The 57,092-nt window shown below is 39.4% G+C and carries 30 protein-coding genes, 1 tRNA gene and 1 pseudogene; 19 read left to right on the top strand and 13 right to left on the bottom strand.

Annotated features, from left to right (window positions below; genetic code table 11):
- The first annotated feature begins 65 nt into the window (after nt 1-65).
- From AC0UMU_RS07415 to AC0UMU_RS07400, 4 genes and pseudogenes are all read left to right on the top strand, one after another.
- The gene (locus tag AC0UMU_RS07415) at nt 66-554 is read left to right on the top strand and encodes a hypothetical protein (protein ID WP_022389642.1); all 489 of its coding nucleotides are present in this window, start codon (nt 66-68) and stop codon (nt 552-554) included.
- A gap of 22 nt (nt 555-576) precedes the next feature.
- Nucleotides 577-627: pseudogene (locus tag AC0UMU_RS07410) on the top strand (toxin C-terminal domain-containing protein); the annotation flags it as partial.
- A gap of 4 nt (nt 628-631) precedes the next feature.
- Entirely contained in the window at nt 632-1,201 is a 570-nt protein-coding gene (locus AC0UMU_RS07405) for a hypothetical protein (RefSeq protein ID WP_288641221.1), read from the top strand.
- A 161-nt stretch (nt 1,202-1,362) separates the two neighbouring features.
- Nucleotides 1,363-2,403 carry a hypothetical protein gene (locus AC0UMU_RS07400; protein WP_122337494.1) on the top strand — a complete coding sequence of 347 codons (1,041 nt, stop codon included), beginning with the start codon at nt 1,363-1,365 and terminating at the stop codon, nt 2,401-2,403.
- Nucleotides 2,404-2,441: 38 nt separating this feature from the next.
- On the opposite strand, the gene AC0UMU_RS07395 is transcribed toward AC0UMU_RS07400, so the two are convergent.
- From AC0UMU_RS07395 to AC0UMU_RS07380, 4 genes are all read right to left on the bottom strand, one after another.
- Nucleotides 2,442-2,529 (bottom strand) — tRNA-Ser (locus AC0UMU_RS07395).
- Between the two features lie 122 nt (nt 2,530-2,651).
- Nucleotides 2,652-3,416 carry a TatD family hydrolase gene (locus AC0UMU_RS07390; protein WP_278714514.1) on the bottom strand — a complete coding sequence of 255 codons (765 nt, stop codon included), beginning with the start codon at nt 3,414-3,416 and terminating at the stop codon, nt 2,652-2,654.
- 4 nt (nt 3,417-3,420) lie between these two features.
- Complete coding sequence (locus AC0UMU_RS07385; protein ID WP_022600410.1) at nt 3,421-4,395, bottom strand: polyprenyl synthetase family protein; 975 nt, start codon at nt 4,393-4,395, stop codon at nt 3,421-3,423.
- A 192-nt stretch (nt 4,396-4,587) separates the two neighbouring features.
- Entirely contained in the window at nt 4,588-5,547 is a 960-nt protein-coding gene (locus AC0UMU_RS07380; protein WP_022600408.1) for an alpha/beta hydrolase, read from the bottom strand.
- 240 nt (nt 5,548-5,787) lie between these two features.
- Here AC0UMU_RS07380 and porQ point away from each other — a divergent pair, with 240 nt between their 5' ends.
- From porQ to AC0UMU_RS07320, 12 genes are all read left to right on the top strand, one after another.
- A complete protein-coding gene (gene porQ, locus AC0UMU_RS07375) occupies nt 5,788-6,816 on the top strand; it encodes a type IX secretion system protein PorQ (RefSeq protein ID WP_229088679.1) in 1,029 nt (342 codons plus the stop codon).
- Between the two features lie 7 nt (nt 6,817-6,823).
- On the top strand, nt 6,824-7,519 hold the full coding sequence (gene cmk / locus AC0UMU_RS07370; RefSeq protein ID WP_022389573.1) for a (d)CMP kinase: 696 nt from the start codon (nt 6,824-6,826) through the stop codon (nt 7,517-7,519).
- Between the two features lie 8 nt (nt 7,520-7,527).
- Nucleotides 7,528-8,391, top strand: coding sequence for a 4-hydroxy-3-methylbut-2-enyl diphosphate reductase (locus AC0UMU_RS07365; RefSeq protein WP_278714515.1), 864 nt, complete (start codon nt 7,528-7,530; stop codon nt 8,389-8,391).
- 247 nt (nt 8,392-8,638) lie between these two features.
- Nucleotides 8,639-9,619 carry a 6-phosphofructokinase gene (gene pfkA / locus AC0UMU_RS07360; RefSeq protein WP_009318644.1) on the top strand — a complete coding sequence of 327 codons (981 nt, stop codon included), beginning with the start codon at nt 8,639-8,641 and terminating at the stop codon, nt 9,617-9,619.
- A 208-nt stretch (nt 9,620-9,827) separates the two neighbouring features.
- A complete protein-coding gene (locus AC0UMU_RS07355; protein ID WP_278714516.1) occupies nt 9,828-12,707 on the top strand; it encodes an endonuclease in 2,880 nt (959 codons plus the stop codon).
- Nucleotides 12,708-12,823: 116 nt separating this feature from the next.
- Entirely contained in the window at nt 12,824-15,085 is a 2,262-nt protein-coding gene (locus AC0UMU_RS07350; RefSeq protein ID WP_022600399.1) for a RelA/SpoT family protein, read from the top strand.
- Between the two features lie 12 nt (nt 15,086-15,097).
- Nucleotides 15,098-17,185 (top strand): HD family phosphohydrolase, encoded by a 2,088-nt coding sequence (locus AC0UMU_RS07345; protein WP_009318641.1) that lies wholly within the window; start codon nt 15,098-15,100, stop codon nt 17,183-17,185.
- A gap of 402 nt (nt 17,186-17,587) precedes the next feature.
- Nucleotides 17,588-20,023: a bifunctional aspartate kinase/homoserine dehydrogenase I gene (thrA, locus tag AC0UMU_RS07340; RefSeq protein ID WP_278714517.1), complete on the top strand. Its 2,436-nt coding sequence runs from the start codon at nt 17,588-17,590 to the stop codon at nt 20,021-20,023.
- 14 nt (nt 20,024-20,037) lie between these two features.
- Nucleotides 20,038-21,249: a cofactor-independent phosphoglycerate mutase gene (locus AC0UMU_RS07335; RefSeq protein WP_278714518.1), complete on the top strand. Its 1,212-nt coding sequence runs from the start codon at nt 20,038-20,040 to the stop codon at nt 21,247-21,249.
- Nucleotides 21,250-21,253: 4 nt separating this feature from the next.
- On the top strand, nt 21,254-22,558 hold the full coding sequence (gene thrC / locus AC0UMU_RS07330; RefSeq protein WP_022389567.1) for a threonine synthase: 1,305 nt from the start codon (nt 21,254-21,256) through the stop codon (nt 22,556-22,558).
- A 183-nt stretch (nt 22,559-22,741) separates the two neighbouring features.
- Nucleotides 22,742-23,302 (top strand): DUF4251 domain-containing protein, encoded by a 561-nt coding sequence (locus tag AC0UMU_RS07325; protein WP_009318636.1) that lies wholly within the window; start codon nt 22,742-22,744, stop codon nt 23,300-23,302.
- Between the two features lie 149 nt (nt 23,303-23,451).
- Nucleotides 23,452-25,611, top strand: a complete 2,160-nt coding sequence (locus AC0UMU_RS07320; RefSeq protein WP_009318635.1) for an alpha-galactosidase — start codon at nt 23,452-23,454, stop codon at nt 25,609-25,611.
- Between the two features lie 563 nt (nt 25,612-26,174).
- On the opposite strand, the gene AC0UMU_RS07315 is transcribed toward AC0UMU_RS07320, so the two are convergent.
- From AC0UMU_RS07315 to AC0UMU_RS07275, 9 genes are all read right to left on the bottom strand, one after another.
- Complete coding sequence (locus AC0UMU_RS07315; RefSeq protein WP_278714520.1) at nt 26,175-30,530, bottom strand: FG-GAP-like repeat-containing protein; 4,356 nt, start codon at nt 30,528-30,530, stop codon at nt 26,175-26,177.
- Between the two features lie 149 nt (nt 30,531-30,679).
- On the bottom strand, nt 30,680-33,901 hold the full coding sequence (locus tag AC0UMU_RS07310; protein WP_473979905.1) for a glycoside hydrolase family 3 C-terminal domain-containing protein: 3,222 nt from the start codon (nt 33,899-33,901) through the stop codon (nt 30,680-30,682).
- Between the two features lie 176 nt (nt 33,902-34,077).
- Nucleotides 34,078-35,910, bottom strand: a complete 1,833-nt coding sequence (locus AC0UMU_RS07305; RefSeq protein ID WP_288641208.1) for a T9SS type A sorting domain-containing protein — start codon at nt 35,908-35,910, stop codon at nt 34,078-34,080.
- A 142-nt stretch (nt 35,911-36,052) separates the two neighbouring features.
- Complete coding sequence (locus AC0UMU_RS07300) at nt 36,053-37,885, bottom strand: T9SS type A sorting domain-containing protein (RefSeq protein ID WP_288641207.1); 1,833 nt, start codon at nt 37,883-37,885, stop codon at nt 36,053-36,055.
- 485 nt (nt 37,886-38,370) lie between these two features.
- The gene (locus tag AC0UMU_RS07295) at nt 38,371-40,311 is read right to left on the bottom strand and encodes a sialate O-acetylesterase (RefSeq protein ID WP_473979904.1); all 1,941 of its coding nucleotides are present in this window, start codon (nt 40,309-40,311) and stop codon (nt 38,371-38,373) included.
- A gap of 106 nt (nt 40,312-40,417) precedes the next feature.
- Nucleotides 40,418-43,345, bottom strand: coding sequence for a DUF4982 domain-containing protein (locus AC0UMU_RS07290; RefSeq protein WP_288641204.1), 2,928 nt, complete (start codon nt 43,343-43,345; stop codon nt 40,418-40,420).
- 123 nt (nt 43,346-43,468) lie between these two features.
- A complete protein-coding gene (locus tag AC0UMU_RS07285) occupies nt 43,469-45,493 on the bottom strand; it encodes an FG-GAP repeat domain-containing protein (protein WP_288641202.1) in 2,025 nt (674 codons plus the stop codon).
- Nucleotides 45,494-45,710: 217 nt separating this feature from the next.
- Nucleotides 45,711-46,748 carry a glycoside hydrolase family 43 protein gene (locus AC0UMU_RS07280; protein ID WP_022390976.1) on the bottom strand — a complete coding sequence of 346 codons (1,038 nt, stop codon included), beginning with the start codon at nt 46,746-46,748 and terminating at the stop codon, nt 45,711-45,713.
- A 38-nt stretch (nt 46,749-46,786) separates the two neighbouring features.
- A complete protein-coding gene (locus AC0UMU_RS07275) occupies nt 46,787-50,782 on the bottom strand; it encodes a hybrid sensor histidine kinase/response regulator transcription factor (RefSeq protein WP_288641200.1) in 3,996 nt (1,331 codons plus the stop codon).
- A 197-nt stretch (nt 50,783-50,979) separates the two neighbouring features.
- On the opposite strand from AC0UMU_RS07275, the gene AC0UMU_RS07270 reads away from it, so the two are divergent.
- From AC0UMU_RS07270 to AC0UMU_RS07260, 3 genes are read left to right on the top strand one after another with little or no spacing between them, the layout of a single operon-like run.
- Nucleotides 50,980-52,980: a glycoside hydrolase family 2 protein gene (locus tag AC0UMU_RS07270; RefSeq protein ID WP_009318624.1), complete on the top strand. Its 2,001-nt coding sequence runs from the start codon at nt 50,980-50,982 to the stop codon at nt 52,978-52,980.
- Nucleotides 52,981-53,012: 32 nt separating this feature from the next.
- A complete protein-coding gene (locus tag AC0UMU_RS07265) occupies nt 53,013-55,262 on the top strand; it encodes a GH92 family glycosyl hydrolase (protein WP_278584919.1) in 2,250 nt (749 codons plus the stop codon).
- 19 nt (nt 55,263-55,281) lie between these two features.
- Nucleotides 55,282-56,733 carry a glycoside hydrolase family 125 protein gene (locus tag AC0UMU_RS07260; protein WP_022600365.1) on the top strand — a complete coding sequence of 484 codons (1,452 nt, stop codon included), beginning with the start codon at nt 55,282-55,284 and terminating at the stop codon, nt 56,731-56,733.
- The last annotated feature ends 359 nt before the right edge of the window (nt 56,734-57,092 follow it).

Raw genomic sequence — 57,092 nt, 5'->3', positions numbered from 1 at the left:
ATCCGAGATGACAAGAGCTCGGCTAAGAGATTCTCTAAGGCTTGCAATAAAATATACAGAAAATAATGGATGGAAAATACCTCAATAAACAAGATGTCTATATAGAATTTCTAAATAAATGGATAGAAAACCTTAAATTACGATTAAATTCAAAAAGTAAAAATGTTTTTGATGATGTTCACATTAACGACATAGACCCAATATTTGAAGATAAATCTAATTGGTTGACAGGGTCTCTTGAAATATTGAAATTATTCAAGAAACATTTAGCAAATACAGATTTCGATATAATACTATGTATCTTTTTAAATAGAACAAAGCTAAAAAATAATATACCAAAATCTATTACCCAAAAAGAGATTAATAGAATCACGACTCCCCCATCTTTATATTTATTCAGAAAAGGGAATAAAACAATGATAAAACCGACAAAGCATATAGTTGACAATTTAAGTACAAAATATAAGTGTAATGTATATTTCGGTGAGAATCAAGAATTACCTCCTGAACAACGTTTTTTATACAGATTCTTATATTTTGTAATAGATAATTAATTTGTAACAAGGTCTTGACCATTATACACGAATGGGAACATTCGATAAAAATCTAAATAGAATAGGAGATTAATGTTATGAAACTGGAAAAAGAGTATGATGATTCATGGAGATGGACTGCGGATTTGATCGTCAAGTATGCACCGGAAAATTATGACGAACGAGGCATTTATAGAAAAGACGAATGGGTAGCATTATCTGATATAGGCAATGTATATGACGGAAAGCGGTTTACCCGGGAAGAGTATTTGGAGACGGAAGATAAATACGTACAGGCTGTAATCAAAGGAATGGAATTGGCCGGTTGTTCTTTCCTGACGGTAGAGTATTTGTCTATTCATAGAAATAAAAGAAATATGAAGCGCTTTACACCCAAAGATCCCAAAGATCCTTTACATGAACAAAATAAAGCCTTATATGATATGTTCCTGAGCATAAAGGAAGGTATGCGCATACATATCTCCCAAATAGAGAAAGCCGTACGTTTAAATTTAAGGGAGTTTATGAACTGTGATCTGACCAACAAGAAAAAAGATTTCTATGTCCGATTCGGGTTTGATTACTATATGTATTTCAACAGTAATATAGATAAATGCATTCTTAAAGAAGAGATCGAGAAAATCGGTCTGTATTTCAATCCGAGATGACAAGAGCTCGGCTAAGAGATTCTCTAAGGCTTGCAATAAAATATACAGAAAATAATGGATGGAAAATACTGTGCCAACGAACAGCGCCTTACTATTTAATAGTCTATTTCAATTTAAATCCACATGGATAAACGATAAAAAAATAAATAAGCGAAATCAAAATGCAAAAACTTTATTTTCTTAAATATTCCCTAATATCGATCCTACTTTCTGTAATGTTCAGAGCAGAAGCTCAGTCGAACGATTTATACTATCGATCGGCTCAAAACAGATTGACAAATATGCTTTCAGGAAAAGAATCACTAAATCTTAGAGAAGCAATCTATTGTGTAGAAAACGCATGGTTTAACGACAAACTGAATAAAAAATTGTTTTACAAACAAATCGAACGATATGCGGATTTTTGTCGAGCTGTCAGCAATTCCGGACGGATAATCTATTCCGGAAACGATGTATCTTCAGTAAACGCCCAAGCTGCCGTATTCGCCTTTATGACCGATACCATACCCATACAAATGGGAGACTCTGTTTACTATCATCTCCCTTTCGGATATAATGCCGATGACTTTGCCGGAGAAAAAAACTGGAGCAACATGTTTGTCTCCACACTTATGGCAACCGGTAAAGGTAACTGTCATTCGATGCCTCTACTTTATAAACTTATTATGGACGAACTGGGAGAAAAATGCTGGTTAGCATTAGCCCCCAATCACATGTATATAAAAGCAAAAACGCAACACATCGGTTGGTACAATATTGAATTGACAACCGGGGATTTTCCTACCGATGCTTGGTTGATGGCGTCGGGGTATATTCATCTCGATGCAGTACGTAACGGGATTTACACCGATACGCTATCTTTAAAACAGTCCGTGGCACTGTGTTTGACCGACTTGGCTCAAGGGTATATGCGCAAATATGGAATCGGAAACAGAAAATTCATCGAAGATTGCTGCAATACGACTCTCAAACATTATCCTAACTATATAAATGCACTATTGATAAAAGCGGAATTATTGACAAAGCAATACCGACATCTGGACAATAAAGAGTGTGAAGAGGCTAAAAAGCTAAAAGAAAAAATGGACGATGCTTATGCACATATCCACCGCTTAGGTTATAGGAAAATGCCCGAAGAGATGTATCGCAAATGGTTAAAATCAATAAAAACAAATATCAAAACCCCTTTTGAAAACTTTTAAAGAAATTATCTGAACCTATCAGGCATACATTTACTTTGCGGAGGGAGGGGGATTCGAACCCCCGATACGCTTTTGGCGTATACACGCTTTCCAGGCGTGCCTCTTCAACCACTCGAGCATCACTCCAAGATTCTGCGAATCTTCATTTGCGGTGCAAAGATACTCTTTTTTCTGATTTTACAGACGATTTGTCACAAAGATTCAAACCGCATTTTATCGATTTATGTTTTTTAACGATTGATTCACCACTACAATTTAAACAGAATTTCAGCATTCCGGGAAGTCCGCTCCTCAACTTCTTGATTAGAAAGACCCAATATTTCCGCAATCTTCTCTGCGGTTTTTACGATATAAGAAGGTTCGTTACGTTTCCCGCGAAACGGTACAGGAGCTAAATAAGGTGCATCCGTCTCCAGTAAAACCCGATCGACTCCTATCTCCCTTATCGTTTCATCAAGACGGGCATTTTTAAAAGTCACCACACCATTGATACCGAAATAAAAATCTCCCAATTCCCGAATTATCTTTACTTGATCGGGAGTCCCGCCAAAACTGTGAAAAACACCGGTCAACGATAACGACGAAAGAGATTTTAATGCCGCAACAGTTTCGTCAAAAGCATCCCGACAATGGATTATCACAGGTATTTTCTTATTGCAAGACCAACGTACTTGTGAAGTAAAGGCATCGATCTGTTCCCTTAAAAATGTCTTGTCCCAATACAAGTCCATACCGATTTCACCCACAGCGCAATATTCTCCCCGGTCCAACTCAGCTTCAATACACGACAAATCCCGTTTATAATCTTGATTTATCGAAGTCGGGTGTAATCCCATGGTTCCTTTACATAATGAAGAATAATCGTTCAATGTTTGTCGCAATGCACCGACAGTTTCCACATCAACATTCGGTAAAATCATACGAGTAATTCCCGACTTCTCCGCTCTATCGATTACAGCCCTCCGGTCCTCATCAAATTCCTGAAGATATATATGAGTATGCGTATCTATCATAATCCTAATTTTCTCTCTCCATAAGTACCGCAGAAAGTTCCAACAATGGCTCTATGTATTCAGGTTCTACATTTATTTCTTTCAATAGGTCCGTACCTTTTTTATAATACTCCCACATCTTGTTTTCACACAGTTCTTTTATTCCTACACGGGTATAAATGTCCGTTACACAACGAATTTTCTCATCTGCGTCATACTCTTTTGCACCCATCCATGACAGAAGGTCCTCTTTGTCTTTACCTTCAGCCAATCTCAATGCATTAATCAACATATATGTTTTTTTATTATTGAGAATATCGCCACCTATTTTCTTCCCGAACACAGCAGGATCTCCGTACACATCCAAATAATCGTCTTTCAACTGAAATGCCAATCCGATATTCTCACCGAACCGATACAAACGGTCGGCATCAGAGGGATGAGCTTCGGCTATTACTGCGCCTATTTTAAGCGCTCCGCCTAACAAAACGGCAGTTTTAAGCCGTATCATCTCTAAATACTCTTCTTCCGAAACGTCATCCCGACTTTCAAACTCCATATCATATTGTTGCCCCTCACAAATTTCCAAAGCTGTTTTTGAAAAAATATCGAGGACTTCTTTTCTACAAAAATCAGGAGCTTCGGACATTTGCATATAAGCCAATATTTGCATGGCATCTCCCGATAATACGGCCGTATTTTCATTCCAAACTTTGTGCACCGCAGGTTTACCCCTCCTCACATCGGCATTATCCATTACATCGTCATGCAACAACGTGAAATTATGAAACATCTCCAACCCTATAGCCGGAGAGATGGCACGGTGATAATCAGTTCCGAACAGTTCACAAGCCATCAACATCAATACCGGACGAATACGCTTTCCCCCCAAAGAAAGTTCATAACGTATCGGTGCATACAGATTATCGGGTTCGGAAGGATACGGAATAGCCGCCAAACCATTATTTACAGCCTTTATATACTTATCAAGGATTTCCATATAGATTTTTTAATTATAAATCACAAAGTTATCAATAAAAATGAAACGCCGAAAATGTAATAAAGGATTACATCACGACAAAAAACAAAGAACGCTTTCTTCGAACAATTCCCCCCGTTGCCACCATAAGACGAAAAACAACATTCTGCCGATACAACAGGAGCAGAAAAGAATAGATATAAATCGAGTATGTTATGACAATTTACGAATAAAGCGGCTCAAAGCATCGACCAATCCTTCCGCCAACGGCAACGAAGGATCTGCATACACTTTCATTTGTTCTTGCGGATTCATGCTGTTACAGACCTTCAGCACATGGTTCATACCATCTATTAACAAGAGCTCGGCACGAGAATCAGCATGCTTTAGCCGTTGAGCATCCTGTACAGATACCTGGATGTCTGTTTGTCCCTGTACAATGAGTTTTGGAATTTCCAACGAAGCTATCAGCTTTTGCGGATCATAGCGATACCAAGAAATCAGGTAAGGCTGAACAGAAGGTCGAAACAAGGTCTGTAAATAAATAGGCACATCGGTCACTTCACGTCCCTCTTTCAATGAGGCATTAATGTCGGCCACCTGCTTTTGTACGGCCTCAGGAGTCATCTGTGCCGCTACTTGCGCCTCTATGATTTCATCGGCCGGACGCCCAGCTCCTGCTAATGAAACATAACCTTTTACTTTAGGATTATTCCGGCAGGCCATCAAACCGATGAGCGCACCTTCACTGTGTCCTATAACAACAACTCCCGTAAAACGTTTGTCAGCAGAAAGGAAATCTATCCACCCCTTCGCATCGGCAATATAATGTTCGAAACGAAGTTCTGATTCCTGTAAACCTGCCGCAGCACTGGATGCTACACCTCGCTTGTCGAAACGCAAAGAAGGAATACCGTTCTCAGCCAAGCCTTCGGCCAGGTATTTCAAAGAATTGTTCTTTATATTTCCCATGGTAGTATTACCGTCCATATCCGTAGGTCCCGACCCCGCTATGAGTAATGCTACAACAGAAAAAGAGGCCTTATCATCAGGCAAAATCAGTCTCCCATATATAGTCCCCGTAGGAGTGTTCAAACTCACAGCCTCTTCCTGCAAAGCAGCATGTAAAGATAAAGCAAACAAAGAAAAGAAGAGAAAAAATATCCGTTTCATAATAATCAGAAATTGATGTTTCCTAAGTAAGTCTCAAAAATACATTTTTTTCATTAGAAAAGATATATCTCGATAAGAGAAAAAAGAACTGTAATACATTTTCTACCATTAAAATCAAATAGATATATACTTCTATCAAAAATTTTCCGTTATTAATATCGAAGAGTATCGAAGCTTTTCAAAAAGAGATTTTCCGAATCCTAAAAAAAACGTATCTTTGAGCCTCGTAACACCATGCAAATGATGAATCGACATATATTCGTTTTGTTTTTGTCTATCTTTTACCTTACGGCTAAAGCGCAAGAAGGGAAGTCGGCCTTCGACTTTCTTAATCTCCCTATATCTTCGCATATCAACGCTTTAGGAGGAAACAATATTTCGATCATCGAAGAAGATGTTTCGGTCATCCAGCACAATCCGGCACTTTTAGGCCCTGAAATGAATCTCCAGCTTAATCTGAATTATATGCGATATGTTGCCGGAATCAATCTGGCAGGAGCGACATTCGCCAAAGCCGCAGGAGAACGGGGAGCATGGGCTGCGGCCATCCAATACGCAGGATACGGATCGATGAAACAAGTCGAAGCAAACGGGGTGATCACCGGGACATTCAGTCCCAAAGACATGTCGATCAGCGGATTTTATGCACACGATATTACCGATCGCTTGAGGGGAGGTATACAAGCAAAATTTCTTTATTCTTCTTATGAACAATATACTTCTCTTGCATTAGCTATCGATTTGGGTATCAATTACTATAACCCGGATAACCAGCTTTCTCTCTCCATAGCTTTTAAAAATCTGGGCGGACAATTAAAGAAATACAATGAAAACCGGGATAAAATGCCTTGGGATATCCAACTCGGACTCTCAAAAACTTTGGACCACGCTCCTTTTAGATTTTCAATCACAGCCCAACATTTAAGCCGTTGGAAATTACCTTATACAGCTCCGACAACAGGAGAATATAACAGCAGCGAAGATGAAATAAAGGAAAAAGGCAATTTTGCTACCGATTTGTTCAGGCATCTTGTTTTCGGAATAGATTATATTCCTTCTCGTAATTTATACATTGCATTAGGTTACAATTATAAATATCGGAGCGATATGCAGACTTATGGCCGAAATTTTCTGTCCGGCTTTACCGTAGGGGCAGGGATCAAGGTAAAGATGTTCGGCATAGGAGCTTCATTAGCTCAACAACATGTCGGAGGAACGACTTTCATGTTTAACCTCACAACCAATATATCGCAATTTATACAACATTAAATTAGAAATGCAAACGACAAAAATAGTTATCGCAATAGATGGTTTTTCCTCTTGTGGAAAAAGTACGATGGCCAAAGAACTGGCCCGCAAAATAGGATATGTTTATATCGATAGCGGAGCGATGTACAGGGCCGTAACGCTTTACTGCATAGACAACGACCTTTTCGAAAACGACACGGTAAACGAATCCGAACTACAAAAAGTTATAAACACTTTGCAGATTACATTCAAAATCAATCCGGAGAGCGGAAAACCCGAAACTTATTTAAACGGAGAGAATGTAGAAAATGAAATCCGTTCGATGCGAGTATCCGATAAAGTAAGTCAAGTAAGCGCCATTCCTTTTGTACGCGAAGCAATGGTAGCACAACAACAAGCACTGGGAAAACAAAAGGGAGTCGTAATGGACGGCCGGGATATAGGAACGACCGTTTTTCCTGATGCAGAACTAAAAATATTCGTAACGGCTTCACCCGAAACTCGCGCACAGCGCAGATTGGACGAACTGCAAAAAAAAGGATCGAATGTTTCTTTTGAGGAAGTTCTCGACAATGTAAAAAAAAGAGATTATATAGACCAAAACAGGGAGATCAGCCCGTTACGAAAAGCTGATGATGCCTTATTGCTCGACAATTCAAAAATGACTCTTGCCGAACAGGATGCATGGTTGATCGCTCAATATAATCGGGTGATCGAAAAATAGAACGACTTATGATAAAAATAGAGATCGATAACAAATCGGGATTTTGTTTTGGTGTGGTAAACGCCATACAAAAAGCAGAAGAAGAATTGGAAAAATCGGGAATACTCTATTGTCTCGGAGATATCGTACACAACAACAACGAAGTAGAACGTCTGAGATCTAAAGGTCTGATCACCATAAATCACGAAGACCTGAAGCGACTGAAAAACGTGAAAGTATTGTTGAGAGCTCATGGCGAACCCCCGGAAACTTACCGGATAGCCAAAGAAAATAATATAAAAATTATCGATGCTACCTGTCCGGTAGTTCTGCAGTTGCAACAGAAAATCAAACGTTCATACGAAGAAACCGATCCCGACACCGGTCAAATTGTCATTTATGGGAAAAGAGGTCATGCCGAAGTAAACGGGTTGGTAGGACAAACACACGGTGAGGCAGTTGTCATCGAAAGTTTAGACGATTTCAGTCGTATAGATTTTAACAAACAAATCAGCCTATATTCTCAAACAACCAAATCGGTAGACGGATTTAAGAAAATCGTAGAAGAAATCACTCTTAGGCAATCTTCAGGACAAAAACTTTTATACTACGATACAATATGCCGACAAGTAGCCAATCGCATTCCGAATATCAGGGAATTTGCCCGACAGCATGATCTTATTTTGTTCGTTTGCGGGAAAAAAAGTTCTAATGGTAAAGTGCTCTTCGAAGAATGTTGTAAAGTCAACCCCGAATCAAAATTAGTCTCGGACATATCGGAAATAAATACCGGTTGGTTCAAAGAGAAAAGCAGCATAGGGATATGCGGTGCGACATCGACACCCAAATGGCTTATGGAAGAAGTTCAGGACTTTATACAAAAAAATATTTAGGGATTGTCTAAGTTTTCCAATAAAGAAACATTATCTGGACATCTTTGCGTTTTCTTTAGGTCACTATATTTAGTTATCAGATAAACAAATATTTATATATTACAGAATTTGCAAATATCAAAAAAATGTTTCTTCGTACTAAAGAATTTCTTATTTCCCGATATTAATAAAAAAGAAATACAGATTAAAGATTATTTTTCATACATTTGCGGCTATAAAAAACAGGTATTTCTTTAAAAAATAAGTTATGACAAAGAAAAAATGTATTGGAATACTGACTTCCGGAGGTGATGCTCCGGGAATGAATGCTGCAATTCGTGCAGTAACCCGTTCCGCCATATATAACGGATTCGATGTTAAAGCCATATACCGGGGATATAAAGGTCTGCTCACAGGAGAAATCGTCCCTTTTAAAACTCAAAACGTAAGTAATATCATACAACAAGGAGGTACGATATTAAAGACTGCGAGATGTAAAGAGTTCGAAACACCGGAAGGTCGTCAGTTGGCTTTTGACAATATTCAGAAAGAAGGTATCGATGCTCTGGTAACAATCGGAGGTGACGGAACTTTAACAGGTGCACGTATTTTTGCTACCGAACATAATTTCCCGATAATCGGGCTTCCGGGAACAATCGATAATGATCTGTTCGGTACGGATACGACAATCGGGTATGACACGGCACTAAACACGATTATGGACGCCGTCGACAAGATAAGAGACACCGCAACCTCCCACGAACGGCTGTTCTTCATAGAGGTTATGGGCCGTGATGCAGGTTTCCTTGCTTTAAACGGAGCTATCGCATCCGGAGCAGAAGCCGCCATAATTCCTGAAATTGCCACAGAAGTAGATCAATTGGAAGCTCTGATCAAAAACGGATTCCGAAAATCAAAAAACAGTAGCATAGTTCTTGTCGCAGAAAGTCCGAGCACAGGAGGAGCTATGCATTTGGCAGAACGTGTAAAGAACGAATATCCTCAATATGACGTCCGCGTAACCATTTTAGGCCACTTGCAGCGAGGCGGATCTCCGACAGCCAATGACCGGATTCTTGCCAGCCGCATGGGAGCTGCCGCTATCGATGCTCTTCTGGACGATCAACGCAATGTAATGATCGGTATTCGAGATGATCAAATTGAATATGTCCCGTTCAATAAAGCCATAAAAAACGACAAGCCTATAAATCGGGAACTGCTGAATACGTTGCGCATATTATCAATTTAAAAATCGGTACGCGATAATCAGCAGAATAGCGATATTTTTTCTATAATTATTAAGAACCGTTTCAAAAAAATGATTATTTTTGAAACGGTTCTTATTTTAAACTATTGTTCGGAATAAACGCAGTACCTTGGCATAGCCAGTCGAGTAAACCCGTTGTTTTCTCTCTCGGTTTGCAGTTTATTTTACACAAACTTTATACTTGCCTTCTATGAAAAAGACTACCTGTTTACTACGCTACGGCATTCTCTTTCTTCTTTTAACAGTTTCATCGCTTATCTGTGCACAAATTCCGGCCGGATATTATTATCAAGCACACGGCAAAACCGGTGCAGAGTTGAAAACCGCCTTGCATAACATCATAAAAGAGGCTTCTATGCTCAAATATGGAAGCGGAGAGGGCGCAACTTGGGAAGGTTTTTTCTATACCGATCAAAATCCCGACGGATCGGTTTTTGACATGTACTCCAATGAGACACGATATTTCAACGGATTCAACGGTATCGACGGGATGCACATAGAACATTCTCTGCCGAATAGTTGGTGGGGAGGTATTAAGAATAACGCCTATAAAGATTTATATCATCTTTATCCGGCAGATGCAACAATGAATATGTCGAAAAGCAACAACCCTTTAGGTGAAGTCTCCGGAACTCCTATCAGAGACAACGGATTGAGCAAAATGGGGAAAAACGGTTTCGGGAACACATACACAGGCAACTGCTTCGAACCGGCAGATATTTATAAAGGGGATTTCGCCCGTTCTTATTTCTACATTGCTACGGCATACGAAGACTATGCTTCTCTCTGGAATAGCCCGATGATGCAAAATAATACATGGCCTGTATGGCAGTCTTGGGCACTGCAACTACTGATGGAATGGAATAAAAATGATCTCAAAAGCGCTCGGGAAGAAGAGAGAGCAGAAGCTGTTTACAAAATTCAGGGTAACCGTAATCCTTTTATAGATTATCCCGATTTAGTGGATTATATATGGGGAGACAAAACATCTACTCCCTACCCTTTTCCGGATGAAACAGAACCTTTTCTAATATCTCCGAGAAACAATAAAACATTAGATTTCGGCATTCTGCTACAAGGCGACAATAAAACTATCGATCTTGATATTCAAGGAAAGAATTTGACCGAGACCCTGAATCTTTATTGGAAAACCGGAGGAGAAAATTCCGGATTAAGCCTTTCTCAAGAATCGGTCACTGCAAATGAAGCTATAAATGGCAAAACGATTCATATCTGTTATATGCCTCAAACATCAGGAACGGGTATCGACACGTTAGTAATAAAAGGCGGCGGACTGACAGACTCGGTAATCGTAAAAGTATCACGAGGTGCAACAGAAGATTTTATGGCACTCCCGGCTACAGAAACGACTTCTACACAATCTACATTGCGATGGATTCGCCACCCGCAAGCAACAGGCTACCGGATCGATCTTTATTCAGGAGACCAACAGGCCGGAGATCTGATTATATCATCCTATATCGAAGGAAGTAAAGGATACGACAAAGCCATCGAAATTTATAACGGCACAGGAAAAGACATCGATCTCTCGAAATACAGTTTACGGAAACAGACAAACGGAAGCGGAAGTTTCGGAACGGAACTTTCTCTAAAAAATGATGAGCATCCCATACTTGCCGACGGTGAAAACTTTTTGATTGTATCAGGGGACTGTACGAACGAAGCTCTAATAAACAGGGCACAAATGATTGCTCCGGCAGAAAAAGAAAAATCTCTCATGTCTTTTAACGGAGATGATGCAATCGGATTGTATCATAACGGCATCCAAATAGACGTTATCGGAGATGTAGATACGGGAAAAGGCGCAACCTGGGGAGTAAATGTTACTTATATGCGAAAAACGGAAGTAACTCATCCTACCACCGTATGCGATTGGTCGGAATGGGTAAATTTAGGTCAAGATGTTATTGACCGAACCGGAACTTTCACCATGCAGTTCGCTCCCGAAAGTCAGTATGTTTTCGAAGATAAAGAAGTCGGAGAACAAACGGAATATCAGGTTTCCGGCCTAATGCCCAACCACCGTTACACTTATCGTGTCACCGCACTGTCCGCACAAGGAGAGATTGAGGCTGTTAACACGATGGGTATTAAAACTTCTCCATTAGAATCGCCAGAAGTATTGGATGCAACAGAAATAACAGAAAACTCTTTTGTCGCCAATTGGGACATAGTTTCCGGTGCTGAACATTACCTGATCGATCTGTACACCCTCATAGGAGATGAGGAAGTAGAAATATTTGAGACATTTACAAATGTAAAAGACGGAAAACCCCTGCCCGAAGGCTGGACAGGAAACGCATCGGGACATTACGAATCCAGTACAAATTCCAAAGAACCCAATTCATTAGCATTCAAACCGGAAAAAGGAGAAGAAGAATACATACAGACTTGTGACTATCCTGCACCTGTAACAGAACTCTCATTCTGGTACAAATTCGTTTCAGGAGGCATAGGTTCGACATTCAAAATAGAAAAGAAAAGCAATGGGATATGGAGTGAGATAGACATTATAGAATTTGTAAATAGCGCTCAAACAGCAAGCTACTCATTCACAAAAGATGAAAATATTACGGCATTCAGATTTACTTATCACAAAGAAAAAGGGAATTTTGCTCTTGATAATGTATCTGTAACATACGGAGGCACAAAGCCTGAATACATCGTACAAGATAAAATCGTAACAGGACTCAGTTGCAAATTCGAAAACCTGAAAAAAGATACAGAATACTATTATCAGGTTCGATCGGCAATCGGAGATATCCTTTCTGAACAATCGGAACGAGTAGCTGTAAAAACCTCCGGGAATACAGGTTCTATTGAGAAAAACGAACAGAACGGATTAATTTTTTGTTCAACAAATAGCGGCTTCAGAATTTTAGGGTTACAAGGAAACGAAACCGTTTCGGTATATACACCATCCGGAACGAGCATATTCGAAACCCGAACAAACTCTGCCGTCATTGAGATTCCTGCCTCCTCACGAGGAATATATATCATCGGAATAAAGTCCTCGTCAGGATATAAGACGATGAAAGTTATTCGGTAACATCTCTAAAAACTCTTATATATCCGAATGTGTGAGAGACATTTTGTGTCAAAGAAGAAATAATATGGATTATTTTTTTTAAGTTTGCCATTAATGATAAAAGAGCTTTAAAAAATATGGGGGAGTCCAGTAATAATATAGAAATACAGGAAGATAATCTAATAGAGCAGGAGTTTCAAGCATTATTGACAGACTATTTGCATTCGAACCACCGAAAAAAGGTGGATATTATCGAACGGGCATTCCGATTTGCCAAAGATGCTCATCAAGGAATTCGACGACGTTCAGGCGAACCGTATATACTGCATCCGATTGCCGTAGCGCGCATCGTGTGTCAAGAAATAGGATTAGGTTCTACATCTATTTGTTCGGCTCTTCTCCATGATGTCGTAGAAGACACGGAATATACGGTAGAAGATATAGAAAATCTGTTCGGGAAAAAGATTGCCATGATCGTAGCGGGACTGACGAAAATTTCCGGAGGGATTTTCGGTGACCAGGCTTCTGCTCAAGCAGAGAATTTCAGAAAACTGTTATTGACAATGTCCGAAGATATTCGGGTCATTTTGATAAAAATGGCAGACCGTTTGCACAATATGCGGACATTAGGATCTATGGCACCCAGTAAACAATATAAAATTGCCGGAGAAACACTCTATATTTATGCACCGCTTGCCCACCGGTTGGGGTTATTTGCAATCAAAACAGAACTGGAAGATCTCAGTTTTAAATACGAACATCCGGATGCGTATAAAGAGATCAGTCAGAAAATCGCGGACAGCGAAATAAAACGTCAAGCTGCTTACGAGGATTTTTCAGCTCCTATTACAGAAAAATTACACGAAATGGGTGTAAAATTTGAGATGAAAGCCCGTGTAAAATCAGTCTATTCGATCTGGAATAAAATGCAAACCAAGAATATCCCGTTCGAAGAGGTATATGATCTTTTTGCCGTACGTATTATTTTTGATCCGGAACGGGAAGAAGACGAAAAAAAAGAGTGTTGGAACATATATTCCATTATAACCGACATTTACAAAGTACATCCGGAACGCATCCGCGATTGGGTGAGTCGTCCCAAGGCAAATGGCTACCGGGCATTGCACGTCACAGTCATGGGTCCTGACGGTAACTGGACAGAAGTGCAGATACGAAGCCGGAAAATGGACGAAATAGCAGAAAGAGGATTCGCTGCACATTGGAAATATAAAGTAGGAAATACAGATGAAGAATCGGAACTGGACATTTGGCTAAAAACGATTAAGGAGATTCTCGAAAACCCAGAGCCGAATGCTCTCGATTTTTTGGACACGATAAAATTAAACCTGTTTGCATCGGAAATTTTTGTATTTACTCCCAAAGGGGAATTGAAAACACTTCCTAAAGATGCCACAGCTCTCGATTTTGCATTTACATTGCACTCTGATATGGGTTACCATTGTATTGCAGCAAAGGTAAATCACAAGTTGGTGCCTCTATCCCAAAAACTCCAGAGTGGAGATCAAGTGGAAATACTGACGTCCAAAACCCAAACTCCAAAAGAAGAGTGGATACATTTCATTACTACGGCAAAGGCAAAAACCCGATTACAAGCAGCTTTGCGAAAAGACAAAAAACAAATTGCAGCCAAAGGAGAAAATATTTTCAATAATTTCCTTGAAGAAAACGGATTAGCCAAAAACGACTTAAGTATAGTCGATAAAATATTGAACCACTTCGGTATAGACAAAAAAGAAGAACTGTTTTATCAACTCGGAAGCAACAATATCTCCTTAGACGAATCGGTTAAGAAACTCTTTAAAAATAAGAGTCAAAACGTATTTATGAAATACTTGAAGATGCCGTTCGGGGGGAATAACAAATCTGCACCCGTTCCCGTAAAACCAGAATCGGTTGCAGCTCCAGACCGGAAAATAGACCGGAAAGCAACTTATATTTTACGAGACGACGGAAAAGAAAAGAACTATACCATCGCTCCTTGTTGCTGTCCTATTCCCGGAGATGACGTATTAGGATATATCAATGAAGACGAAACGGTTGTCGTACACAAACGCTCATGCCCTATCGCCATGAAGCTAAAAAGCAGTTTTGGTCCGCGACTTGTTTCTACACAATGGGACGAACGTATCGACGAATCTTTCCCCGCAACAATCGAAATTAAAGGAATCGACGGGGTCGGGGTTCTTAATCACATTACTAAAGTCATTTCGGAAGATCTGGCAATCAACATCCGGAACTTGTCCATCGAAAGTAACGACGGACTATTTACAGGTAAATTAGGCATCATGGTACATGACGTGCAAGATATAGAGAAACTATGTAACAATATAAAAAAAGTCAAGGAAGTCAAGTCGGCTGTTCGAGTTAAAAACATATAATCATTGCAGAATATGAAACGGGAAACTGTAAAATCATTTTTTGGTAAAACGCTTATATTTCAAATCTTGTTTTTTGTTGCAGCGCTTTTTCTGACAATATATTTCTTTCCTCGCGAAGAGAAATTCCGTTATCATTTCCAAGAAGGAAAACCCTGGAAATACGGGTTATTAACAGCTTCTTTCGACTTTCCTATTTACAAAAGTCAAGAACAGATAAAAAAAGAACAAGACAGCATTCTACAACAATTTCAACCTTTCTATGTCGAAAACGCATCGATCGGGAAACAACAGATAGCAAAATTTCAACAAGCGTACAAAAACGACTTGAAAGACCGATTACCTCATCATCTTTATAACTATACGATAACCGCTTTAGACAATATATATAAACAAGGGATCATTTCATCCGGAGAATATGATAAGCTACAAAAAGAACATATCGAGAACATCCGCATACTCAATAACAATATTGCCCGTGAATATCAGGTCAGTCAGTTACGTTCACCTCGTACTGCTTACGAGCAGATTATAAATAGCCTTCCGGACGAGGCAAGCAAAGACCTTTTACGCACCTGCAATCTCAATACCTACTTAGTCGAGAACATGGTTTTCGATAGTACTACGACAAAAAAAATAAGATACGAGCTTTTACAACGGATATCGGCATCCTCCGGTATCGTACAAGCCGGTGAAAGAATTATTGACCGGGGCGAAATCGTCTCTCCTCATACCTATCAGATTTTAAAATCATTGGAAACGGTAACCCTCAAGAAAAAAATCAATATGGACAGGAGAGAGACGACTCTGATCGGACAAGCTATCGTTATTACCTGTCTGTTCACTTTCTTTTATCTATTTTTAGCTCTTTTCCGTTCCCGGATTTTCAAAGATATAAGAAGTTTGGGATTCCTGATGTTGATGATCGTATGTGTAACCTTGGCAGCATACATGATGACGCAAACCAGACTACAAGGCATATATCTCGTCCCGTTTGCCATGTTACCGCTCACAGTCGTTACATTCCTCGATTCGCGAACAGCATTATATGCGCATCTGGTCACTGTCCTATTATGCGCATTCGCAGCACCGTTCCCATTAGAATTCATATTCTTGCAAATCATAGTGGGTATGACAGCAATAGACAGTCTCAGCGAATTAGTAAAAAGATCTCAATTGGTGCGTTGTGCTATACTCGTATTCATAGCTTACTGTGTAAGTTATGTAGGTTATACATTACTTACCGAAGGGGATTGGAGTAAACTCAATCCGAACATGTTCCTTTATTTTGGTATAAACGGAGTATTACTGCTATTTGCATACCTTCTGATTTATTTGCTCGAAAAGACATTCGGTTTCATTTCTAACGTTACCTTAGTAGAATTGTCCGACATTAATTCTCCGGTACTCAGGCAACTCTCTGAAATCTGTCCCGGAACATTCCAACACTCCATGCAGATTTCAAATTTGGCGGCCGAAGCAGCGAACAAAATAGGGGCAAATGCTCAATTGGTAAGAACCGGCGCTTTATACCATGATATAGGAAAACTTGCAAATCCGGCATTCTTTACAGAAAATCAATCTGGAGTAAATCCTCATCATAATCTCTCATACGAACAAAGTGCCCAAATTATCATACAACATGTGAAAGACGGGATCAAAATGGCAGACAAACTGATGCTTCCTCAAGCCATCAAAGATTTTATCAGCACACATCACGGAAAAAGTAAAACCAAATATTTTTATAATTCATATAAAAACGAATTTCCGGATTTCAAAATCAACGAAGACTCGTTTACTTATCCTGGACCGAATCCTTTTACTAAAGAAACAGGCATATTGATGATGGCGGATGCTGTCGAAGCAGCTTCCCGCAGTTTGAAAGAATATACCGAAGAGTCGATTTCAAAATTGGTAAACAATATTATAGATAGTCAGATTGCAGATGGTCTTTTCAAGAATACACCTTTAAGCTTCAGAGATGTAGAAACTATAAAAAACGTATTTATCGAGAAATTGAAAACAATGTATCATACACGCATCAGCTACCCTGAATTAAAAGAAGATCCGCATCGGAAGCCGGATCAAACCAAACAACAATAAGAGAATTTACCCAAAGGATAAAGTAAAAATAATAACTTGTAATTTCAAAAACACATTCCATATCAAATTTCTATCTTGACAGAATAAAAATAAAAAATATGTAGGTAGATAAAGAAAATTTGCGTAATATTGCACTGTCAAAATAAATTGAAGCAGAGATAGAATGAAACAGTTCCTGCAATATTGTTTTATATATACTACTATTACAACAACCACCCCTTAGGGGGTTTAAGTTGTCATATCCATCCTTTTGGTTCATAAATACCGATTATATGAACCGATTCCATTGAAAATAAATTTATAAATTTGACCTTGTTCCGTTAATCAATACCGCTTTTCTGTATAAAAACAGAAAAGATACATTGTGCCGGACAAAAAATAAAAAAGATATATTTACAACTGATGAAAGTATTAAAATTCGGAGGAACATCCGTAGGTTCCGTAGAAAGCATCAAAAACGTAAAGAAAATAGTAGAAGCCTGTGATGAACCGGTAATAGTAGTAGTATCCGCTTTAGGTGGTATTACCGATAAACTGATAGAGACCGCTCGTTTAGCAGGAACTGGAGATAGTGAATATCTAACTCATTTTAAAGAAATTATCCACAGGCATCATAACGTTATCGACGGGATCGTTCCGGAAAAACGTAAACAAGAAGTGCTCCAAATCGTAAACGAATTATTAGACGAGCTCGGTAATATATTTCGGGGAGTATCGCTTATCAAAGACTTATCTGCCAAAACCCAAAATACCATAGTCAGTTACGGAGAACGGATATCATCTGTGATTGTCAGCCGAGTGATTAACGATGCCGTACATTATGATTCACGGGAATTTATTAAAACAGAAGTCCAGTTCAACAAAAATATAGTTGATTTTGATCTAACAAATGAACTGGTTAGGAAAACATTCAAAGAACTGCCGAAAGTCGCCTTAGTTCCGGGGTTTATCTCTTCCGATAAAAAAAATAACGATGTAACCAATCTCGGCAGAGGTGGTTCAGATTACACTGCAGCGATCCTCGCAGCGGCATTAGGAGCATCGCGTCTGGAAATATGGACGGATGTCGATGGGTTCATGACCGCCGATCCCCGAGTTATCAGCAACACTTATGTTATAGAACACCTGTCGTTTATCGAAGCGATGGAATTATGTAATTTCGGGGCAAAAGTTATTTATCCTCCGACCATTTATCCGGTCTACCATAAAAATATACCTATCGTTATTAAAAACACTTTCAACCCGGAAGCTCAGGGAACATTAATAACTCAAGATTCCGCATCAGGCGAAGGAAAGGCAATTAAAGGAATATCGTCGATCAACGATACCTGCTTAATTACCGTTACCGGACTTGGAATGGTAGGTGTTATTGGTATTAACTACCGTATATTCAAGGCCCTTGCCAAATCAGGAGTAAGCGTATTTCTCGTATCTCAGGCATCCTCTGAGAATAACACTTCTTTCGCTGTAAAAAATGCAGATGCAGATTTGGCGGTAAAAGTTCTCACCGAAGAGTTTGCTCAAGAAATTGAAATGGGTGAGATCAGCGAAATCAGTGCAGAGAAAGATCTCGCCACAGTAGCCATTGTAGGTGAAAATATGAAACACACTCCGGGTATTGCCGGGAAACTCTTCAACACTTTAGGACGTAACGGTATCAATGTCATCGCATGTGCGCAAGGAGCTTCGGAAACAAATATTTCTTTTGTAATAGAACTAAACAGTTTGAGAAAAGCTCTAAACGTAATTCATGACTCGTTTTTCTTGTCTAACGTACAAGTTCTCAATCTATTTATCACCGGTATAGGATTAGTAGGAAAAGACTTGTTAGAACAAATACGCAAGCAACAGCCCAACCTGCTCAAAGACAAATCGCTCCGACTGAATATTGTCGGATTGGCGAATTCAAAAAAATGCCTGTTCCGCCGGGAAGGCATTTCTCTCGACCATTATGAAGAAGAACTCAAGGCATCTCCGCTGTCGGCCAGTCCGGCAGCCATACGGGACGGTATCATTCAAATGAACATATTCAACTCGGTTTTTGTCGATTGTACTGCCAGCAATGAAATAGCAGGAATTTATAAAGATCTTCTTAATCATAATGTTTCTGTCGTTGCGGCTAATAAAATCGCCGCTTCATCGGCTTATGACAACTATGCGGAACTGAAAAGAATAGCACGCAAACGGGACGTCAAGTTTTTGTTCGAAACGAATGTCGGAGCAGGATTACCGATTATCAATACAATCAATAACCTGATCAATAGCGGGGATAAAATTCTGAAAATCGAAGCAGTAGTTTCCGGAACATTAAACTTTATCTTCAACGTTTTAAGTGAAGATATACCTTTAAGTAAAGCTATTCGGCTGGCTCAGGAATCAGGTTACAGCGAACCTGACCCCCGACTCGACTTAAACGGACAGGATGTGGTACGAAAGCTTGTCATTTTGGCAAGAGAAGCAGGATATCGGGTAGAACAAAGCGATGTTGTAAAAAAACTGTTCATCCCCGAAGAATATTTTCAGGGCTCTCTGGATGACTTCTGGAAACAAATTCCTAAACTCGACGAAGAATTTGAAGAACGACGTAAAAAGCTGGTTTCCGAAAATAAGAGATACCGTTTTGTCGCAACTTTAGATGGAGGAAAAGTCGAAGTCGGGTTACAGGAAGTCGACAGCAAACATCCTTTTTATCAATTAGAAGGAAGCAATAACGTAATATTAATCACAACCGATCGTTACAAAGAATATCCGATGGTTATCAAAGGATACGGTGCTGGGGCTATGGTAACGGCAGCCGGTGTATTTGCCGATATTATCAGCATTGCCAACATTCGTTAGTAAAAAATATTATTATGAAGTATATAATCGTATTAGGCGACGGAATGGCTGATGAGCCAATCGCCGAATTGGGAAATAAAACACCTCTCCAAGCTGCCGACACTCCAATTATGGACTGGCTCGCTTCACATGGAAGGTGCGGTCGCTTAAATACTGTCCCCGAAGGATTCGAACCGGGAAGTGAAATCGCAAACATGTCGGTTCTCGGATATGATCTATATAAAGTCTTCGAAGGAAGAGGTTCTTTAGAAGCTGCCAGTATGGGAGTAGACATTGAACCGGGAGAGATGGCTATGCGCTGTAATCTGATCTGTATAGAAAACGGAATTATCAAGAATCACTCGGCCGGACACATTTCCAATGAAGAAGCATCTGAATTGATCGATTATCTACAAAAAGAGCTGGGAGGAAATGATGTGAATTTTTTCCCGGGAGTTTCATACCGACATCTCCTTAAATTAAAAGGCGGAGACAAACGATTAAAATGTACACCTCCGCATGACGTTCCCGGAACTCCGGCAAACGAAGTGATGATAAAAGCTCTTGTCCCGGAAGCTCAGAAAACGGCAGACCGGTTGAACGAGCTTATCGTCAAATCCCAAGAACTATTATGTAATCATCCGGTAAATCTGAAAAGAAAAGCCGAAGGTAAAGATATGGCTAACAGTATATGGCCGTGGTCACCGGGCTACAAACCGCAAATGAAACCTATAACACAGCAATACGGCTTGCGTAACGGAGTAGTTATTTCAGCAGTCGATCTGATCAAAGGCATAGGTATTTACGCCGGATTGAGATCTATTGATGTAGAAGGGGCTACCGGATTATATGATACAAACTACGAGGGAAAAACCGAAGCTGCCATAGAAGCTTTGAAAGACAATGATTTTGTATATCTGCATATCGAAGCCAGTGACGAAGCCGGACATGAGGGAAACGCCTTACTAAAGAAAAAGACTGTAGAGTTTTTAGATCATCGGGTTTTAAAGCGACTGGTAGAAGCTTCTCAAGAAATGGATGAACCCTTGACTATCGCTCTATTGCCAGATCATCCTACCCCATGTCGCATTCGCACCCACACCGCAGCCCCAGTTCCTTTTATAATTTACAAACCGGGAAAAGAACCCGACAATGTACAGACATACGATGAATTCAGTGTCGAGGAAGGATATTACGGGCTACTGAGTCAAGATGAATTTATTAAAGAATTATTCAAAAAAGATTGATCAAATGTATTATTACAGCACAAACAAACAGGCGGCTAAAGCAACTTTAGAGGAAGCGGTAATCAAAGGGTTAGCCTCCGACAAAGGTCTTTTTATGCCAGAAACTATAAAAAGGCTGCCCGATGCTTTTTATCACAATATCGGAGAAATGACTTTTCAAGAGATGTCATTTATCGTAGCAGAAGCTTTCTTCGGAGAAGATGTCGAAGCCGACATATTAAAGGAAATTGTTTATGATACACTGAATTTCGATACTCCTCTTGTTCACGTTCATGACAATATATACAGTTTAGAACTGTTTCACGGACCGACATTAGCATTTAAAGACGTCGGAGGACGTTTTATGGCACGCCTATTAGGGCATTTCATTCGCAAAAAAGGAGAAAAAGAGGTTAATGTTTTAGTCGCCACATCCGGAGATACGGGCAGTGCCGTAGCAAACGGATTCTTAGGAGTCCCCGGCATACGAGTATTTGTCTTGTATCCCAAAGGAAAAGTCAGTGAAATACAAGAAAAACAGTTTACGACACTCGGCCAGAACATCACGGCTTTAGAAGTCGATGGGACATTCGATGATTGTCAATCCCTTGTGAAAGAGGCATTTATGGATAAAGAATTGAATAAGGCCCTATTGCTGACATCAGCCAATTCTATTAACGTTGCCCGCTTTCTACCGCAATCTTTTTACTATTTCTATGCTTATGCACAATTAGCCCGCATAGAAAAAAACAAAGATGTTGTCTTCTGTGTTCCCAGCGGTAATTTCGGAAATATAACAGCCGGATTATTCGCTAAAAGAATGGGGCTTCCGGTTAAACGATTTATTGCAGCAAACAATCGGAACGACATATTCTTACAATATCTCATTACCGGTAAATATGAACCTCGTCCTTCTATACCGACGATAGCCAATGCCATGGATGTCGGTAATCCCAGCAATTTCGCCAGGATATTGGATCTATACGAAAATTCCCATGAAGCTATCTGTAAAGAAATAAGCGGAGTCAGTTATACAGATGATCAGATACGCGAAACTCTTAGTGAAGTATATAAAAAGTATAATTACCTACTCGATCCTCACGGAACTTGCGGCTATCGTGCTTTAACAGAAAAGTTAGAAAATGGAGAAACCGGTATTTTCCTGGAAACAGCACACCCTGCCAAATTCTTGGAAACAGTGGAAGGAGTTATCAACACCCCTGTTAATATTCCGGATACCCTTTTAAAATTCATGCATGGGAAGAAAAAAAGTATCGAAATACCCGCCTCATTCATACCATTTAAACGATTGTTGCTCAATACAAAATAATTTATATAAACAGGTTATCAACAATTTGAAAGCAGTATGTTGATAACCTGTTTATTCATCTTTTCCATCATATCATTAAACCTTTCTTCCTAATTATTATCTAAATAAAATAAACTTCATTGGATAGCAAACATTCATACATAAAAACCTGTTCTTCTAATAAAACCCGATAATTCTATCGATATGAAAAATATAATAACAATTATAGTTTGCTTTCTAATGGGAATCGGAATGGCATCCCAATTGCATTCGAGTGAAAAAATAACCCAAAAGAAAAATCGCAAATACAATACTCCCGATTCCACCGACATGAAATATCATGCTCAAGCTCTTGCGGCATTAAAAGACAGCACTTTTGTTTTCAACACGAACCAAATCATTTTTAATAACGGAATCAGTACATCTGTAAGTTCTGTAACCAATTTTATTTCCCTAAATAAAAATCGGGTAGTCATACAAATAGCATTTGATATTCCATATATAGGATATAACGGTTTAGGAGGCATTACGGTAGAAGGACATATCTCGACCGTTAAAATGAGAACGGACAAAAAGGGTTTCACCCGTTATGAATTTTATGCAAACGGAACAGGTATTTCTGCCAGAGTCGAATTGACTTTACACCCGACAAATAACTCTGCAACAGCAATTATTTCTCCGAATTTCAACAGCAAACAATTAAATTTGAACGGAAGCATATCTCCTATGAACAAAGCCTATATTTATAAAGGAACATCTCTATAACTGCAAAAATTTCGGAACAATTTCTTCCCAAAACAATTAAAATGAGAAATACGCTCCAAATTTCTTATTTTATGACACATTTACACCTTAGTGTACGCTATTCTTTGCGTATTTTTGTAATATAAACTTTAACCTCCTAACAAAATACGATGAAAGAGAAAATATTCTTTTTGATATGCTTTCTATGCATATCATGTATGACAAAAGCCGAAAGCAAACAAGTAATCAAAATCAGTACGGACGACATAGACTTAATTTATAAAGTCGGAGAGAACAATCGTCTCTACCAAAGTTATCTGGGAAAGAAGTTACTTCATACATCCGATATTGCCTATTTGCCACAAGGCACAGAAGCTTATCTTACACACGGCATGGAAGACTACTTCGAGCCGGCAATTCATGTAGTTCATAATGACGGAAATCCTTCTTTACTACTAAAATATATATCCCATACCGAAAAACAACTTTCACCGGGCGTAAATGAAACAATTATCACCTTGCAAGACGATAAATATCCCGTCACGGTAAAACTGCACTATATAACTTATCAAAAAGAGAACCTGATTAAAACATTTACAGAAATCAGTCATCAAGAAAAGAAACCGGTAAAGCTACACAAATATGCGTCTTCAATGCTGCACTTGAATCGAAATAGATATTTCCTGACTGAATTTTCAGGAGATTGGGCAAGTGAAGTACACATGAAAGAACAACCTCTGGAATTCGGTAAAAAAATACTCGATTCCAAATTAGGATCTCGCTCCAACATGTTTTGCTCTCCTTTCTTCCAGCTCTCTTTAGACGGGAAAGCAGAAGAAAACCAAGGAGAAATACTGGTCGGCACATTAGGATGGACCGGAAATTTCCGCTTTACATTCGAAATAGATAATAAAAATGAATTACGTGTCATATCGGGAATCAATCCGTACGCATCAGAATATAGCTTGAAACCGAACGAAATTTTCCGTACTCCGGATTTTTATTTCACCTATAGTTTTTCAGGTAAAGGTCAAGCCAGCCGAAATTTTCATGACTGGGCACGAAAATATCAGGTCAAAGACGGAGAAAAAAGCCGTATGACCTTATTGAACAACTGGGAAGCCACATACTTCGATTTCAATGAAGAAAAACTCGTAGAATTAATGGATGACGCTGTAGAATTGGGTGTAGATATGTTTTTGCTCGATGATGGTTGGTTTGCTAATAAATACCCGCGTAGCAGCGATCACCAAGGTTTGGGCGACTGGGAAGAAACGTCAGACAAGCTTCCCAACGGTATCGGATACTTGACAGAAACCGCAAAGAAAAAAGGAATTAAATTCGGTTTATGGATCGAGCCGGAAATGGTGAATCCCAAAAGCGAACTATATGAAAAACATAAAGACTGGGTTATCCATTTACCTAACCGTGATGAATATTATTTCCGTAATCAATTAGTATTGGATTTAAGTAATCCGAAAGTACAAGATCATGTTTTTAATGTAGTCGACAATTTAATGACCAAATACCCGGATATTGCTTTCTTCAAATGGGATTGTAACAGTCCGATTACCAACATTTATTCTGTTTATCTTAAGGACAAGCAATCTCATTTATATATTGATTATGTCCGAGGACTCTACAACGTACTGGATCGAATAAAAAACAAATATCCCGATCTGCCGATGATGCTTTGTTCCGGAGGAGGAGGACGATCGGATTATGAAGCTTTACAATATTTTACGGAATTCTGGGCAAGCGATAATACCGATCCGATAGAAAGACTATTCATTCAATGGGGATTCTCTCAAATTTTTCCGTCAAAAGTCATGTGTGCACATGTCACCACATGGAATAAAAATAGCAGCATAAAATTCCGGACAGATGTTGCCATGATGTGTAAACTCGGCTTCGACATAAAATTAACGGATATGAACGAAAATGAAAAATCCTATTGTCAATTGGCAGTAAAGAATTATAATCGATTAAAACCCATTATTTTAGATGGAGACATGTATCGTTTGGTATCTCCTTACGATGGGAATCATACCTCAACTATGTATGCAAGCAAAGATAACAATAAAGCCGTAATTTTTGCATTCGATATACACCCCCGCTATGCCGAAAAAACATTGCCTGTACGCCTGCAAGGATTAGATCCGAATAAAATGTACCGTGTAAAAGAAATCAATCTGATGCCGGGAATGAACTCTTCCTTACCGGATAACGGGAAACTTTTATCCGGAGATTTCTTAATGACTGTCGGATTAAATCTATTTACCGCACAGCAACTTAACAGTCGTGTAATCGAAGTTTCAGCGGATAACTAATTTAAAGAATATACTCAATCAAATAAAAAAACTTCCATAAAAAGAAAAAAGCTGCCTCATTTCCTATTTTGAGGCAGCTTTTTTGTATCCAATTGGAGTAACCGTTATAAAAAAATAGACAAAATACGAGTAACTAAAAAACTAATTGTTTGAGATATTAGTTTTTCTTTCTCAAATATGCAACACACATATCTCAAGTCCTTTATCTTTACAAAATATTTCATACATCTTATCTGTCTGAGTTTTCCGATAAAAAGATATTATCAGATCGTTTTTGCGATTTCTTCCTGTCTGGTTGTTTTCACGATAGCCCGCTATTTATCCCTGAAAAAACAATAAAGCATCCTCGAAAGAAACTTCTGACCCGAGCAAAATTCAGGTTCTAAAAGGAGAAAATCCCCCAATAAAGCATAATATTTTTCAATATGTTTGAGATACGTTCCGAAAAAAATATATCGAACAGACTATAATAAAAAAATAGAGGCTGCCAAATGACAGCCTCTACACACACTACAACCAATCCTAATTTTCACCTATTAGAAAACCTGAAAAACACATTTACATCACAAAATTATTTTAAACACCTTAATAGCTTTATCCGCTATTACAGAAATAAAATAAATTCCTTTGTTCAAATTCTCAAGAATACCTTTTCCACTTACCGAAACAACAGAAATAAGAGATGCCGTTGCATCGGTAACTTTCAGAATAACATTCTTTTCACCTACATTATAGCAGACTTTTCCGTCTGATGCATAGATGTTAACGTCTGAAACCTCTTTTTTTTTTAAACCGGTCGTTGTAGGATTAAAATCCGATTTAGCGAACTTTCCGCCTCTTTTTCCATTATCGATAGCCTGTACCCCCCACTCATAATCGACATTCTCATCAGGAACATACATAGAATAAGAGGTTGTCATTATCTGACCTGAAATTTCTGCCACCTTAATAAATCCGGTAGCTGGATCAGCCGGAACTGTCATAAAATATTCCGATGAACCGGCCTTTCTCAAATACAAATTATATTGTAATGCCGATGCCGGAGTCACGTCATCTGTGGCAGCATCCCATGTAAAGGTTACCATCCCTGTATTCTTATCATAAGAATATCTCAAATTCTTCGGAGCTGACGGAGCCGCATTAGAATCAATATCCTTACTGCCCGAATTATTTTTCCACAATTGTGTAGCACAAGCTTTTGAACATACAGAGGCTTGTGCCCATCCCATATTCCAAGCATCCAAATAACCGTCATTATCATAATCTACCAAATGATTATTTCCATGACTGATTCTGTCAAAAGATCCTAATTTGCCGAAAGGATCATCATAATAAGCCCCATAAGACTCAAAATAAAAATCGCCTTTATTCAAATATAACCAAGTCGTAATCTCATGTTCTGCCCCATGTCCTCCGACTAAAATATCCGGCAGTCCGTCATGATTGACATCACCTAGCGAAGGAGTTGCACCATCTACACCTTCAAAACCACAGAAAGCATCATTTAACATTTCAAAACTACGATTTCCGCAATTTTTATATACGAAGAACGATTTTGCACTTCCGCCTCCCTTATTTCGGGAATAACCTGTAACGACAATATCCATATATCCGTCTGCATTCAAATCGCCCAAAGCGCAAGAAGAATCATACGATCCGTAAAAATGTTGTCCGGTTTCACTGAAAGTGCCGTCGCCATTATTCCAATAAACATGCAAATTTCCTTCATTCGGACCGTATCCCGATGACACGATATCTAACCAACCGTCATTATCCATATCGGCAAAGTAAACAGACCCTCTCGCCAATCCTAAGAACGGATCAGTTCCGTTAAGCGGAGTTTCCTGCCGGATAAAACGTTTACCTTTATCATTTTTATACAAATATACGGCGCGGCGGTCGTGATGTACCAGAACATTTCCATCTTCCGCCAACATGCCATCTGCATCTTCATAATCATCCCTTCCGGTGACAACAATATCCAAGTAACCGTCTTTATCATAATCACCTACCGAAACCCATTGACGAGAACGTCCCCCATCGGTATCATTATAGATAGGATAAATCCCCATACGATTTCCCGATTTATCGGCAACATTCACCTCTTCAAAAACATAGTTTCCATCCGGTCCTTTACCCTTATTCTCATATAAAAAGGCTGCTACATCATTTAGATCATTTTCATAATCTTTATTCTTCAAACCGGGAACAAAAAGATCTAACAATCCGTCATTATTATAATCAAACCATACCGGACAAGCATAATAACAAATATCAAAAGGGCTATCTTTTCGTTCAAACTCATCATTCCCGGCATATTTATACAGTAACGCAGTACCTTGTTTCGAGGAAGAGAGATGTTCATTATACCCCGAATATACAAGTTCTAATTTTCCATCATTATCAAAATCCCCCCAAGCTACATTCGAGCGGTCCGATGTATGATAAAATTCTCCTGCTGCAACATCTGCCCCATTTCCCGACTGTACCGGTTCTGCCGGAACAGGTTGCACTATTTTTTCAAATTTGGGGGTTATTACCGTTCCGGGAACAGGGATATCCGAATATTCCGGATTTTCCAGTTCATCATAATTCTCGGTATACTCAAAATCCTCGGTCACAAAAGCTGAGATACCGACATCCATAATCTGCTGGCCACCGCCCTGTTTCCCACCGACAGCGATCAAATTCCAACTATTCGGTTTCAATGCATTCTTAGCTTCTTCCGAAATATCTTTCGGTACATAATTAAAGACACATCCGGTTCTGGTCGCAGCCCATACCCCGTTAATATAAATTTCTATATCATCGTCATGGAATAAAACAAACCGCAACTTATCAATCACTTCCTCTGTAATATCTCCAAGATAAAACCAACGACGCATATAAATCTGGCTCGTTTTCCATTCGGTAGAAACAAGACTTGTCGATGGTTCAGGAACACCGAAACCAAAAGCGGCCTGTCCCTTTGCCCAAGCCCTGTCATCAAACTCTTTGGCAAACCAACGGCGGGGAACATCGGTCGTTGTATTGTAACGCCATGTATATTTATGATCTTTTGCCGTAGAAAGTATAGGCTTAATAATTATGTTATTCTGAGGCATATTTACACATTCCTCGATTTTTGCTTTCAATTCTCCATAAGGAGAGTATGGCTTCAAAACACGGCGATCATAAGTCAAAACCCCGTTTTTCTCAATTTCGACATCCGAGATTTGGGTATATACCGCTGCATTCAATCCTTGATAATAAAAATCCTTTATTTTATCGCACAAGCCATTAAAAAATGCCGTGAAATCTCGACCTGTCTCTACCGTAGTATATTGAAAATCTCCTCCCGGCCAAATATGTCCCGGCACTTTTAATGTTATTCCGCCATATTCTCCGCAAACCGCAGCCCGATTTGCATTAGAAGGACAAGAAGGATCGGGATAACTATGCGTATCGATAATATCTCCGATTTCGGCATCAGTCCATCCGCTCGCACAACAAATCAAAGTAGGCTTTCCAAACCGTGCAGGAGTCAATGAATTTACCTTAGTATCGACTATATTGGTCATACGTTCCGTGTCGAATTGTCCCCAACCTTCATTGAAAACGATCCACTGAACAATGCTGGGATGATTTTTCAAAGCATCTATAATAGATTTTGATTCAGATTCAAAATTTGCTTTTGCAAAATCTTCATGACCTTTGGGCAGATTCGGACTCGGCAAGTCCTGCCAAACCAAAATTCCCTCTTTATCACAATGATAATACCAACGAGCTGGCTCGGTCTTGATATGCTTACGCACCATATTGAAACCCAAGTCTTTCATCGTGCGGATATCGAATAATAATGCCTCATCACTGGGTGCAGTATATAATCCGTCAGGCCACCATCCTTGATCAAGCGGTCCCATCTGGAAAATCTGCTTATCATTCAAGAATATACGAGGAATATCTCCGACTTTTTTAACCTCGATCTTACGGATTCCGCAATAACTTTTCACAGCATCTGTTTCTTTTCCGTTCTTTACCAGAGAAATTTCAAGATCATATAAATAAGGATCTTCTACCGACCATGGATGTACTTCCCCTTCGATCGTCATGCGGATAATGCCGGCAGGATTTCCACCTTCTAATGTCGAAACGACATTTCCGTCTTTATCTTTTATTTTCGCATTGACAGTAACCCCCTCGGGCTCGCTCGGATTTATCATGAGTGACAACCACTTTTTATCTAAATTAGGTTCCATTGTAAACGATGCTATATGCACCGGATTCACCGGCTCTAACCACACAGTCTGCCAAATACCGCTCACTGCCGTGTACCAGCATATAGAAGGATTTCTGGATTGCTTCCCTGTCGGCTGTCCTTCCATACCTGTATTATCATAAATATACACAGCTATCTCCTGCTCTCCGCTATCTTTTAAGGCAGAAGTAATATCAAAATAGAAAGGATCATAACCTCCGGTATGCGTACCTACCTGAATTCCGTTTACATAAACGACCGTTTTCCAATCGACAGCACCGAAATGGAGCAATATGTTTTTTCCTTTCATCGATTCGGGAATCACGACAGTTCTCCTATACCAATAACATTGTTCGTCGCTTTTTTCCATAACTCCCGATATAGCCGATTCCAAAGGAAACGGCACCAATATCTTTTTATCATAATCGAAATCTGCCGAATAGGCCTCGTCAATTACACCTTTTCTGAGGTCCCACACTCCATTCAGATTCATCCAATCCGATCGTACCATTTGCGGTCTCGGATATTCGGGCAAAATATTATTCGGGTCTATCGTCTCAGACCACTTAGTCATCATAGGACCTTTTTTCATCTCCCACTCCGCTGCCTGAGAAATTGTCCCCGAAAACAACAAGAAACAAAGTAAAATAAATAAGCACGTTCGAAAAGAATTCTGCTTCATGATATTAAAAAATTTAATCGTTAGAAAAATTATCATTTCAAAATTACCGTATAAAGAATTAATTTAATAACATAAACCGGTCAATAAATAGAAAAAATAAGGCATTTATCTACACGATAAACGCCTTATTACAAATTAATCGCTTTCAACTACGACACGGTAATCTTAAGAGAGAAATTTTTCCCGTTTTCACCTGTAACTTTTACGACATAATTACCTGTCGGTACGGAAACTTCATTCCTTCCAAAAATATTTTGCCCGGAATGAACCAGTTTCCCGTCCACATTATATATATCCAATCTTACCGGATTTTCAGCAATCACCACGATACGATGATCCCGAGAAAAAATCCGCACTCCTTCAAGAGATTCCGTATCAAGAGCACTGACATATCGAATAGGAACGACCTGCTGCAGACGAATATCTTCGGATGATGCTCCTACCAAAAATATATAATTTCCTTCAGGCGTGTAAAATTCAGAATTGCTCTCACTCCATAAACGCAATTCTTTCTTAGGTATCCGCACCGTTATTTCCGTCTCTTGCCCTTTGGAGATATGCACACGCTTAAAACCTTTCAACTGCTTCAACGGCAAAATCGTTCCTTGATCAGGGAACTGAATATATACTTGAGCGACCTCATCACCGTCATAATTTCCCGTATTCGATACAAAGAACTTAACCGTTACATTTTCCTCATCTTGAGCTATATCCAACCCTCGATACGCAAAATCGGTATAACTCAATCCATACCCGAACGGATATAAAGGTTTTCCTTCAAAATACATATAAGTACGATTATTCCTTACATTATAATCGTCAAAAGCCGGAAGATCCGACAAACTATTATAGAATGTCAAGGGAAGACGCCCTCCCGGGTTATAATCTCCGAACAAAGCTTCAGCGACTGCTGTTCCGCCCTGCTCTCCGGGATACCAAGCATCCAATACTGCCGGAATATTTTGGTCGATCCAGTTAATAGCCAAAGAACTGCCGGCAACCAATACGACTACTGTATTCGGGTTAGCTTTATAAGCCTCTTCAATAAATATTTGCTGGTCTTCGGGCAATTCTATCGTCGACCGGTCTTGGCCTTCCCTTTCTATAGTGCGATCTATTCCCAAAACCGCAATAGTCAAATCGCTCCCCCGAATAATTTCTCCTGCATCTCCATAAGCATCGAGCAAACTTTCAGAATCTGTACTTGGGGTTCTCCAAGCCAACTTTGCGATCGCTTCACCATCATTATCGAAATACTCGGCTACCAACTTATACGCCTTGCCCTTTTCTAAATAAACACTTGCATAATCGGTTTCTTCTGCACGAATTTTCCAAGAATCGATCAACTTTTTACCGTCAAGATATAATCGGCATCCATCGTCAGACGTAAATGCGAACGTATGACGTCCCGTTTCCGGAGCAACCAGATTTCCGGTCCAACGAATCGACATTTTCCCTCTGGGAATTAAAGGATCGGAAGGCTGATTTTTCGGATCGAAAAAAATAGATTCTTCCGTATCGGTATTCGGTGTTCCCGATAAATCCATATTATCGAAATACTCGACAGTCAAACCGTCAGGGAAAGCAGACTTTCCGATCAGATTATATTCAAATGCTTTAGAAACAGGTGTTTTCCAAGCCAATTTAGCAATCGCCTCTCCTCCATCATCGAAATACTCAGCCTTCAATTCATACGTTTTCCCTTCTTCTAACGAAACGGTCACATAGTCTGTTTCCTCAGATCGGACTCTCCAAGAATCGATCAATTTTTCTCCGTTAAGATACAGGCGACATCCGTCATCCGATGTAAACGCAAACGTATATTGACCCGTAGCAGGAGCAATCAGTTCTCCCGTCCAACGAATCGACATCGGACTTCCGGGAACTAAAGGATCAGGCGGACGATTTTTGGGATCAAAAAGAAGATAGTCTTCAACACGAGTATTCGGAGTTCCTGAAAGATTTGCATTATCGAAATATTCGACTTTCAACCCGTTCGGAAAAGCAGACTTACCGATCAAGGTATATTCCAATGCAGGAGAAACCCACGGAGCATATTTCACCTCTACCTGATCCCCTATACGGGCTTTTATACCTTCCAAAACCGAGATAGGAGCATTCACAGGCGTTCCGCTATAATCCCCGAATTCACAGTTTGCAGCATTTATACCGACTACAGCTATCGATTTTATATTATCGGTCTGTATCGGCAACATATCCTTGTCATTTTTCAATAACACCAAACTTTGACGGGCTGCTTCCAATGCCAATTCGCGATGCTTTTCACACCCGACGACCGAAGGAGATATTTTATTATACGGATTCTCATTCGGATCATCGAACAACCCTAACCGCATACGACCTCTCAACACACGATACGCAGCAGAATCGATCTCGGACATGGTTACCATACCCCGATTATAAGCATTCAACAATGGAGTGATATAGACATTATCTCCACACTCCAGATCCAATCCGGCCTTTATACATAACGAGGCCGCTTCTTCATAAGTATCGACATAATGATGTTGCGATACAATATACTCGGGAGCACTGCAATCCGAAACGACATAGCCGTCAAACCCCCAGTCATCCCGTAATACATCGGTTAACAACCACTTATTCAGCGTACAAGGAATTCCGTTTACTGCATTATACGCCGACATGACACTTTGTGCCTGCCCCTCTTTAATACACTTTTCAAATGCCGGGAAATAATATTCCCGCAAATCACGTTCTGATATTACAGCATTACCACTCGCTCTATTATGCTCTTCGTTATTGGCGGCAAAATGTTTCGGAGTCGATACTACTTTAATATATTTAGGGTCATTCCCTTGAAGTCCCCGAACAAATGCTGTTCCCAGCGTACCGGTTAAAAAGGGATCTTCTCCGTATGTTTCCGGCGTACGTCCCCAACGAGGGTCTCGTGCCATATTTACCGTCGGCGACCAAAACGTCAACAAGTCACTGGCACCTGCCGTCTGATCTTTACCTTGATTCAATTCATTCCAACGTCCTCTTGCCTCATCCGAAATAGCCGTCGACACTTCTTGCAAAAAATCAGGATTCCACATACTGGCAAGACCTATAGCTTGAGGAAATACCGTAAACTTCCCGGGACGAACAACTCCGTGCAAAGCTTCGTTCCCATGATAATATTTATCGATTCCCAAGCGAGGAATAGCCGGAGATGTTGCCCGCAAAAGAGAAATCTTTTCAGAGACATTCAGGCGGGAAAGCAAATCCTTAATCCTTTCATGATGAGACAATGTCGTATCCCTGAAAGGATAATTGATTTGAGCTACGGCAAAGGAAGAAATTTGCAACAAAAGCGCTATCGCTCCGATACATTTTCTTATTTTTTGCATTTTACACCTTTTTAATATTCAAATTCATACTTGAAAAACAAATTTTTATCCGTATCCAAAATAACGATTTTTTTTAGTTTCTATTTAAAAACGTCTTTGAATAATTTTGCCCGGGATAATAGCAATGAACATTTATCCCGGGCAAATCAACTTAACGACCAACCGTATATATACAACTATTTTACAAGCACCTTATATGTCCCTACAGCACCGTTTTTATCCGTTACTTTCACGATATAGAACCCTGAAGCAGCATCGTATGTATTTGCTCCTGAAGATGCTACGGTTTCGGACATAGCCGATCCACTCAAAGTATAAACCGTTACTTTCACCGGATCTACAGTATTTACCATAATCTTTCCATTCGAAGCATATACTTCAACACCCTCTACATCTGCGGTACTCTGCGATACTCCTGAAAGTTCTTTCTTATCCAAATAAATATCGAACACATTGGCTCCTGCAGTACTACTGTTCAAGATGTTATAAACCATATACAACTGATGTTTTCCGGTCACCTCTCTCAACATTTCTCCGGCAGTATGCTTCTTGATACCCCAACTCCCGGTACCTTGTATTCTTACGCGAGCGATCGGTTCGTGACCTTCCAAAATAGACGCCAAATCAGTATCCCAAGTCTCTTTCATAATAGTAAAATCGGGATCAAGATCGATATAAAATGCAAAATTAGCCTCATCGATAGGACCTAACCAACTACTTTCAGAAGCGTGATTTACGACAATACTCTTATATTCACCATTACCGAAGTCCACTCCGTCACCCGATGCATCAAAGAAATTGATAACCGTACCATTTTTAGTATAACCGATATTACCGGCACTTTCATATTGTCCTTTAGCAAGGACTTCATAATACCATGGATTAGCTTGACCTTCAAGGCATCCTACAAATGTACAATGAAAAGCATCATCCGAAGGCAACTCATCGACTACCGTTATTCCGCACTTAAGCGATTCCGTCCAAAGGTTTCCTTTCGAAAATTCGATATTCTGCAAGTTAAAGCCTCCGCCTACCCATTTCGCAATAATCTTATGTTCCCCTGTGACTGACTTAATATTAGCGGCAAGCGGAGTGGTATTTGTCATCTGAAGGCCTGTCCAAATATTCGCTAACAGATTATCCTCAGAAACTTCATCCAAGTAAATTTCTACATAAAGATTAATATTAACATCGGCACTCCGCTTCACATAAGCTATAATCTGATCATAATCGCCATTGCCAAAATCCATGATTCCATAATCGACAATAAACCCGTCATTTGTCCATCCCCAAGAATCTCCGTCGAGTTTAGTATCGAAAAAAGGAGATTCTGCACCGGCTTCTTCACCTGTTGGGACCATAGGGACCGACTCCGTAGCCAAAAGCCGGGTAGATACCTCCTCATAACCGGGTATCATATTCGGAGTACGCAAAGCAAGTCCCCACAAATATTCATGTTCGCCTTCTTGAATAAACCGATCTGCCGGTATCGGATTTTCATAAAAATTTACAGCCCAAATATTACCCGATCCACCGATAAACGTAAGATATACTTTCTGTTTTCCGGTGGGTTTGTAATATTGCGTTTGAGCTCCTTCGAACACACCGTCATGGTTCGGACCTTTAAGATAAGCCATCGAATCGGCAAATGTATAAACAGCCTGATAACCTCCGGTTTCATCAAGTGTAATTTGAGTAAACGGAAGCGAACTTTCATAATCCTGACCGGCATGCAATATTGCCCAACCGTCCATATAATATCCATTTGCAAAAACAATACCGGCAGCAGCATATTTATCTCCGTTTTCACCGAAATCCACCTCGCCCAAATAAACTTGGGTACTCTCACTGCAATTCCCGATATTCATCGTAACCGGGTCGAATTTTCCGTCTTTCATAATTTCGACACCACTTTCCGAATTGGTCGGAATTACCAAATCCTGAGCTACCGCAGAAGCTGAAAACATCAAAATCAGCAATCCTGCTAAAAATGTATTTCTCTTTTTCATAACAAAAAAATTGAATTATTAATTATAAACTCAAGTTCCAAGGATATAACTTTCATCTTTTATACTTGCCTATTAATAGTTTTAGAACTGTCTAACAATTAACAATTAAACAGTTCCAAAACCGAATAAATCCCTATAAACCCTATTTTACAAGAACTTTATAAGTTGCAAGATTTCCGTTTTCATCCGTTATTTTCACGATATAGAACCCTGAAGCCGCATCGTAGGTATTCGTTCCCGAAGATGCTACGGTTTCGTACATAGCCGCTCCGCTTAACGTATAGACCGTTACTTTCACCGGATTTACGGTATTCACCATAATCTTTCCATTCGAAGCATATACTTCAACACCCTTTACATCAGCAGAGATATTTTGTACTCCCGTAATATCCTCTTTGTCGAAATAGATATTGAACACATTAGCGCCCGCTGAAGCATCATTTTTAATGTTATATACAATATAAAGATCATGTTTCCCGCTAAGATCTCCGGTTATCGCTCCGGCAGTATGTTTTCTTATACCCCAAGCAGTAGTGCCTTGGATTCTCACACGAGCAATCGGTTCATGACCTTCCAAAATAGATGCTAAATTAGTAGCCCAATCATCTTTAGTATATTGCATACTCGGATCAAGATCAACATAAAAATCGAAACTTGCATCTTCCAGTTCTCCCAACCAAGTTTTATCGCAAGCATGATCTACTACTATACTTTTATATTCGCCATTACCAAAGTCTATTAAAGCATCATCAGAGTTCGGATCATACAAATAAAGAACCGTACCGTTTTTAGTATAACCGATATTACCGGCACTTTCATAACGACCATTGGCAAGAACATCATATGCCCAAGGCTCGGCCGAACCTTCCACACAGCCTTCAAATTTAACACGGAACGCATTTTCCGACGGCAATTGATCTACAATCTGAACACCGCAAATCAGTCCTTCATCCCAATTAGCACCTTTACTGAATTCCACAGCCAACAAATCCGGTCCTTCACCGGCCCATTTTACCAATACTTTATGCGTTCCGGTAATCGGCTTGAAACTTTTAGCTATCGGATAGAATTCTTTCATGTGCAAATCTGCCCAAATTGAAGCAATCATGTTTTCTTCTTTTACTTCATCGATATAAACTTCAAGAAATCTCGATACACTGGGATCTGCATCTTTTTTTACATAAACAATTACCTGGTCATAACCGTTACCGAAATCAACATCTCCATAATCGGCAATAAAACCGGCCTTAAGCCAACCCCAAGCACCGCTTTCTTCATTAATCCGGACATCTTTAAATTCCGAGTCTTCTCCCATAGGAACTGCAGGAGTTGATTCTGTCGATAATTTCTTTACCGATATATCGCTATATCCCGATCTTTCTGACGGAAAACGCAAAACCGGAGCGCCCCACCAACCGGGACGACCATCCCCTTCCTGAACAAAATCCTCCGGAGACAACTGATTTTCAAAGAATTTTACAGAACGGATATTCCCGTTACCGGCAACAAAAGTAAGCCATACTTTCTGTTTCCCTATCGGCTTGACATACTGCGTACCCGGTATAGCAATACCTTCGAATACCCCATCATGATTCGGTCCTTTAAGATAGGCCATCGAATCGGCAAACGTATAGTAAATTTGATAACCATTGGTTTCATCTATAGTCATTTGAGTAAAAGGCTTCGAAGATTCATAATCCTGACCGGCATGTAAAACCGCCCAGCCATCTGTACTCCAACCATTAGCAAAAACAATTCCGGCAGCAGCATACTTATCTCCGTTCTCCCCAAAATCGACTTCACCTAAACAAATGCGAGTAGACTCACTTGTACTTTGAATACATCCCGTGAGTTTATCCAGCGTACCGCTCTCTTCGATAATAAAATCCGCAGCTTCGATAGTCAGATCTTGCGCTATCGCTGAAGTAGAAAACATCAGGGTCAACAACCCTGTAAAAAATGTACTTTTTTTCATGATAAGAAAATTGATTATTGATTTAATTCGATTAAAATTTAGCATACAATACTTTATTCTTATAAAAACATCACACCCTTGATACCTTTATAAGTACAAAAAGAAAAGAATATTCCCTAACGGACATTTTGTGTCAATGGACATTCCAACCCCATATATGACTATAGTAAGTCAAAACATCGACTACGGGCAAAAATGCACACTTATTTAATACAGATTTTCATTTAGGGATAGGATCGATCGTTCTGCACGACACATCTTCGGGCAAAAGGACAGGTTGTTCTTTTGATTGAAGATAACGCCACCCGAAAAAATTTGCGAGTAAAGTTTTTTTCATGATGTTAGTTTTTTATGTTATAGAAAAATTATCAATAGCAAATTTAATAACTCGAATCTTTTTTATATAACACAAAGCGTTCAATAAATAGCAATTTTCTGCATTTTACCCTCTTTAATCAAAGAATAAAATGCAGAAAATAAAAAAATTACTCAAATGAATCCGTTCGGAAAGGGGTAAGAGGTAATCCGTTTTCCCCGTACAAATTACACGGAGGATTATCGGCCCACCCATAACGCACTGCAATAGGCACTGTCACATCCGGAGAAGTAACCGTAATTATATCCCCTTTCACTATAGCATGAGCAGGGTAAAATTTCATATCGGGTCCGGCCATTGCAAAACCGGTAGGAGTTTCTCCTTTTATTATTATATCTTGATTAAATGATAAAATAACAGCTCCTTTCTCGATCTTAAAACTCTTGTACATCGGGATATCATATTTCCCCTTTCCATATGTATCGGCAAGTGCTAAACGTGCTAAACGCGCCCCTACTTCTTGCTTGTTTTTAGGATGAATATCATACGCTTCACCTATATCGATCGTAACGACCATTCCCGTTTTTTCAAGATGCAGAGCATTCGCCTGGGCTTCCCGAAGGTGCGCCCATGTAGAATTCGGTTGTACCTCCTGCATGTTCAAAAAATTTGCTAATTGCACAAAATAAAACGGGAAATCATTCTTCCACAAATTACGCCAATCGGTAATCATCGATTGAAATAACGGGGTATACTGAACTGCTCTTTCTACATTTGCCTCGCCCTGATACCAAATAGCTCCTTTTATAGGAAAATTCCGAAGAGGATACACCATTGCATTATAAAGCACAGAAGGATAATTCTGACTATCCGGAGAAAAGGGAACTTGAGGCTGTTGAGACAACGGTACTCCAACACGATAATTCCACATTCCTGCCAGCGATATTTTATCATTACCCGCATCTATCGACAATTCTTCCGGAGAGCCGCAAATTCCACCGGTACCACTCTGATCTTGAACCTTCACCGTAATAATGCCCTTTCCCGATTTTACTAATTCTGCCGGGACTGAGTAAGTACGTTTTACATAATAACCGTCTCCTCTGGCAATTTCTTTACCATTAAAATAGGTAATATCTTTATCGTCTATCTTTCCCAAATTCAACGTCAAAGTCTTTCCTTCCCATTCAGAAGGTATATCTACAACTTTCTGAAACCATACCGAACCGTCAAAATCAGGAAGTCCGTTATGTTCCCAAGCTCCGGGTAAATTCATCTGTTTCCAGTCGTCACCCGATTGTTCATCGGAAGTCCAGCAAGGAACATTATTTTTCATTCCCGGGTCACAGTCATTCAAACGTTTTTCCCAATCGGTCATATCATCCTGATATTTCGCCATCAACAATTCTCTGTCGGCACGACATTGTTCTATACGGGCAGCATCCTCTTCAAAACCCCATACATGCTTCAACGCTGAAAGACTCGTCCACGCTTCGGCAGGAGTACCGCCCCATGTACAATCAATAACTCCGACAGGAACTTTCAATTTTTCCCATAGATTACGAGCATAAAAATAAGCGACCGCTGAAAAATTCTCCACACTTGAAGGCGAACATTCTTTCCAACCATCACCATTTATCTCTAATTTTTCAGAAGGGACATGAGAGATTACCTTTTTAACCTGTAACAAACGGATAGAAGGATAAATCGCCTCTGCAATCTCTTTTTCATAATTCATCACTTTCCCCCAACCGGCAACCGGCATTTCCATATTCGACTGTCTGGAACAGAGCCAGACCTCACCGACCAATACGTTTTGCAAGAAAAGAGGTTCTCCGTCATCGATCGTAATCGTATACGGACCTCCGGCTTTAGGTGTCGGAACTTGAACTTCGAATTTTCCATCCGTACCGGATGTAACCCGAAAATCTTTAGAATTCCATCCGACTTTCACGACAACCTCTTTTCCGGCTGCAGATACACCGGAAATAGTAAGCATACTCTTTTGCTGAACTATCATATTGTCTGTAAAATAAGCAGGCAAAGAAATTTTTGCTTGCATCGACACAGATACACACAAAAAGAACAATAAAAACAAATACTTATTCATACAATTCCATTATCATATAACTACCCTGCAGAAAAAAATCAAATTCTTTCTGCAAGGCGATTATATATTGTTAAAACAAAATTATTTTTAAATTTTAGACAGGCTATTACAATTTTACTTTTCTTGAACGGACAGAAGCCTCTCCAGCAACCAAACCTTCCGATTTAACTTTCACCTTTATTTTTCCCGGATCGAAAGTCGTACGCACGGCAACTCTCATCAATCCGCCTTCCGCCTGCAATTCGGTGTCACCGGGTGCATGATAAGAAAGTTCCTTATTTTCTGTTACATAGAAATTATAAGATCCTTTATAAACGCCTTCTCCCTCAACTTCGAAATTGAGCAGATTATCGGCTCTCGGACACCACCGTCCCTCTTTATCGACAATCTTGGCCGTTACGATAAACGCATCGGAAGCATTTGCACGCAGAACAAACTGTTCACCGTCCGGTTTAGGCATCGGTTTCTCTATCGTTACCTCTATTGCATAGGGCTCACCTGACGATTCTATTTTTTCAGAACATACAGGTTTCTTATCGGCATCCAATCCGACAGCTTTGACAACTCCGGGAACCCACTGAATGTCTTTCCACGTACACCTGCGTGTTCGGGAATCCGGCTCAACGATTCCATAAGATTTGTCGTTAATAAACAACTCTACATACGGACAGTTACTCCATGCATCGACATCTTGAATACCGGAATAATTCCAATGGCTCTGCAAAGCGACTCCCGGTTTTTGGGAATAGGGTATCCAAAGCGCATTCTGATAAATACGATATTTCAACTTCGGAAAACGATTACCGTCCATTGCACATGAACCTAAACTTTTTTGATTGCGTTTCCCGTTCAAATATATCGTATAACCTTCGCCATACGTCTCGGCCAGCATCCAATCGATCCAACCACAAGCCTTATTATCCAAATCCTGAAGATAATTTTCGACATAATACTGCGAAAATCTTTTCTCGTTATCATAATCAAAGCGGGCAATACACCAGCTCGGGTTTCCGCTCCAATTGGTTCCATAAACTTCAGAATTGTACGAAGGATAACCTTTCATTTTTTCATAACGATTAGTATATCCGATCAAAATGGGATCTTCCTTATTCCATTTCGGAGGAAATCCATCACGATTAGACACGATACGAGGTTGGATATAATCCCATCTTCTCACCTGTTCAAGAGTATAAGAAGGGTAGTACTTCTCTCCTTCATAAGGCAAGCCGTTGTTCGATTCCCAAACGGCAACCGAAGGATGACTCCGATAAGCAATCATCACATCCCGGTCACATTCCCACTTGTAAGAAAGAGACGGTTCATCTCTCAACGCCCACTCATTATCTCCTGTATTTAAAATTACGAGAACTCCGTAAACATCGCACGCCTCGAATATCTCGGCAAAGGGAGGCTGATGCCCTACACGGTAGGCATTTCCTCCACATTTAGCAATATAGGCTATATCCTGCCACTGCAAAGATACCGGTACGGCAGAACCCAAACCCGGATAAGTATTTCTATTCCCGAATCCCCGCAATATACATTTCTCTCCGTTAACATAACAATAATCTTCATCCCAAGTAATCTCCCGTATTCCACACCGCTCGTTTTTGGTATCGGTCAACTTCCCGTTTACATATACCTGATTGGAAACCGTATATAGATACGGCTCGCCCGAACATCCCACAGGATACCACAAATGAGGGTTTTCTACAGAACCGGTACGGTCAAATAAGCGAGTTTGCCCCGGAGCAATTTCCTCGACATCCGAAAAAGACAAAACCGTACGACCTTTCTTATCTATAAGTTTAGTACGCAACTCAACAGACTGTTCTTCATCCGTAGCATTTTCTACATTAGTCTGAAAACGCATGACAGCTTTCTGAGGGTTTGCCGATACAGTACCGAAATAAGTGCCCCATTTTTTTAACGGAGTATAGCTGTTATACGGGATATGCACCTTATTCTTTTTATGCAAATAAACCGATGCGGCTATTCCACCCATTGCTTGACCGAAGCCTTCATTTTCACCAAATCCCGGCCATGCAAAAAACGTACCTTTAGAATTAGAGACTCTGACGGCAATCTGATTTTCTTCGTTCCATTTTATATAATCTGTAATATCCACGACAAAAGGCATAAAACTTCCCACATGAGTGACCGGTCCGGGTTGTTTAGCCTTGAAGTCTCCTCGAATAGCGTGACCGTTGACATAAACGATTGCACCGATATTCACACTTTTAAATTCAAGAAATATTTTTTTGTCTCTATCTTTTTCTTTAAAAAATATTTTCTTTCTATACCATGCTTCTCCCCGCCAACAACGTTCTCCGGTAGTTGCATTCAGATAGGTGTCACGTTCATTGAAACAGTGAGGCAAGCCTACAGTTTCCCATTCGCTATCGTCAAAGGCAATACCGGTCAACTCATTTTCCGACCAAATATTGCGACTGACCGGATGAACCAAAAGCTCTCCTATTTCGGCAGACAAATCTTTTTGATCAGAAGAAAGACATTTTGTAACGGTAAAACGCACATAACGGTAAGAGCCGGAAACCGGAACAGAAAATAAAGTTCTCGTAACTACGGCAACATTACCTATCGTATTATTGATCGCCTCTGTAAAAATATTTTCTTTATGCAATTCGCATTCTTGTGCAGAAAGTCCGTCAGACAATATCCGCCAATTATTATTATCATCGCTTACTTCTACCAGACAAGCGACATAGCGTACCGAGTCGCCATTGAATACTAATTTTATTCTTTCAATCGGTTTCTTTTCTAATAAATCCACAAAATAATTTTTCCCGACAAGAGGTTTTCCTGCTCCGGTATCGAATTTTCCATCGTTTATTCCAGAAACTACATCAGTTCCAGAAAGGACAGTAAGACCTGACACAAGATTACTTTCCTGCCGAATCACTTTAGAGAATTTCCAAGGCGTCTCTCCTATATTCACGGTTTGTTGGGCTCTCATTTGTCCGATAAACGAAACAAATAAAAGCATAAAAAATATCTGACAAATTTTTCTCATTTGATAAAATGATTATTGTTTTGGTATTATTATATTCCCCAACGATTATCGCATAAGAAATAATCGCATCAAGAGTATTTCCTTCTATTTATAAAAGGAAATACACAAAATAATAAACTTACTTTAGGTAAAACTGATTTTCTGTCTTTTTACAGAAGAGGCAGTTCTGATCATAACGATATAGATACCCTTTCCAGGTAACTCAAAATTACCGGATTGAAAAACTCGTTTTTGAGAAACGATTCCGCCATTAGCATTGAAAAGAGTTAATTCTCCGGCATCCTTAATCGCATAATATAATGATGAACCGGAATTCCATATTCGAATATCGTCATTTTCAGAAATGGCATCTATCCCGCTCACCTCCTCTACTTTTAATGTAGATAATGCAAACATTCCGCCTTTATTTCCGTTATCGATAGCCTGTACTCCCCACTCATATTCTCCCGCAGCTTTAATATTCATCTGATAAGAGCATCGGATAAGCTCGCCCGATATTTTTCCCACCCGCACAAATCCGGTCTGAAGATCTGCCGGGACAGTCATAAATATTTTATCAGAACCCTTTTCACGAAGATAAAAATTATATCGTAATGCTGCAGACGGAGTCACATCATCTGTCGGTGCACTCCATGTAAACGTAGCTACATCCGTACTTTTATCAAAAGAGGCAACAAGATTTGCAGGAACAGCAGGAGCTTCATTGGATTTTACACCTTTTGTCGAAGCTATATTTTTCCACAACTTCGCTTCACAACCATTCGAACACTCTCCATTAGACCAACCCATCAACCAAGCATCTAAAAATCCGTCGTTATCATAGTCGATCAGATGGTGACTTCCATGTGTTATCCGGCTGAAATGTCCTTTTTTACCGAACGGATCATCGTAATGTGCTCCATATACAGCAAAATCAAAGTCTCCTTGATTGATATACAACCAAGTCGTGTGTTCATGCTCCGCACCATGTCCTCCGACCAAAATATCGGTCAGACCATCCTGATTTACATCCCCGAAAGATAATTGTCCGCCATCGATCCCTTCCAAAATTGCCACATCGACTTTTTCAAATTTTCGATCACCGAGATTTTTATAAAAATAAAACTGCTTGGTTTTAGTATTAAAATAATATCCAGGAACTACAAGATCGGGCAAACCGTCGTTATTCAAATCGCAAATTCCGCATGAAGAATCATTTACCCCCAAGAAGGTCTGGTCACTTTCTGTAAATGTTCCGTTTCCATTGTTCCAATAAATATGCAATTCCGAATTTCGAGAAAGACCGTATCCTGAAGACATAATATCCAACCATCCGTCACCGTCCAAATCAGAAAAACAAACACTACCGTCTGTCTCTCCATGAAACGCACCTCCGCCTTTCAACGGAGATGATTGTAACTCAAAACGCTCTCCATTTATATTTTTATACAAATAAACAACCCTTACGGCATCCTCAGGATGTTCCGAATCAGGACGTGCACAATCATCGAAACCGGTCATAATAATATCGACATACCCGTCATTATTATAGTCGCCGACTGAAACCCAATTATGCCCCTTACCTCCGGTTTTACCATTATATATCGGTAATATCCCCGTCTCCGATTCAGGAATTTCCTCAAAAGTAACTGTCCCGTCAGAAGCTATTCCCCGATTGATATACAAATGAGTCTTTATTTGATCAAATTGAGTATCCCCATCCAACCAGGCATAATTCCAATCATTCAAACCCGGAAGAAGAAGATCCAACAAACCGTCATTATTCATATCAAACCATACCGGACAAGAAAATGCCGTACCCTCAAAAGGAGACTCAAGTCGGGTAAATGTACCGTCCCCGTTGTTCTTATAAAAATTAGACTGGATTTTCGATGCATGGATATGCTCGTTCTTGTCACTATAAAAAAGATCTAAATACCCGTCATTATTATAATCTCCCCATGCACTTCCGGTATATGTTGCATGATAAAAACAACCGGCAGGATTCGTTCCTTTATTGCCGCCTACAGCAGCCTGTTTAGGGACAGGATTCTCCACTTCTTCAAATTTCACATTCGCAACATCTCCCGCAACCTGAGCTTGTAACAGCATATGGCTACAAAAAATTCCGCCCCATAGCAAAATTTCCTTTATCAACCTATTTTTCATGATGTTAGTTTATTATTGACATAGAATAAAATTATCACGATAAAGATACTTATTCATTATCTTTTTTTATAGCACAAATCGTTCAATAAATAGAAATCTCGAATTAATAAAGCTATACTTTACCCCTACAACTATTTTTAAGTGCTTAAAGTCTGTCTAAATTTTCTTATCGGAAATTTTAGACAGACTCCCAATCCAATATATAGAAGATTAAATCCTACTTTCGGTTTTCACCGACAAAACGGCAACCAATATTGTCTAAATTCCAAGTCTCCATCCATGGAATCGTGAGATTTTCACCTTCAAAAACGATTGGTAACCAAATATATCTCGAATCGATCAAATTTGTTTTATTCCACTTGTCAAACATCATTATATAGCCATCTTTCTTTCCGTTTACCGGCAAAATGAAAGTGCTTTGTCCGTAAAAAGTTTTATCGGCATCTTTCCCCCGACAAGGATTTTCGACAGCTTTCCACGGCCCTAATATCGATTCAGCCACAGCATACTCCGCCTCGTTAGGATCCCATCCTGTACAACCAGAAGTAACCATATAGTATTTACCATTTCTCTTAAATATGGCCGGAGCTTCTCTAAACTTATTCGGGAAATTTCTCGTATAAGTCCCTGAATGATCTAAGTAATCATCAGTCAACAAACTAATATAAAGAGTTGCATTTCCTTCTGACGAATAAATATGATATGCCTTCCCATCATCATCTTTAAATAAGGTCATATCCCTACTGATCTGTCCATTAGGATGCATAGATCTTAAATATGTAAATTTTCCGGTAGGAGAATCACTAACAGCAACACCAGCCGCTGCCTTCCAATAATTATAACTGTCTATATGCATCCACATAACGAATTTTCCGGTTTCATCATTATATATGACTTTCGGACGTTCTATAACCATGGATGGATGGATGTCGGAATGAGGATTAAGTGTATCCGGTTCCAATACAATGCCTTCGAATTTCCAATTATATAAATCTTTCGAAGAATAACATGAGACACCGCCAGCTTCGGTCCTGTAACAATCCCAATCAACACCGGGAGAGCGATATGTATGCTCACCCTTATACTCCCCATACCAATAATATGTCCCGTCATGATACAAGACACCTCCACCATGCGCATTTATCGGATTTCCATCCGTATCTTTCCACTCTTTTCCCGGCATAATACTTTGAGCATAGCACGAGAAAACCGAGCATACACATAGGCATGCTAATAACAAACAAAAATTTTTCATATTTTTAAGATTACATGTGTCTAATAATTACGCTACGGCTAAGAAGATTGCCGCTGCTGTTTTTCAAACTCTTTTGGTGTCATACCGAACTGTTTTTGAAATAATTTTATAAAATACGACGGAGAATTAATTCCGACAAGGAAACATATTTCACCTATTCTATGGCGTCCATCAATGATCAGTTCCGTTGCTTTTTTAAGACGGATCAACCGGATAAAATCGGCCGGAGAAGTTCCGGCAATAACTTTAATTTTACGATGAAGACTCGAACGACTCATAAAAACTATTTCGGATAATCGCTCTACCCCAAAATTCGGATCTGTTATATTATCTTCTATAATACCGATCAACTTATTCATCAGCTCCTCATCGGCTTTACTCATTCCCATAGAAGTAACCGGCAAGAAAGGTTTTCTCATAAATGCTTCTTTCTCCCTCTTCCTATTATCGAACAAAGACGTCAACTGAGCCAATAAATACTGGAAAGAAAAAGGCTTCTCTATATATACATCAGCACCCATCTTCAACCCTTCGATCTTACTATCCAAATCATTTTTAGCCGTGAGCAAAACGACAGGAATATGACAGAACTCGATATTAGATTTAATATTCCGACAAAGTTCAAATCCGTCCATTTCAGGCATTATTATATCGGAAACAACAAGATCAATATTTTTCTCTTCTAATATTTTTAAAGCCTCGACACCATTCTGAGCCTGTTCTACGATAAATTGTTGCTTCAATTTATCCACCATAAAATGAAGCAATTCTACGTTATCTTCCACGATGAGAACTACTTCTGTGTTTTGCTTTTCATCATCTATGACACTATCTTCCGGCAAAAAGTCTTCATTCAAAGATAATGTATCACTCTTTTCTACATTTTGCGCCACAGGAAGTCTCAGTACAAAACAATTCATCCCATCCCGTTCTTCAAGAATAAGAGAGCCATGATGAAGCTCACTCAAAGATCTGGCTAACGATAAACCGATACCCGAACTCGAAAGAGCATTCGCATCCTTTTTCATTTGATAAAACGGATCGAAAATCTTTTCTCTCAACTCAGCAGGTACTAATTGTCCGTCATTCAAAAAAACAATTTTAAAATCAGGTTCTCCCGGTTCAACTTTTATTATAATCTTATCATCCGAATACCGGATTGCATTCGAAAATAAATTATTCAAAATCTTTATAAGAGAACTACGGTCTGCCAAAACATAAATATCGAATTCCGGTAAAATAAGTTCCATATGCCGATTTTCCGATAAAGCCATTGCTTCAAAGCGTTGATACTCATCTTTCAATATATCCACGACATTCAGAGATACAAAATTCATCTGCATTTGATTACCGTCCATTTTTCTAAAATCCAGTAACTGATTGATCAACGCCAACAGTTCCGAAGTATTCCGGCTCATTATCTGAAGATTCTTTTTTATTTCGGGATCGGTAATATTCATTTCCAACATCGATTCCAACGGTCCGTTAATCAAAGTTACCGGTGTACGTATCTCGTGAGCAATATGTGTAAAAAAATCGATTTTTGAACTATATAGTTCTTTCTCTTTTTCACTTTCAAACAACTGCTGTTTTTCTGCTGATTTTATTTCACTCCTACTCTTATACCAACGGAACCATAAATAAAATATCAACACAGCCAAAATACAATAGATAACATACGCCAACGGGCTTTTCCACCAAGGAGGTAAAACCGTTATTTCCACTACAGCTCCGCTCTCATTCCACAATCCGTCATTATTAGCTCCTTTTACCCGGAAAGTGTATTTTCCCGGAGGAATATTCGCATAAGAAACATTATGATTATCACGTGTATATACCCAATCATCATCGATATTATCCATTTTATAGGCATACACATTAGCCGACGGAGACACATAACTCAATGTCACAAACTCAAAACCGATACTCGCCTGATCATAATTCAACGTTATCTTGTCGGTATATAAGATGCTTTTTTGCAAAGGTGAATTTTCTGAACGTGGTGTAACCTCCTTATTCCCGATCAATAACTTCGTAATAAAAACCGAAGGTATACAACTATTTTTTTGCATCTGATAAGGATCAAAAGAAATCAAACCTTCAGAACTTCCAAAATAGAATATCCCCGACGAACTCACAAATGCCGATTTATAATTAAACTGGTCTCCCGGCAAGCCGTTATCGGTAGTAAACACTTCACTCTGCCCTGTTTCGGGATCAAACTTTACCAATCCTTTATTAGTCCCGAACCATAAATTACGATTTTTATCTTCCAATATCTTATACGCTGTATCGTCAGGCAATCCTTGTTTTTCAGAAAATGTCGTAAAATTATCTTCTGTCTTATTATATCGACATACCCCTCCCCGATCTGTAGAAAACCAAATTTCTCCGGAAGAAGTCTCCTTAATATTGCTAACAGAATTAGAACTCAAACTTACATCATCTCCTTCACGATGCATATAATGCTTGATTTTTCTATCCTCAGGATTATATTTATAAACGCCATTTCCCATTGTCGCTACCCAAATATATCCGTCAGAATCTTCTATTATGTCGAATATATAGCTCAGTCCGAATTGAGGTAGTCGGGTAAAGGTCATAGTTTTTTTATCTCCGACATATACCCCCCAAGCATTACCGATCCAGATTTTACCTTTACGGTCTTCACATAAAGCATATATACTGGCTTCATTCAATCCCAACTGTTCTCCGGAATAATGACGGACTGAGAAATTTCTCCGATCGATCATATCAAGACCATTCTTAAAAGATCCCGCCCATATATAATTTTTATCGGCCAAAAGAGCCAATGACTTCTCACAAACCGATTTAGGTCCTACATCCCTTCCTATTTTCTTAAATACACCGGTATGAGGATCATAAATATTGATGCCGGCATCTTCTGTACCGACCCATATATTTCCTTCTTCATCTTCCACAAGCTCTCTCACTCGTTTGCTACTGATCGTATAGGGTCTACTCAAAGGTATATGTCTTGTAAACTCTATTCCTCTTTGAGGACAGTAATTCACTCCCCCCAAATTAGTCCCGATCCATATACCGTTTTCTCTGTCCCGATAAATTCGTCCGATCTGATTATCAGATAATGAATAAGAGCACATCGGATCATTATAGATATGTGATATTTTGTTTTTCAATTCGTTAATAACATAAACGCCCGACTGAGTTCCCACCCATAATTCATCGTCAAAACAAGCTACATCACGAATAATCTTATAATGTACTTCAGGAGCATTGACGTCTGTCAAAGTATTTTTTCGCTTATTCAGTTTTCTCAACTTTCCTTCATGTATTCCGATTACCAACTCATCACCGTAATCACACATTTTGTAAATATTCTCTCCGAACAAGGTTTCACCGGAATTATCACCCAGATATTGGGTAAATTTGTCATTCTCCCTATTATAAAGGTAAACACCCTTACCATTTGTCCCTACCCATAATCGTCCGCTTCGATCTACACAGAGACATTGAGGATTACCTTGATCGGGAAGTTTAGGATCTCCGAAAGGATAATGCACCAACCCGTCACTATCATAGCGGAATAAACCTTGATTAGGTAAAACAATCCAGATATTTCCGTCGGCATCTTCCCTTATATCCGACACCCAATCTTTCATTTTTATTCCGCTCTTTGTCGAGTCATTGACAAAAGTAAAAGTCTCATAAACCGGATTGAAAATAAAGATTCCCTTATCCGTACCTATCCAAAGATGTTTATTTTTATCTTCATAAAGCGACGAAATATTATTGTTTCGTTTGTTAGCTACAGAATCGTAACAATCAAATACCTGAATGGAATTTCCATCGAATCGGTTCAATTTATTCCGGGTTCCAAACCACATAAAGCCTTCGCTATCTTGTAATATAGCTTTAATATCGGTCTGTGAAAGGCCATCATGACCGTTTATGATGGTAAAATAATATTTAAACGAATAATCCTGAGCCTGCAAGGTAATCAGACTTAACAAACCAATTATTCCTAAAAGATACCTCTTCATGGTATTCATAAATTTTGCTTTTTGCAAATGTATATATAAAAAAACAAACATATATTCCAAAAAATAACAATCTGGTCGAAATTACAATATCTCAAACGCCTCATTACGGTATAAATGAAACAAATCTTTCAAAAATTGACACTCCTATTACAAGAACACTTATCGATTCACTCTATATTTGTAATATAATTTAAATATTGAATATCATGCTTAAATACAGGTTATCTTTATTCTTATTTACATTTTTAATTATTCAATCATCCGCTCAACTCAGAGATCGGATTTCCCTATCGGGAGAGTGGCAATTTTTTAAAGGCGACACCGAGATTTCATCTCAAGTCGAACATGTAACCGTCCCACATAGCTGGAATGCACAAGACGGGACAACGGCAGATTATTATCGAGGCAAAGGAACCTATCGATATAACTTCGATTTGCCTAAAAACACGAAAAAAAAACGTGTATTCCTCAGATTCGAAGCGGTCAGCCAAGAAGCAGATGTATTCCTGAACGGGCAATATCTCGGTAATCACAAAGGGGCTTTCAATGCCTTCTGCTTCGAAATCACCCCATATCTTAAAAAGAAAGACAACGAGCTGATCGTTAAGGCCAATAATATTCTCAACCCCGATATAGCACCTCTATCCGGAGATTTTACTATATTCGGAGGCATATATCGTCCCGTATCTCTTCTCATTCTTCCTCAAACATGTATAACACCGCTTGATTACGCCTCATCGGGGATTTATATAAAACAGACAGAAATACAGGATCATAAAGCAACCATAGATATTACCACAAAAATCGATGGGGATATATCCGGGAATAAAAAACTGCGACTCCGCACGTCTGTTTTCGATCCGACCGGTAAACTCGTAACAACCTCAGAGAACGAAGAAATCAGAGCTTCGGAAAACACGGTAGCTATCGATCAAAGAATATATTTAGACAACCCTATTTTATGGAACGGGAAAGCGGCTCCAAACCAATATCGTTTCTTCTGTGAGTTACTACAAGGGAAAAAAGTCATTGATACCTTATCGGTGTATACAGGACTACGTTATTTTAAGGTCGATCCCCAAAAAGGATTTTTCCTGAACGGGAAATCTTACCAGATAAGAGGGGTAAACCGCCATCAAGACCGACCCGGAAAAGGCTGGGCAATCAGTGAAAAAGATCACCAAGAAGATATGCAACTCATCAAAGAAATAGGAGCAAACGGAGTAAGACTTGCACATTATCCCCACTCCGATTACTTTTATTCTCTATGTGATAAAGAAGGTTTGTTGGTTTGGGCCGAAATACCTTTTATAGGAAATGGAACTGAATCGACTGCATTTGAAGAAAATCTGAAACAACAATTGACCGAACTCATTCGCCAAAACTTCAATCACCCTTCGATATTCTGCTGGAGTCTTTTCAACGAATTGGCAAAAGGGAATCCGGAAAAACTGGTTGCAGAGCTGAACGATCTCGCACACAAAGAAGATCCTACCCGCCTTACCGTAGCAGCGGCTAACATTGAAGGACGTCCCGAAAATAAAATTACCGATATTATGGCATTCAATACCTATCCGGGGTGGTATTGGGCAGAACCTGAGACAATGGGACCATCGATCGATTGGAAAAAAGATGAAAAAAGAGGCGTTTGCATCAGTGAATACGGAGCTGGAGCAAGCATCAAGCATCATCAACAGCGAATGAAGAAAGCTCCGAAATGTGAAGGGGATTTTCATCCCGAAGAATGGCAAGCGATCGTTCATGAAGGGAATTATAAAGAAATCGATAAAAGAGACTTCGTTTGGGGTTCTTTTGTTTGGAACATGTTCGACTTCGCCAGCGGCGGACGGAAAGAAGGAGATACTTATGGTATGAATGACAAAGGATTAGTTACATACGACCGAAAGACTCCGAAAGATGCATTTTATTTTTATAAAGCAAACTGGTCGGAAAAACCGGTCCTACATATTACGAGCAAACGTCATATCGAACGGACAGAACCGGAAACCGATATAAAAATATACTCGAACTGTTCAGATATCACTCTATACGTAAACGGGATGAAATATGCTGGAAATAGAGGAGATCACAATATCTTTATCTGGAAAAACATCCGATTACAACCCGGGAAAAATAAAATCCGCGTAACCGGGACATTCGATAAAGAAACCATAACAGACCAATGTGAATGGATCTTGAAAAACTGAAATTCTCAATATTAATAATCAAACACAACAACATGAAGAAGACATCTTTCCTTATTCTGCTTTCGCTATCGGTTTCTTTCTTTTGCTCAGGAAAGAAAAGTGCAGTTGATTATGTCAATCCGATGATTGGAACTGCACTGAAAGGAGAAGGCGGAACATCTCCATTTGTCGGCACACCTTTCGCCATGACTAAATTTATGCCGCAAACCCGCGAAAACAAAATGGGGACCATGGCTTACGTTTATGATGATAAATCTATCATGGGATTTTTGGCATCCCACCAACCGACCGTATGGATGGGAGATTACGGCTACGTCTCTTTGATGCCGCAAATAGGAGAAAAAATAAAAGTATTGCCAGAAGATAGACAGATAATTTTCGACCATAAGCAGGAAAAAGCAACACCTTATTACTATTCTATAAACCTGCCTTCAGAAAATAAAAAGAATATCAAGGCCGAAATAAGCGCTGCAAGTCGCTGTGCTTTATTCCGTTTTACATTTCCTAAAAGTAATAATGCCCGTCTGATCATACAAGGAATCAATCTGAATCCAAAACTCAATGATTGGTGCAATGATTACGGACCACGACTGCAAAAAATAAAAGGATGGATCAAAATCGACCCTGATAAAAACGAAATTGTCGGCTATAATCCCGATCGGCAGGCTGCGCAAATCGGTCCTGAACTACCGAATTTCAAAGGCTATTTTATCATTCGCTTCAACAAAAAAATACAAAATTTCGGAACATGGAGCGAATCTGAGATTTTTAAAGGGAAAACAGAACAAACCGGAACTCGAATGGGTGCATACGTAGAATTTGCCACCGCTAATAAGGAACAAGTCTTAGCACAAATTTCTACATCGTTTATCAGTTTAGAACAAGCCCGTATCAACATGGAGAAAGAGTTACCCGACTGGGATTTCGATCGGCTTTGCCAAATGACAAAACAGGCTTGGAACGATAAACTTTCGAAGATAGAAGTCTCCGGCATCGAAGATAATGATAAAAGTATTTTCTACACTGCATTATACCATTGTTACTTATTTCCTCGTGAATTTTCGGAATATGGTAAATATTACAGTGCTTTCGATGACAAAGTACACGAAGGAATTTCCTACAATGACTATTCGCTATGGGATACATTTCGTGCATTTCATCCGCTTATGACATTGCTGGAACCCGAATTGACAGGCAATTGGATTACCGGACTTCTGCAAATGTATAAAGAAGGCGGATGGATGCCAATGTGGCCGAATCCTTCATATACGAACATTATGATAGGAACACATGCCGATGCCCTTATTGCAGACGCATATATGAAAGGAATACGTAATTATGATACCGATCTGGCTTATGAAGCTATGCGAAAAAACGCTATGGTTCCACCAGACTGCGATACACAAAGGCGCTATGGAGACCGCGACCGATGGACCTCTTTCGAGGCAAGAGCAGGTGCCAGTTTTTATCACACAATCGGATATGTACCCGACGATAAAACAGCCGAATCGGTATCTCGTACATTAGAATATGCTTACGATGATTGGTGTATCGCACAAGTAGCAAAAGAAATGGGTAAAATGGATGATTATAAATCCCTCATGCAATGGTCTCAAAACTACAAAAACATCTATAATACAGAAAAAGGGTTTATGCTCCCCCGCAAATATAACGGAGAATGGATCGATCTGGATGATCATAACCGACACGGATTTACCGAAGGATCAAAATGGACTTATCTGTTTTGTGTTCTTCAAGATATTCCCGGAATGATCGAAATGATGGGCGGAAAAGATGCGTTTGTAGCGAAACTCGACCGAAACTTCAATGAAGACCACTACCGTCACGATAATGAACCGGGACATCACTATATTTATTTATATAATTATTGCGGACAGCCTTGGAAAACACAAGAATTAATACGCAAACATACCCGTATCAATTATCGTAATACCCCCGACGGAGTAAATGGGAATGATGACTGCGGACAAATGTCGGCATGGTATATTTTCTCAGTTATGGGATTCTATCCTGTAACACCCGGAAGCAATGAGTTTGCGATAGGAGCGCCGCAGTTCCCTGAAACCCGGATAACTTTGAACGTAAACGGGAAAAATAAAACATTAACGATAAAAGCGGAAAATCTTTCGGAAAAGAATAAATATATTCGTGAAATATTTATTGACAACAAACAGTTGAACCGACCATTCATCAACTATTTTGATTTAATCAATGCCGAAACAATACGATTCGTTATGACCGATAAGCCATCGAATTTATAAACACTCTAAAAATAACATTATGATAAAAACAAAAAAAATATTGGGTTTAAGCTTATTCTTGTCGACATTTTATTTATCTGAAGTTCAAGCCGAATCCCCTGCGTATGCCGTACAAGATAACACAACGGTATATCAATCTAAACGTCCGGATTCCCGATTGTTCGTTTCACAAACCGTAGATAACGAAATCGACAGAGTCAGTAAAATGCTGAAAAACAAAAAACTGGCATGGATGTTCTCTAACTGCCTGCCAAATACGCTCGACACGACTATACATTACAGAACTCAGGATGGAGAAGACGACACCTTTGTATATACCGGCGACATACATGCCATGTGGTTGAGAGACTCCGGTGCTCAAGTATGGCCTTATCTTCGATTCGCCCAACAAGACAAAAAGCTGCAAAAGATGCTGAAAGGTGTAATCCGACGACAAATTAAATGTATTCTCTTCGATCCTTATGCCAATGCTTTTAACGATGGGCCTACAGGAGGGTATTGGATGAGCGACAATACAAAAATGAAACCGGAGTTACATGAACGCAAATGGGAGATAGATTCTCTATGCTATCCGATACGATTGGCATACGAATACTGGAAAGTAACAGGAGATACATCTGTTTTTGATGATAAATGGGTTAAAGCCGTTACTTCTATTTTACAAACATTCAAAGAACAACAGCGGAAAAACGGACTCGGTCCGTACTCATTCATGAGAAAAACCGAAAGAGCTTCCGATACGATGCTCAACGGAGGATACGGACATCCGGTAAAACCGGTCGGACTGATCGCTTCGGCTTTTCGTCCTTCAGATGACGCAACGACATTCTTATTCCTCGTGCCTTCTAACTTTTTCGCGGTAACCTCATTAAAAAAAGCGGCAGAAATACTTGAAAAAGTAAACGGAGAGAAACAACTGGCAGATCAATGTAAAGATCTGGCAAAAGAGGTTAGTGACGCTTTAAAGAAATATGCCGTTCATAAACATCCCAAATACGGAAAAATATACGCTTTCGAAGTGGATGGTTTCGGTAACCAGCTACTTATGGACGATGCGAATGTCCCCAGTTTGTTGGCAATGGCTTATTTGGGAGATGTCGATATAAAAGACCCGATCTACCAAAATACACGCAGGTTTGTATGGAGCGAAGATAATCCATATTTTTTCAAAGGTAAAGCCGGTGAAGGAATCGGAGGACCGCATATCGGATATAATATGATCTGGCCTATGAGCATTATGATGAAAGCTTTTACAAGCCGAGACGATAAAGAAATAAAAGAATGTATCATTCAATTGCTAAAGACCGATGCAAATACCGGATTTATGCACGAATCTTTTCATAAAGATAATCCATCCGATTATACCCGTTCATGGTTTGCTTGGCAAAATTCTCTATTCGGAGAACTTATTCTCAAATTAATCGATGACGGAAAGATTGATTTATTAAACAGTATTCCAGAAATCAGCTAAAACTCTCATTAAAAGCGGACTTATCTTTTGTCCGCTTTTAATTTATCCGTCAAATTGAACGAAATTTTCTATTTTTTGAACGACATGTACAATAAAAAGCTGATAAAATAGAATATATTTGTGACGTGTTAGTTGTAATAATATCTGATATGAAAATTAGATACGAGAGGTGGAAATGTGTCTGATTAGACGTTCGTTTAATCAAATAAAAAAATCCTCTCTCTTTTTAGAATCTGATTTCATATTAAATAGATATTATTAAGCGACATAGAAAAATTATCAATCCGTCCCTTTTGTTGTCTATTTAAACGAACGTTTTCTTAGACAGCGAAAGGGACTTCTATTTTTCGGAATCTCCC

It is taken from the genome of Coprobacter fastidiosus (genome assembly GCF_982245605.1).
This window is presented reverse-complemented; position numbering and strand designations above follow the sequence as displayed.

Bases quoted from the DNA above. Each gene is read 5' to 3' on its own strand.
- pfkA (WP_009318644.1), top strand. From the start codon at position 8,639: ATGACAAAGAAAAAATGTATTGGAATACTGACTTCCGGAGGTGATGCT.
- AC0UMU_RS07380 (WP_022600408.1), bottom strand. From the start codon at position 5,547: ATGAAACGGATATTTTTTCTCTTCTTTTCTTTGTTTGCTTTATCTTTA.
- AC0UMU_RS07300 (WP_288641207.1), bottom strand. From the start codon at position 37,885: ATGAAAAAAAGTACATTTTTTACAGGGTTGTTGACCCTGATGTTTTCT.
- AC0UMU_RS07355 (WP_278714516.1), top strand. From the start codon at position 9,828: ATGAAAAAGACTACCTGTTTACTACGCTACGGCATTCTCTTTCTTCTT.
- porQ (WP_229088679.1), top strand. From the start codon at position 5,788: ATGATGAATCGACATATATTCGTTTTGTTTTTGTCTATCTTTTACCTT.
- AC0UMU_RS07325 (WP_009318636.1), top strand. From the start codon at position 22,742: ATGAAAAATATAATAACAATTATAGTTTGCTTTCTAATGGGAATCGGA.
- AC0UMU_RS07405 (WP_288641221.1), top strand. From the start codon at position 632: ATGAAACTGGAAAAAGAGTATGATGATTCATGGAGATGGACTGCGGAT.
- thrA (WP_278714517.1), top strand. From the start codon at position 17,588: ATGAAAGTATTAAAATTCGGAGGAACATCCGTAGGTTCCGTAGAAAGC.
- AC0UMU_RS07285 (WP_288641202.1), bottom strand. From the start codon at position 45,493: ATGAAAAATAGGTTGATAAAGGAAATTTTGCTATGGGGCGGAATTTTT.
- AC0UMU_RS07265 (WP_278584919.1), top strand. From the start codon at position 53,013: ATGAAGAAGACATCTTTCCTTATTCTGCTTTCGCTATCGGTTTCTTTC.
- AC0UMU_RS07315 (WP_278714520.1), bottom strand. From the start codon at position 30,530: ATGAAGCAGAATTCTTTTCGAACGTGCTTATTTATTTTACTTTGTTTC.
- AC0UMU_RS07275 (WP_288641200.1), bottom strand. From the start codon at position 50,782: ATGAATACCATGAAGAGGTATCTTTTAGGAATAATTGGTTTGTTAAGT.
- AC0UMU_RS07270 (WP_009318624.1), top strand. From the start codon at position 50,980: ATGCTTAAATACAGGTTATCTTTATTCTTATTTACATTTTTAATTATT.
- AC0UMU_RS07365 (WP_278714515.1), top strand. From the start codon at position 7,528: ATGATAAAAATAGAGATCGATAACAAATCGGGATTTTGTTTTGGTGTG.
- cmk (WP_022389573.1), top strand. From the start codon at position 6,824: ATGCAAACGACAAAAATAGTTATCGCAATAGATGGTTTTTCCTCTTGT.
- thrC (WP_022389567.1), top strand. From the start codon at position 21,254: ATGTATTATTACAGCACAAACAAACAGGCGGCTAAAGCAACTTTAGAG.
- AC0UMU_RS07350 (WP_022600399.1), top strand. From the start codon at position 12,824: ATGGGGGAGTCCAGTAATAATATAGAAATACAGGAAGATAATCTAATA.
- AC0UMU_RS07310 (WP_473979905.1), bottom strand. From the start codon at position 33,901: ATGCAAAAAATAAGAAAATGTATCGGAGCGATAGCGCTTTTGTTGCAA.
- AC0UMU_RS07320 (WP_009318635.1), top strand. From the start codon at position 23,452: ATGAAAGAGAAAATATTCTTTTTGATATGCTTTCTATGCATATCATGT.
- AC0UMU_RS07260 (WP_022600365.1), top strand. From the start codon at position 55,282: ATGATAAAAACAAAAAAAATATTGGGTTTAAGCTTATTCTTGTCGACA.
- AC0UMU_RS07305 (WP_288641208.1), bottom strand. From the start codon at position 35,910: ATGAAAAAGAGAAATACATTTTTAGCAGGATTGCTGATTTTGATGTTT.
- AC0UMU_RS07295 (WP_473979904.1), bottom strand. From the start codon at position 40,311: ATGAATAAGTATTTGTTTTTATTGTTCTTTTTGTGTGTATCTGTGTCG.
- AC0UMU_RS07400 (WP_122337494.1), top strand. From the start codon at position 1,363: ATGCAAAAACTTTATTTTCTTAAATATTCCCTAATATCGATCCTACTT.
- AC0UMU_RS07385 (WP_022600410.1), bottom strand. From the start codon at position 4,395: ATGGAAATCCTTGATAAGTATATAAAGGCTGTAAATAATGGTTTGGCG.
- AC0UMU_RS07290 (WP_288641204.1), bottom strand. From the start codon at position 43,345: ATGAGAAAAATTTGTCAGATATTTTTTATGCTTTTATTTGTTTCGTTT.
- AC0UMU_RS07345 (WP_009318641.1), top strand. From the start codon at position 15,098: ATGAAACGGGAAACTGTAAAATCATTTTTTGGTAAAACGCTTATATTT.
- AC0UMU_RS07390 (WP_278714514.1), bottom strand. From the start codon at position 3,416: ATGATAGATACGCATACTCATATATATCTTCAGGAATTTGATGAGGAC.
- AC0UMU_RS07335 (WP_278714518.1), top strand. From the start codon at position 20,038: ATGAAGTATATAATCGTATTAGGCGACGGAATGGCTGATGAGCCAATC.
- AC0UMU_RS07280 (WP_022390976.1), bottom strand. From the start codon at position 46,748: ATGAAAAATTTTTGTTTGTTATTAGCATGCCTATGTGTATGCTCGGTT.
- AC0UMU_RS07415 (WP_022389642.1), top strand. From the start codon at position 66: ATGGATGGAAAATACCTCAATAAACAAGATGTCTATATAGAATTTCTA.